This window comes from Enterococcus sp. 5B3_DIV0040 (assembly GCF_002140755.1).
Classification (GTDB): domain Bacteria; phylum Bacillota; class Bacilli; order Lactobacillales; family Enterococcaceae; genus Enterococcus_D; species Enterococcus_D casseliflavus.
This window is the reverse complement of sequence record NZ_NGLC01000001.1, coordinates 1,832,972-1,890,642: the sequence shown is the minus strand read 5'-3', so window position 1 is coordinate 1,890,642 and position 57,671 is coordinate 1,832,972. Positions and strand designations below refer to the sequence as shown.

General features: G+C 42.8%; 60 protein-coding genes and 1 other annotated feature (1 of these 61 cut by a window edge). Of the genes, 54 read left to right on the top strand and 6 right to left on the bottom strand.

The window, feature by feature from the left end:
* A protein-coding gene (gene leuD / locus A5883_RS08970; protein WP_086338355.1) for a 3-isopropylmalate dehydratase small subunit crosses the window boundary here: on the top strand, positions 1–505 show its 3' portion. Its footprint begins 83 nt before the window's first position; 505 of the gene's 588 nt are visible here — the last part of the coding sequence; its start codon lies off the left edge, out of view; the stop codon is at positions 503–505.
* Between the two features lie 17 nt (positions 506–522).
* On the opposite strand, the gene A5883_RS08965 is transcribed toward leuD, so the two are convergent.
* Positions 523–1,176, bottom strand: coding sequence for a uracil-DNA glycosylase (locus tag A5883_RS08965; protein ID WP_010747984.1), 654 nt, complete (start codon positions 1,174–1,176; stop codon positions 523–525).
* A 169-nt stretch (positions 1,177–1,345) separates the two neighbouring features.
* Positions 1,346–1,416 (top strand) — a sequence feature (ribosomal protein L21 leader region).
* A gap of 19 nt (positions 1,417–1,435) precedes the next feature.
* On the opposite strand from A5883_RS08965, the gene rplU reads away from it, so the two are divergent.
* From rplU to A5883_RS08765, 37 genes are all read left to right on the top strand, one after another.
* Positions 1,436–1,744 (top strand): 50S ribosomal protein L21, encoded by a 309-nt coding sequence (gene rplU, locus A5883_RS08960; protein WP_005225751.1) that lies wholly within the window; start codon positions 1,436–1,438, stop codon positions 1,742–1,744.
* Between the two features lie 26 nt (positions 1,745–1,770).
* The gene (locus tag A5883_RS08955; protein WP_005225752.1) at positions 1,771–2,115 is read left to right on the top strand and encodes a ribosomal-processing cysteine protease Prp; all 345 of its coding nucleotides are present in this window, start codon (positions 1,771–1,773) and stop codon (positions 2,113–2,115) included.
* 12 nt (positions 2,116–2,127) lie between these two features.
* The gene (rpmA, locus tag A5883_RS08950; RefSeq protein WP_003126181.1) at positions 2,128–2,421 is read left to right on the top strand and encodes a 50S ribosomal protein L27; all 294 of its coding nucleotides are present in this window, start codon (positions 2,128–2,130) and stop codon (positions 2,419–2,421) included.
* A gap of 110 nt (positions 2,422–2,531) precedes the next feature.
* The gene (locus tag A5883_RS08945) at positions 2,532–2,996 is read left to right on the top strand and encodes a GNAT family N-acetyltransferase (protein ID WP_016610308.1); all 465 of its coding nucleotides are present in this window, start codon (positions 2,532–2,534) and stop codon (positions 2,994–2,996) included.
* A gap of 460 nt (positions 2,997–3,456) precedes the next feature.
* Positions 3,457–4,392: a phosphate/phosphite/phosphonate ABC transporter substrate-binding protein gene (gene phnD, locus A5883_RS08940; RefSeq protein ID WP_015509497.1), complete on the top strand. Its 936-nt coding sequence runs from the start codon at positions 3,457–3,459 to the stop codon at positions 4,390–4,392.
* Positions 4,393–4,487: 95 nt separating this feature from the next.
* The gene (gene phnC, locus A5883_RS08935) at positions 4,488–5,276 is read left to right on the top strand and encodes a phosphonate ABC transporter ATP-binding protein (RefSeq protein ID WP_005225755.1); all 789 of its coding nucleotides are present in this window, start codon (positions 4,488–4,490) and stop codon (positions 5,274–5,276) included.
* Positions 5,273–6,055, top strand: coding sequence for a phosphonate ABC transporter, permease protein PhnE (gene phnE, locus A5883_RS08930; RefSeq protein ID WP_005235330.1), 783 nt, complete (start codon positions 5,273–5,275; stop codon positions 6,053–6,055). The genes phnC and phnE (A5883_RS08930) overlap by 4 nt, the downstream gene beginning before the upstream one ends.
* Positions 6,052–6,843, top strand: a complete 792-nt coding sequence (gene phnE / locus A5883_RS08925) for a phosphonate ABC transporter, permease protein PhnE (RefSeq protein ID WP_081357329.1) — start codon at positions 6,052–6,054, stop codon at positions 6,841–6,843. The genes phnE (A5883_RS08930) and phnE (A5883_RS08925) overlap by 4 nt, the downstream gene beginning before the upstream one ends.
* Positions 6,844–6,988: 145 nt before the next feature.
* Positions 6,989–7,897 carry a diacylglycerol/lipid kinase family protein gene (locus A5883_RS08920; RefSeq protein ID WP_086338354.1) on the top strand — a complete coding sequence of 303 codons (909 nt, stop codon included), beginning with the start codon at positions 6,989–6,991 and terminating at the stop codon, positions 7,895–7,897.
* A 96-nt stretch (positions 7,898–7,993) separates the two neighbouring features.
* Positions 7,994–8,527: a GNAT family N-acetyltransferase gene (locus tag A5883_RS08915; RefSeq protein WP_086338353.1), complete on the top strand. Its 534-nt coding sequence runs from the start codon at positions 7,994–7,996 to the stop codon at positions 8,525–8,527.
* A 230-nt stretch (positions 8,528–8,757) separates the two neighbouring features.
* Entirely contained in the window at positions 8,758–11,532 is a 2,775-nt protein-coding gene (locus tag A5883_RS08910; protein ID WP_060792504.1) for a sigma-54-dependent transcriptional regulator, read from the top strand.
* A gap of 229 nt (positions 11,533–11,761) precedes the next feature.
* Entirely contained in the window at positions 11,762–12,256 is a 495-nt protein-coding gene (locus A5883_RS08900; RefSeq protein ID WP_026008065.1) for a PTS system mannose/fructose/N-acetylgalactosamine-transporter subunit IIB, read from the top strand.
* A gap of 69 nt (positions 12,257–12,325) precedes the next feature.
* Entirely contained in the window at positions 12,326–13,318 is a 993-nt protein-coding gene (locus tag A5883_RS08895; protein WP_005225763.1) for a mannose/fructose/sorbose PTS transporter subunit IIA, read from the top strand.
* A gap of 30 nt (positions 13,319–13,348) precedes the next feature.
* Positions 13,349–14,152 (top strand): PTS mannose/fructose/sorbose transporter subunit IIC, encoded by an 804-nt coding sequence (locus A5883_RS08890; protein WP_005225764.1) that lies wholly within the window; start codon positions 13,349–13,351, stop codon positions 14,150–14,152.
* A gap of 20 nt (positions 14,153–14,172) precedes the next feature.
* Complete coding sequence (locus A5883_RS08885; RefSeq protein ID WP_005225765.1) at positions 14,173–15,084, top strand: PTS system mannose/fructose/sorbose family transporter subunit IID; 912 nt, start codon at positions 14,173–14,175, stop codon at positions 15,082–15,084.
* Positions 15,085–15,198: 114 nt separating this feature from the next.
* The gene (locus tag A5883_RS08880; protein WP_005225766.1) at positions 15,199–15,564 is read left to right on the top strand and encodes a DUF956 family protein; all 366 of its coding nucleotides are present in this window, start codon (positions 15,199–15,201) and stop codon (positions 15,562–15,564) included.
* Between the two features lie 74 nt (positions 15,565–15,638).
* Positions 15,639–15,878 (top strand): GlsB/YeaQ/YmgE family stress response membrane protein, encoded by a 240-nt coding sequence (locus tag A5883_RS08875; protein WP_005225767.1) that lies wholly within the window; start codon positions 15,639–15,641, stop codon positions 15,876–15,878.
* Positions 15,879–16,096: 218 nt separating this feature from the next.
* The gene (locus tag A5883_RS08865) at positions 16,097–17,161 is read left to right on the top strand and encodes a M24 family metallopeptidase (RefSeq protein WP_086338352.1); all 1,065 of its coding nucleotides are present in this window, start codon (positions 16,097–16,099) and stop codon (positions 17,159–17,161) included.
* Between the two features lie 209 nt (positions 17,162–17,370).
* Entirely contained in the window at positions 17,371–17,796 is a 426-nt protein-coding gene (locus A5883_RS08860) for an Asp23/Gls24 family envelope stress response protein (RefSeq protein WP_005225770.1), read from the top strand.
* Positions 17,789–18,253, top strand: coding sequence for a transcription antitermination factor NusB (nusB, locus tag A5883_RS08855; RefSeq protein ID WP_081116530.1), 465 nt, complete (start codon positions 17,789–17,791; stop codon positions 18,251–18,253). The genes A5883_RS08860 and nusB overlap by 8 nt, the downstream gene beginning before the upstream one ends.
* Positions 18,254–18,547: 294 nt before the next feature.
* On the top strand, positions 18,548–19,399 hold the full coding sequence (locus A5883_RS08845; RefSeq protein ID WP_086292168.1) for a bifunctional methylenetetrahydrofolate dehydrogenase/methenyltetrahydrofolate cyclohydrolase: 852 nt from the start codon (positions 18,548–18,550) through the stop codon (positions 19,397–19,399).
* The gene (gene xseA, locus A5883_RS08840; protein WP_010747995.1) at positions 19,400–20,752 is read left to right on the top strand and encodes an exodeoxyribonuclease VII large subunit; all 1,353 of its coding nucleotides are present in this window, start codon (positions 19,400–19,402) and stop codon (positions 20,750–20,752) included.
* Positions 20,733–20,954, top strand: a complete 222-nt coding sequence (locus tag A5883_RS08835; RefSeq protein WP_086338350.1) for an exodeoxyribonuclease VII small subunit — start codon at positions 20,733–20,735, stop codon at positions 20,952–20,954. Before xseA ends, A5883_RS08835 begins: the two co-directional genes overlap by 20 nt.
* Complete coding sequence (locus A5883_RS08830; protein ID WP_074535690.1) at positions 20,951–21,847, top strand: polyprenyl synthetase family protein; 897 nt, start codon at positions 20,951–20,953, stop codon at positions 21,845–21,847. The genes A5883_RS08835 and A5883_RS08830 overlap by 4 nt, the downstream gene beginning before the upstream one ends.
* Positions 21,844–22,665 carry a TlyA family RNA methyltransferase gene (locus A5883_RS08825; RefSeq protein WP_005225776.1) on the top strand — a complete coding sequence of 274 codons (822 nt, stop codon included), beginning with the start codon at positions 21,844–21,846 and terminating at the stop codon, positions 22,663–22,665. The genes A5883_RS08830 and A5883_RS08825 overlap by 4 nt, the downstream gene beginning before the upstream one ends.
* A 97-nt stretch (positions 22,666–22,762) precedes the next feature.
* Positions 22,763–23,212 carry an arginine repressor gene (gene argR / locus A5883_RS08820; protein ID WP_005225777.1) on the top strand — a complete coding sequence of 150 codons (450 nt, stop codon included), beginning with the start codon at positions 22,763–22,765 and terminating at the stop codon, positions 23,210–23,212.
* A gap of 15 nt (positions 23,213–23,227) precedes the next feature.
* Complete coding sequence (gene recN / locus A5883_RS08815; protein ID WP_016610293.1) at positions 23,228–24,901, top strand: DNA repair protein RecN; 1,674 nt, start codon at positions 23,228–23,230, stop codon at positions 24,899–24,901.
* A 95-nt stretch (positions 24,902–24,996) separates the two neighbouring features.
* Entirely contained in the window at positions 24,997–25,728 is a 732-nt protein-coding gene (locus tag A5883_RS08810) for an alpha/beta hydrolase (RefSeq protein WP_176323966.1), read from the top strand.
* 401 nt (positions 25,729–26,129) lie between these two features.
* A complete protein-coding gene (locus tag A5883_RS08805) occupies positions 26,130–26,984 on the top strand; it encodes a phosphate ABC transporter substrate-binding protein PstS (protein WP_010748000.1) in 855 nt (284 codons plus the stop codon).
* Between the two features lie 97 nt (positions 26,985–27,081).
* The gene (gene pstC, locus A5883_RS08800) at positions 27,082–28,002 is read left to right on the top strand and encodes a phosphate ABC transporter permease subunit PstC (RefSeq protein WP_005225781.1); all 921 of its coding nucleotides are present in this window, start codon (positions 27,082–27,084) and stop codon (positions 28,000–28,002) included.
* On the top strand, positions 28,002–28,886 hold the full coding sequence (gene pstA, locus A5883_RS08795; RefSeq protein ID WP_005225782.1) for a phosphate ABC transporter permease PstA: 885 nt from the start codon (positions 28,002–28,004) through the stop codon (positions 28,884–28,886). Before pstC ends, pstA begins: the two co-directional genes overlap by 1 nt.
* Positions 28,887–28,899: 13 nt before the next feature.
* Positions 28,900–29,706, top strand: a complete 807-nt coding sequence (gene pstB / locus A5883_RS08790) for a phosphate ABC transporter ATP-binding protein PstB (protein WP_005225783.1) — start codon at positions 28,900–28,902, stop codon at positions 29,704–29,706.
* A gap of 31 nt (positions 29,707–29,737) precedes the next feature.
* On the top strand, positions 29,738–30,496 hold the full coding sequence (gene pstB, locus A5883_RS08785) for a phosphate ABC transporter ATP-binding protein PstB (protein ID WP_005235379.1): 759 nt from the start codon (positions 29,738–29,740) through the stop codon (positions 30,494–30,496).
* Between the two features lie 11 nt (positions 30,497–30,507).
* Positions 30,508–31,185 carry a phosphate signaling complex protein PhoU gene (phoU, locus tag A5883_RS08780; protein WP_005225785.1) on the top strand — a complete coding sequence of 226 codons (678 nt, stop codon included), beginning with the start codon at positions 30,508–30,510 and terminating at the stop codon, positions 31,183–31,185.
* Positions 31,186–31,712: 527 nt separating this feature from the next.
* Complete coding sequence (gene liaX, locus A5883_RS08775) at positions 31,713–33,275, top strand: daptomycin-sensing surface protein LiaX (RefSeq protein ID WP_074931614.1); 1,563 nt, start codon at positions 31,713–31,715, stop codon at positions 33,273–33,275.
* 49 nt (positions 33,276–33,324) lie between these two features.
* Positions 33,325–33,633 carry a PspC domain-containing protein gene (locus A5883_RS08770; protein WP_010748006.1) on the top strand — a complete coding sequence of 103 codons (309 nt, stop codon included), beginning with the start codon at positions 33,325–33,327 and terminating at the stop codon, positions 33,631–33,633.
* Entirely contained in the window at positions 33,633–33,992 is a 360-nt protein-coding gene (locus tag A5883_RS08765) for a phage holin family protein (RefSeq protein ID WP_086338348.1), read from the top strand. Before A5883_RS08770 ends, A5883_RS08765 begins: the two co-directional genes overlap by 1 nt.
* A gap of 63 nt (positions 33,993–34,055) precedes the next feature.
* On the opposite strand, the gene A5883_RS08760 is transcribed toward A5883_RS08765, so the two are convergent.
* Positions 34,056–35,756: a M3 family oligoendopeptidase gene (locus A5883_RS08760; protein WP_086338347.1), complete on the bottom strand. Its 1,701-nt coding sequence runs from the start codon at positions 35,754–35,756 to the stop codon at positions 34,056–34,058.
* A gap of 157 nt (positions 35,757–35,913) precedes the next feature.
* Here A5883_RS08760 and hprK point away from each other — a divergent pair, with 157 nt between their 5' ends.
* The 6 genes from hprK (at position 35,914) to A5883_RS08730 (ending at position 41,014) form a co-directional block, all read left to right on the top strand.
* A complete protein-coding gene (gene hprK / locus A5883_RS08755; protein WP_005225790.1) occupies positions 35,914–36,849 on the top strand; it encodes an HPr(Ser) kinase/phosphatase in 936 nt (311 codons plus the stop codon).
* 14 nt (positions 36,850–36,863) lie between these two features.
* Positions 36,864–37,694: a prolipoprotein diacylglyceryl transferase gene (gene lgt / locus A5883_RS08750; protein WP_074931610.1), complete on the top strand. Its 831-nt coding sequence runs from the start codon at positions 36,864–36,866 to the stop codon at positions 37,692–37,694.
* A gap of 75 nt (positions 37,695–37,769) precedes the next feature.
* Entirely contained in the window at positions 37,770–38,798 is a 1,029-nt protein-coding gene (locus A5883_RS08745) for an NAD(P)H-dependent glycerol-3-phosphate dehydrogenase (RefSeq protein ID WP_074931607.1), read from the top strand.
* A gap of 17 nt (positions 38,799–38,815) precedes the next feature.
* The gene (galU, locus tag A5883_RS08740) at positions 38,816–39,733 is read left to right on the top strand and encodes a UTP--glucose-1-phosphate uridylyltransferase GalU (protein WP_074931604.1); all 918 of its coding nucleotides are present in this window, start codon (positions 38,816–38,818) and stop codon (positions 39,731–39,733) included.
* A 160-nt stretch (positions 39,734–39,893) separates the two neighbouring features.
* The gene (locus tag A5883_RS08735; RefSeq protein ID WP_005235398.1) at positions 39,894–40,319 is read left to right on the top strand and encodes a DUF948 domain-containing protein; all 426 of its coding nucleotides are present in this window, start codon (positions 39,894–39,896) and stop codon (positions 40,317–40,319) included.
* Between the two features lie 14 nt (positions 40,320–40,333).
* Entirely contained in the window at positions 40,334–41,014 is a 681-nt protein-coding gene (locus tag A5883_RS08730; RefSeq protein ID WP_016610287.1) for a YtxH domain-containing protein, read from the top strand.
* An 83-nt stretch (positions 41,015–41,097) separates the two neighbouring features.
* On the opposite strand, the gene A5883_RS08725 is transcribed toward A5883_RS08730, so the two are convergent.
* Positions 41,098–41,994: an NAD-dependent epimerase/dehydratase family protein gene (locus tag A5883_RS08725; protein ID WP_176323965.1), complete on the bottom strand. Its 897-nt coding sequence runs from the start codon at positions 41,992–41,994 to the stop codon at positions 41,098–41,100.
* 36 nt (positions 41,995–42,030) lie between these two features.
* On the bottom strand, positions 42,031–43,131 hold the full coding sequence (locus tag A5883_RS08720) for a M24 family metallopeptidase (protein ID WP_086338346.1): 1,101 nt from the start codon (positions 43,129–43,131) through the stop codon (positions 42,031–42,033).
* A gap of 194 nt (positions 43,132–43,325) precedes the next feature.
* Here A5883_RS08720 and ccpA point away from each other — a divergent pair, with 194 nt between their 5' ends.
* A complete protein-coding gene (gene ccpA / locus A5883_RS08715) occupies positions 43,326–44,324 on the top strand; it encodes a catabolite control protein A (RefSeq protein ID WP_005225798.1) in 999 nt (332 codons plus the stop codon).
* A 142-nt stretch (positions 44,325–44,466) separates the two neighbouring features.
* Here the strand turns inward: ccpA and A5883_RS08710 are convergent, their stop codons facing one another.
* A complete protein-coding gene (locus tag A5883_RS08710; RefSeq protein ID WP_086338345.1) occupies positions 44,467–46,911 on the bottom strand; it encodes a transglycosylase domain-containing protein in 2,445 nt (814 codons plus the stop codon).
* A 262-nt stretch (positions 46,912–47,173) separates the two neighbouring features.
* Here A5883_RS08710 and tyrS point away from each other — a divergent pair, with 262 nt between their 5' ends.
* The 4 genes from tyrS (at position 47,174) to A5883_RS08690 (ending at position 50,831) form a co-directional block, all read left to right on the top strand.
* Complete coding sequence (gene tyrS, locus A5883_RS08705) at positions 47,174–48,436, top strand: tyrosine--tRNA ligase (protein ID WP_086338344.1); 1,263 nt, start codon at positions 47,174–47,176, stop codon at positions 48,434–48,436.
* A gap of 69 nt (positions 48,437–48,505) precedes the next feature.
* A complete protein-coding gene (locus tag A5883_RS08700) occupies positions 48,506–49,417 on the top strand; it encodes an AEC family transporter (RefSeq protein ID WP_005225801.1) in 912 nt (303 codons plus the stop codon).
* An 88-nt stretch (positions 49,418–49,505) separates the two neighbouring features.
* Positions 49,506–50,399: a deoxyribonuclease IV gene (locus A5883_RS08695; protein WP_005225802.1), complete on the top strand. Its 894-nt coding sequence runs from the start codon at positions 49,506–49,508 to the stop codon at positions 50,397–50,399.
* Between the two features lie 45 nt (positions 50,400–50,444).
* Complete coding sequence (locus tag A5883_RS08690; protein WP_034858030.1) at positions 50,445–50,831, top strand: cytidine deaminase family protein; 387 nt, start codon at positions 50,445–50,447, stop codon at positions 50,829–50,831.
* Positions 50,832–50,966: 135 nt separating this feature from the next.
* Here A5883_RS08690 and A5883_RS08685 read toward each other — a convergent pair whose 3' ends face one another.
* Complete coding sequence (locus tag A5883_RS08685; RefSeq protein WP_005225804.1) at positions 50,967–51,584, bottom strand: FMN-dependent NADH-azoreductase; 618 nt, start codon at positions 51,582–51,584, stop codon at positions 50,967–50,969.
* A 162-nt stretch (positions 51,585–51,746) separates the two neighbouring features.
* Between A5883_RS08685 and A5883_RS08680 the strand changes: the two genes are divergently transcribed.
* The 5 genes from A5883_RS08680 to A5883_RS08660 form a co-directional block, all read left to right on the top strand.
* Positions 51,747–52,442 (top strand): response regulator transcription factor, encoded by a 696-nt coding sequence (locus A5883_RS08680; RefSeq protein WP_005225805.1) that lies wholly within the window; start codon positions 51,747–51,749, stop codon positions 52,440–52,442.
* On the top strand, positions 52,439–53,386 hold the full coding sequence (locus A5883_RS08675; RefSeq protein ID WP_086338343.1) for a sensor histidine kinase: 948 nt from the start codon (positions 52,439–52,441) through the stop codon (positions 53,384–53,386). Before A5883_RS08680 ends, A5883_RS08675 begins: the two co-directional genes overlap by 4 nt.
* 89 nt (positions 53,387–53,475) lie before the next feature.
* Complete coding sequence (locus A5883_RS08670; protein ID WP_016610278.1) at positions 53,476–54,252, top strand: ABC transporter ATP-binding protein; 777 nt, start codon at positions 53,476–53,478, stop codon at positions 54,250–54,252.
* Positions 54,224–56,314 carry an ABC transporter permease gene (locus A5883_RS08665; RefSeq protein WP_086338342.1) on the top strand — a complete coding sequence of 697 codons (2,091 nt, stop codon included), beginning with the start codon at positions 54,224–54,226 and terminating at the stop codon, positions 56,312–56,314. Before A5883_RS08670 ends, A5883_RS08665 begins: the two co-directional genes overlap by 29 nt.
* Positions 56,315–56,619: 305 nt before the next feature.
* Positions 56,620–57,671, top strand: a 1,052-nt coding sequence (locus A5883_RS08660) for an Ig-like domain-containing protein (protein ID WP_086338341.1), incomplete at its 3' end; no start/stop codon positions are given.

Here is a 57,671-nt window from a genome sequence, read left to right as displayed (position 1 = left end):
TTATTTGAAGCGCGTTGAAAAAACGGGTTTTGGCGAATTTTTATTTGACGATTGGCGCTATTTGCCGCAACGCAAGCCTAATCCAGCATTTATCTTGAATGATCCAGCATATCAGACCGCTCAAGTCCTCGTCACTGGTGATAATTTTGGTTCTGGCTCTTCTCGAGAGCACGCGGCATGGGCGCTGTTGGATTACGGCTTTAAAGCCGTGATTGCTGGCAGCTTCGGTGATATTTTCTATATGAATGCCACCAAAAACGGGCTGCTGCCCATCGAGCTGCCATTGGATGTTCGCCAAAGGATCGCCTCGCTGCCTGCTTCTGAAAACATCAGCATCGACTTGCCGAGGCAATGTGTGATCGTTGCTGGGGAGGAGCATTTCTTTGCAATCGATGCTACCTGGAAACATAAATTGATCCACGGTCTCGATGAGATCAGTATCACGTTGCAGGAAGAGGCGAAAATCACCGCCTATGAGCAGACGATTCCAGCGTATTGGCAGTAGGGCTAGGGGACTGGTCGTTATTCGTCGGCTGGTATTTGTGAGAGAATGTTTCTTAACCCTCGCCAATCAGCTTCGATTTGCGGAGTCAACGTTCGATTGTAAAAGATCGCAGCGGGATGATACATCGGCACGATCAAATATTCTTTTTCCGACCATTGATAGCCATCTTTTGTTGGATTGCTTTCTTGTATTTTGGAACGGATCACTTCGCCATGGTGATCTTTGATATAATAGGCGTTGCCTAATAATCGCTGCAGTCCGATATTGCCAACAGTTGCAATGACGGGCGGATCTACAACGGACAACTCGTAGTCAAGCAGCGGTGCGTGTAGCAAGACTTCTTTTTTGGTAGGTGTCCGATTGGGATGGACGATCTCATGGGCACCGCTGCGTTTGTTGATTCGTTCTTTGACGGAGTATGGGCGGCTGCGGACAGCGCTGGTGATGTAGACATCCTCACGGGTCAAACCGGCTAAAGCCAACGATTTCATCAATTCTTTTCCTGCTTGTCCGCTAAAAGGAATAAAATTCTCGATTTCGGTTCGACCAGGGGCTTCCCCAACGATCATCAATTTGGGCTGCAGCGGTCCTTGACCGGGAACAAATCCTTCCAACGGATAACTGCGGGACGCCTGTTGAACGGCAGTGGCTAATTCTTTGGGGTATTGCATGAAAACTCCTCCAATTCTGTTTCACTTGTTCTCTTTCTTCTATAGTAATAGAAAACAAAAAATGCACAAAAGGAAATGACTAGTAGCAAAAGAATTCTGTCTTTTCCTTAATTAGTGATTGACTTTAGGAAAACATTTTGATAAAGTTAATCTGTTGTAATTGTGGACTCCACAGCTACAACCGCACAGAACAAGTAGTAAGTACGAAAGTCACTTGGGATGGCGAGTCTAAGTATATTATAAGGAGGTGCTGTAGAGCATGTACGCAATTATCAAAACTGGTGGGAAACAAGTAAAAGTTGAAGTGGGTCAAGCAATCTACGTTGAAAAATTAGACGTTGAAGCTGGACAAAAGGTTACTTTTGATGAAGTTATCTTAGTAGGTGGCGAATCAACAAAAGTGGGTGCCCCAATCGTTGCAGGAGCAACTGTTGAAGGGACTGTTGAAAAACACGGCAAACAAAAGAAAGTCGTAACTTTCAAATACAAACCTAAAAAACATTCACACCGTAAACAAGGTCACCGTCAACCTTACACAAAAGTTGTTATTGACGCGATCAACGCTTAATTCTTACGAAAAGCAGGGTAACGAATATGATCAAAGGGACATTCAAACGAAATGACTCTGGTCGGATTGTTTCTTTTGAACTAGCTGGACACGCACAAGCAGGAGAATACGGCAAAGACATCGTCTGTGCTGCAGCATCCGCTTTAGCGATCAGTGCAGTCAATGGGATCGATGCTTTGGCTGGCGTTGCGCCAAAAGTTGAAGCAGATAACGAAAATGGTGGGTACTTATTAGTCACACTGCCTTCTCGTTTGACCCAAGAGCAGTCGAATATCGCACAAATTCTTTTAGAAAATTTGTTGATCGGCTTGCAATCAGTTCAAGAAGAGTACAACGATTATATCCAAATCAAAACTACTAAAGAAAACTAGGAGGTGCATCTCATGTTGATGAAAATGAATTTGCAATTCTTCGCTCACAAAAAAGGTGGGGGTTCTACTTCTAACGGACGTGACTCTCAATCAAAACGTTTAGGTGCGAAACGTGCTGACGGTCAAACCGTTTCAGGCGGATCAATCCTTTATCGCCAACGCGGTACTAAAATTTACCCAGGGGTAAACGTAGGTATCGGTGGAGATGATACATTGTTTGCAAAAGTTGATGGCGTTGTTCGTTTCGAACGTAAAGGCCGCGACAAAAAACAAGTATCTGTTTATCCAGTAGCGCAAGAAGCATAAGAAAATGACATCCAGATTACGTAAAAGTAACCTGGGTGTTTTTTTTTTACACCGATGAAACCGTTTTAACGAAATAGTTATTTATAATGGCTTAGATAAGGAGATAAGCAATGATTCAATTAAAAGAAATCACGAAGGAAAACTATCGTGCGTGCATGAATTTGAAGACAACGAAGGAGCAAGAAGACTTTGTTGCGCCCAATTGGTACTCAATGTTAGAGGCGATCTATGAGGAACCTCGTCAGGCATTTGCCCTATACAATGGTGAGGAAATGGTCGGCTTTATCCTATTTAGTTTTTACGAGGCGGATGAGGATTATCCAAAAGCTTCGTGGTGGATCGAGCGGTTTATGATCGCAGAAAATTTCCAAAATCAAGGGTTAGGCACTCAGGCGTTTCTTGCTGGGTTAGATTGGTTCAAAACCCATATCCAAGCGCAAGAATTAAGGATCTCCGCTGTGGATGGCAACGAGATCGCAACGAAGCTTTACGAACGCAATGGCTTTGTTTTGACGGGTGAAATGATTGAAAACGAGCATGTACTCTTGTTGCAGCTGCCAACGGATCAAGGGTAAATGACTCTTTTTACAGTAAGAGAATGAGGTCAAATGCAGAGGTTCTTAAGGGAATCCTCTGCTTTTTTTGTATTGTTTCGTAAAAAAAAGTGTGCGGTCATCTTCTGGTTAGACGTTTCAAGAAAATTTGTGCACTCGGGGTAAGAATGACGAGTATGTCCATGCTTTGTTGTTCACAAAGTTCCTTTTGCTGTTAACAGAATCTTTACACGTTGACAACACAAACCTTATATTCATTTGATACTCTGAGGAAGTAGAACAAATGGAAAGAAACTTTCGAAAAACGTTGATTATTGAGAATGTGCTCACGAATGATTTCGGTCAAAACACGAACATTTTCAAAAAAGAAAACGTTCGTAATTCGAAAAAGATTGTTTTTAATTCGGTGGTTTTTTATAATCAAAAAGGAAAGTTCGGAATTCCATGAGTTCGATTTTTTTAATGAAAAGGAGAAAAAGTGATGAAAGTTTGGAAGAAAACGGCAATGTTTGGTTTAGGTTTGGTGGCAGCAGTTACGCTGGCGGCATGTGGCTCAGGTGGAGCAAGTACTGACTCGGCGGCTGAGGACGCAGGATATGTACCAGAAAAGTTGACCGTTCAATTTGTTCCATCACAAGCAGCAGAAACATTAGAAGCAAAAGCAAAACCACTTGAGCAATTGTTAAGTGATGAATTGGGGATTCCAGTCACAGTAAGTGTTTCCACTGACTACAATACAATCGTCGAAGCAATGGCTTCGAAACAAGTAGATGTCGGCTTTTTACCGCCGAATGCCTATGTTTTAGCAAATGAACAAAGCAATGTTAAAGTACTGTTGCAAGCACAGCGTTATGGCATCAAGCAGCCTGGTGGCGAATCAACGGATGAATTGGTTGATAGCTATCGTTCAATGATCGTCGTAAAAAGCGGCAGCGACATCAAAGAGTTGGAAGATTTAAAAGGCAAAACGATTGCCACGCAAGATGTTACTTCTTCTGCCGGTTATGTTTGGCCAGTAGCAGAAATGAAAAAAGCAGGCATCGATATCAATACGGATGTGACGACTGTTCAAGTCAAAGGCCATGACCAAGCGGTCTTATCTGTCTTGAATGGCGACGTTGATGCGGCGTTCGTTTTTGAAGATGCCCGTAACACGGTCAAAAATGATTACCCAGAAATCATGGATGAGGTAGAACCAATGTACTTTACCGAACCGATTCCGAACGATACGATCAGTGTTCGCAGCGATATGAGTGAAGAGTGGGACAAAAAAATCCAAGATGCCTTTATCGCGATCGGAAAAGATGAAGAAGGAAAACAAATCATCTCTGATATTTACTCTCATGAAGGATACGTTGTTTCACAAGACAGCAATTTCGACATCGTAAGAGAGTATGCGGAACAAGTCGGACAATAATTAATAGATGAATAGATCGGGAGGGTACCGGTAGTTGAGGTACCCTTTTCGAATGGACAGCAATTTTTACCTAATGGAAAGAAAGTAGGAGAATCATGGCTCTAGAGAACGAAACGATTATTTCATTTCAGAATGTGACCAAGCAATACCCAAATGGGGTGTTGGGGTTGAAGGACTTGAACATCGATATCAAAAAAGGGGAATTTGTCATCGTAGTGGGCTTATCCGGTGCAGGTAAATCGACGATGCTGCGCTCCATCAATCGACTGCACGAGATCACGAGTGGGGAGATTTTAATCGATAACAAGTCGATCACAAAAGCAAAAGGAAGAGAGCTGCGCTTGATTCGTCGAGACATTGGCATGATTTTCCAAAGCTTCAATTTGGTGAAACGTTCGAGTGTCTTGCGAAACGTCTTAACGGGGCGGGTGGCTTATCATCCCACGCTCAAAATGCTGCTGGGTCTGTTTCCGCAAGCGGACAAAGAGTTGGCGTATCAATCACTGCAGCGCGTCAATTTAGCAGAAAAAGTCTATACCCGAGCCGATGAATTGTCTGGCGGTCAGCAGCAGCGGGTTTCGATTGCCCGTGCGTTGACGCAAGAGCCGAAGATTATTTTAGCGGATGAACCAGTTGCTTCATTGGATCCGTTAACCACTGAAAAAGTCATGAATGACTTAAAACGGATCAATCAAGATCTGGGGATCACCATCGTAGTCAATTTACATTCTGTCCAATTGGCAAGAGAATATGGCACGCGGATCATCGGGTTGCGAGACGGAGGCTTGGTTTTTGATGGCCCTGTCAGTGAAGCGACCGATCAACGATTAAAACAGATTTATGGCAGCGAGATCATGGAAGAGCAGGAAGGGGCGGGACAATGACGACAAATACGTTGCCGAAACGCAGCGGACTATGGAAAAATGTTCTTTGGCTCGTCATTTTTTTAGTGGTATTGTTCGTTAGCGGCTCTATTTCAGGTGTTGATTTGGCACGGTTCTTTAGCAATAGCAGTCAAATGAATGTCATCTTACAAAAGATGGCTCATCCTGATTGGGCATATGCCAAAATCATTGTTGAGCCGATTTTGCAAACGATCCAAATGGCGATCATCGGCACAACCTTTGGTGCACTGGCGGCCTTTCCGTTTTCACTTTTAGCAGCACGAAATATCATGACCAATCATTGGATCAGTGGTTGTTTCCGTTTTGTTTTGAATATCATTCGGACGGTACCTGATTTGATGCTGGCGGCTTTATTTGTTGCCATTGTCGGAATTGGTCCGGTTGCAGGGGTGATCTCCATCTCTGTGTTTTCTTTTGGGATGATCACCAAATTGTTTTATGAATCGATTGAAACGATTGATGAAGGTCCGATCGAAGCGATCACGGCTTCTGGAGGATCGAAGTTTGATATCATCCGCTATGCAGTCGTACCGCAAGTCATGAGTCATTTTCTTAGTTACTTGCTTTATGCCTTTGAGATCAATGTGCGGGCATCGACGATTCTTGGGTATATCGGCGCAGGCGGAATCGGTGTTTTCTTACAACGATCTTTAAGCCAATTTCGCTATGACCAGACGTCGATTATCGTCTTAGTGATTTTTGCAGTTGTTTTGGTGATTGATACCATTAGTAATAGATTAAGGGAGCGATTATTATGATGTTGCCAGCAGAACCGAAAAAGAAAAAAATACGGAATTGGCTGATCGCTGTAGTCGTTATCCTCCTTTATATCTGGGCTTTTGCTGGCGTGCCTTTTGCTGGCGTTAAAGAAAATGTCGGTCAAATTGTCGGCTCGATCTTTTATGGCCTGATCCATCCTGATTGGAGCTATGTTTATACCGGTGATGGCGAAGATTTGATCAGTCTGATGATCGAAACCGTCGCGATTGCCTTTGTTGGGACCTTTTTGTCATCGATTTTAAGTATTCCTTTTGCCTTTTGGGCGGCGCGCAGCAAAAACAGCCCTCGCTGGTTATCGGGATTTGGGAAAATCGTGCTGACGGCGATTCGAACGTTTCCAGAAATCGTCTTAGCCATCATGTTTATCAAAACGGTAGGTCCGGGCTCCTTTGCTGGTGTCTTGGCGGTCAGTGTCCATTCCATTGGGATGCTGGCAAAGCTTTACAGCGAAGCGATCGAAAACATGGACCATGGTCCCTCGGAATCCGTCATTAGTGCGGGAGGAAGCCGCTGGGATGTATTAGGCTTTGCGACATTGCCGCAACTGATCCCAGAATTTCTTTCTTTTACCTTGTATCGATTTGAACTGGCTGTCCGTTCAGCTTCGATCTTAGGGATCGTAGGGGCAGGTGGGATCGGTACACCAATGATCTTTGCCATCAATGCGCGTTCATGGAGCCGTGTAGGGATCATTTTATTAGGGATCGTGGTGACGGTCACGATCATTGATTTTATTTCTGGGCGTTTGCGTAAACGATTGGTTTAATAAAATGAAGTGAGTACTCGAAAAAACACAGTCTGATTAGGCTGTGTTTTTTTGTAGCGGATAGGCGGAGGTCGTTTAAGACAGGTTTCGTGAAACTTGTTATACTGGATTCATAGAAAATGAACCCAAACAAGGAGGCTGTTTTATGAAAGTATTATTGATCGTCAATCCAAGCTCTGGTGGGGAACAGGCCCAAGAATATGAGCAGCTGGCAGAAGAAAAGCTGCGGGAAGCTTTTTCAGAAGTCGTGGTCAAACATACCGAAAAAGAAGGAGATGCCACACGTTTTGCCTCTGAAGCGGTAGCAGAATTTGACAGTGTCTTTGCAATGGGCGGTGATGGTACCGTCAATGAAGCGGTCAATGGCTTAGCCCCTCATGACAAACGACCAAATTTTGGTTTCTTCCCGCTGGGAACAGTAAATGATTTAGCCAGAGCATTAGCGATTCCACTAGATCCTAAGGAAGCCATCGAATCATTTGCAGTGGATCACACCCGCAAAATCGATATTGGTCAGGTCAATCAAGACTATTTTACCAATGTGGTGGCGATCGGTATGATTCCAGCAGCGATCAACAACGTAGAGGTCGAAGAAAAAACCAAGCTGGGAAAAATGGCCTATTTTGTTTCTGGTCTACGGGAAGTGAGGAAAAATGAAAGTCATCCGTTTGAAGTGACCGCCGAAAATAATGGCGAAAAAACGACGATCGCTGTGGAAAGCAGTACGATGATCGTTGGGTCATCCAATACGATCGGCGGTTTCGAATCTCTTTTGCCTAAAGCGAGTACCGATGACGGCAAATTGCATCTGATCTACTTGAAGGATACGAATCTTTGGGAGACCGTCAAAAGTGTCCCAGAGCTTCTCAAAGGGGTGACAGAATCAAATGATGTTCTTGGCTATCAAACCTTTGATAAAGCTGCGATTCGTTTGGCGGATGGGGCAACGATCGAAACAAATGTCGATGGTGATCCAGGACCTGAATTGCCAATCACAGTAGCGGTACTGCCACAACATCTTACCGTGTATTGCGGAGCTGAAAAAGCCCGCTAAATCATTTATAACTAGGAAACGATCCGTCAACAGCGGATTGTTTTTTTTGTTCAGAAAGAGTATACTGGGAAAAAATTTACTGAAAGAAGGGATTCTATGACGATACGTTCTGCCACGATTGCAGATGCCCAAGCCTTGACAGCAATCTATGCTTATTATGTAGAAAATACACCGATTACCTTTGAAACGGAGGTGCCATCGGTTCAAGAATTCGCGGAACGCATCGCCAAGACCTTGAAACGCTACCCATATCTCGTTGCAGAAGAGGCTGGTGAAATCGTCGGTTATGCCTATGCGTCAGCCTATAAAGAACGGGCTGCGTACGATTGGACCGTTGAAGTAACCGTTTATTTAGCACCGGATGCCAAAGTAAAAGGGCTCGGCACCGCTCTTTATCAAGCGCTTGAAGAAAAATTAAAAGCGCAAAACGTGGTCAATCTGACTGCATGCATTACAGGAGGCAATCAACAAAGCGAGGCTTTTCATGAGAAGCTTGGGTATCGGAAAGTTGCTGATTTTGCGCATGTCGGCTATAAGTTCAAACAATGGCACGATGTGATTTGGATGCAAAAAAAACTGCAATGGTTTCCTGAGAAGGTACCAGCGTTCATTCCCAATGAAAAAGCCTAACGCATCCTGACTTTTGAATATCTTTTTTTGGCAAAATGCTTTATGCTGAGAGTAGCATGTGATAGGACGTTCTATTGCTCTTTCGAACAAAGTATTTTGCTTTTTCTGTGCGGAAAAAAAGTTGCTTTTTTATAGAAAAATGAGTAAAGTATTCAAGTGGAAAAAACAAGGAGGCGAAGCTGTTGGGCAAGCGAATCGAACGGATTTATCAATATATCGTCGAAAATACGATGAGCGGCTTAGGGGAAAAGAAAGGGTTGTCTACTTCAGAAGTTGCCGATCATTTAGCCATTCAGCGCAGTAATGCCAGTAAGGATTTAAATAAGCTTGTCAAAGAAGGGCGCGTCGAAAAAAGCGACTCGCGGCCTGTTCGCTACTGGGCGGCAGGGGTCGATCCCAGCAGTAGGGAAAAGTATGTGCCAAGCTACAAAGAAAGTCGCCCGCAAAGAGAAAAAGCCTTCCCTCAACGGGTACAAGGAAAACCCTCTGACCGAGATATTTTTGCGACGATCATCGGTGCCAACGGAAGTATGAAAAATGCCGTTGAGCAGGCGAAAGCAGCGATCTTGTATCCGCCAAAAGGGCTAAACTGCTTGATCACAGGGCCTACTGGTTCTGGGAAAACCTACTTTGCCCATGCAATGTTTCAGTTTGCCAAAAGCAATCAAGTAATTGCCGATGACAAAGAATTGATCGTCTTTAACTGTGCCGACTATGCAAATAACCCAGAGCTTTTGATGAGCCATTTGTTTGGTTATGTACGGGGGGCCTTTACGGGTGCCGATCAAGAGAAGATCGGTATTATTGATCAAGCGGATGAGAGTATGTTGTTTCTCGATGAGATCCATCGATTACCGCCAGAAGGGCAAGAAATGATTTTTTACTTTATGGACCATGGAACGTTTAGTCGTTTAGGGGAAACGGGCAAAAATCATCAAGCGAATGTCCGAATCGTTGGAGCGACTACCGAAGACCCCAACTCAACGCTATTAGATACCTTTACCCGACGCATTCCTATCAATATTCAACTGCCCTTCTTTGAGAAACGACCCGCATCAGAAAAAGTCGATCTCGTTCGGGTGTTAGTCGGGCAAGAGGCGTCCCGTATTCAGCGGACGATCACCTTGACAGAAGATGTAGTCAAAGCGTTGATCGGCAGTGTCAGTTTTGGGAATATCGGTCAATTGAAATCCAATGTCCAACTCGTCTGTGCACGGGGCTTTTTGAATCATATGCAACAAGATGAGATTGAGATCGATTTGATCGATTTGCCAGAAGGGATTCGTTCAGGATTGATCGTTTTGGGGAATCGCCGCAATGAGCTGGCGGAGCTTTCTAAAATCCTTGAACCGAAGATCAGCATTCAACCGAATCAAAACTTAAACAATATTCAATCAGATTCCTATGAATTGCCTTACAATCTCTACGATATCATCGGGGATAAAGCAGCCTTATTAAAAGCAGATGGTTTGGATCAAGAAGCAATCAATCATTTTATCTCAACCGATATCAATGTTCATTTGAAATCTTTTTATAAAGATCACGGCTTCTCTTTTAATTCTGTCAATAAACTAAGTGAATTTGTCGATCAGAAAGTGATCAGTGTAACAAATCAAATTTATGAGATGGTTCGGAAACGCTTAAATTACGATTTCCAGCAAAACTTTATTTACGCGATGAGTCTGCACATCAGTTCTTTTTTGAAAAAGATCCATCTGGGAGAAGAACGGCAAACCAACGACAACATTCGTCAAATGGTGGCGGATTACCCCCAAGAATTCGAAGTTGCCAAAGAAGTCCGCGACTTCATCGGCGACAGCTTTCACGTGGCGATTCCTGAAAGTGAATCCTATTACTTGGCAGTTCTATTGGTTTCACTGCGTACGACACATTCCTCTGGGAAAATTGGTGTCGTTGTGGCAGCTCACGGCAACAGTACGGCTAGTAGTATGGTACAAGTCGTCAAGCAGCTGTTGGAAGTCGATCAAGTGACAGCGGTGGACATGCCATTAGATATGCCACCGGCTGTGGCGTTGAAAAAAATCGTGGATAGTGTACGAGCAGTCAATGACGGCAGTGGGGTGATCCTCTTAGTCGATATGGGGTCCTTAGCGACCTTTAATAATGAAATCCAGCGAGAAACGGGTGTGGCTGTTCGAACAGTCGATATGGTGACTACCTCCATCGTCCTTGAGACGGTCCGTAAAGCATCAGTGATCGGCACGGACCTCGATCAGCTCTATGATTCATTACGGAAGTTCCGCGGATACGGAGCGGTCACTGTGGAAGAACCAGTGACACAAAACCACCACCCTAAAGCGATTCTAGCGGTCTGCGCTTCGGGAAAAGGGACAGCGCAGCGCATCAAAGAATTGATCCAAAGCTCATTGTCGAAACGCCAAAATCAAAATGTTGACGTAGTGACCTTATCGGTGGCGGATCTGAGAACGGACTTGGATCAGATTCAACAGCGCTACCGGCTGATTGCCGCAACGGGGATCATTGATCCGCATATCGATGCACCGTTTATTTCATTAGAACGTTTTATCGACCAAGATGTTGATCTTTTGTTGGATGATATCCTATTGGAAAACGATTTGAGTTTTGAAGATGAAGTGCAGCTAGATGATCGGCAGGCAAAGGAAATCTGTGTTCGGTATTTAGAGGAAAACTTTACCTATATCAATGCGAAAAAAGTGGTAGAGCCGTTGTGGAAATTTGGCGAAGAGATCATTCACGATTTGGATTTGGTAGGGGCGCAGCAAGGCTTTCAGATCAATTTTGTGATGCATGGCGCAGGTATGCTGGAGCGGATCTTATTGCGTCAACCATTGACTGTTTCTGAAATTGATTTAGCAGCGATGGAGGAGAATCCTCTTTACGGCCAATTGCATGTGCATGTCCAATCATTTTCGCGCTTGATGAATATCGAAGTGCCGAAGACAGAAGAGTATTACCTGCTGGAGTTGATCAAAAACCATCACGAAAAAGAAATGTATTTTTAAATCCTGCAAATAATACAGATACACTAAAAAAGATACAGTATTTTTTAGTGTATCTTTTTTAGTGTATTGTCCGAATGCTGATTCTTAAGGTTTTTTCAAGAATAGTGTATCGAAAAAACTTGGCACGCTTCTTGCTTCTATATAAGTGGATACAGGAGGTGATTGAAAAAAGAACAGATCCTCAATATGAAAAGCGGATCGATGGATGTAGGAGGCTTGCACAATGGGAATGGATATACGTCTTGCCCGAATCGACGATCGGTTGATTCATGGTCAGGTCGCCACAGCTTGGTCGAAAATGACTGGTATCAATCGAATCATCGTGGTCAGTGATGAGGTCGCAAATGACCAATTACGGAAGTTTCTCTTGAAAGAAGCTGCTCCACCAGGAATCAAATCCAATGTGGTGACAGTAGCAAAAATGCTTGAGGTGGCGCATAACACATTATTTAATACGCAAAAAGTCATGTTATTATTTACCAACCCTCAAGATGTCGTGACTCTGGTCAAAGGAGGCATTGACATTCGTTCCGTCAATATCGGCGGCATGAGCTTTTCAATGGGAAAACGGATGATCACTAATTTCGTGTCAGTCAATGATCAAGATCTTGCTTCGCTGCTTTATTTGCAAAATCAAGGCATAGAAGTAGAGATACGCAAAGTTCCAGCTGATCGTAAAATCTTTTTGAAGGATATTTTGGAAAAAGAAGGTAGTCACCCTTAATTTTTTCGATGTTGTTTTTTCTTTCGTATTCGTGTCACATTTTTCAATTTTGATATAGGAGGTAAAAAGATGGTAGGAATTATCCTAGCAAGTCATGGAGAATTTGCTAACGGCATTTTGCAATCTGGTTCAATGATCTTCGGCGAACAAGAAAATGTTAAAGCTGTTACATTGATGCCAAGTGAAGGTCCAGATGACATCAAGGCAAAAATGCAAGAAGCAATTGCTACATTTGACGATCAAGAAGAAGTATTATTCTTAGTTGATCTTTGGGGTGGTACTCCTTTCAACCAAGCAAACAGCTTGTTTGAAGATCACAAAGACAAATGGGCAATCGTTGCTGGTATGAATTTACCAATGGTGATCGAAGCCTATGCTTCACGTTTTTCAATGAACACTGCGCATGAAATCGCTGCGCACATCGTTGAAACAGCTAAAGAAGGGGTTAAGGTCAAACCAGAAGAGCTTGAACCAGAAGAAGCGACAGCACCAAAAGCTGTGCAAGACGATCAACCTAAAGGATCACTTCCTCCGGGAACTGTTCTAGGCGATGGCAAGATCAAAATCGTGCTTGCGCGTGTGGATTCTCGTTTGCTACATGGTCAAGTCGCTACAGCTTGGACAAAATCAGTTAATCCATCTCGGATCATCGTTGTTTCTGATGCAGTGGCAAAAGATGATTTGCGTAAAAAACTGATCGAACAAGCAGCTCCTCCAGGAGTAAAAGCGAACGTCATTCCAGTGGATAAAATGATCGAAGTTTCTAAAGACCCTCGTTTCGGGAATACGAAAGCTTTACTATTATTTGAAAACCCACAAGATGTGTTGCGTGCAGTTGAAGGCGGCGTTGACATCACTGAAGTGAACGTTGGTTCAATGGCTCACTCTGTTGGGAAAGTTGTTGTAAGTAAAGTATTGTCGATGGGTACGGACGATGTGAAGACATTTGAAGATCTAAAAGGACGCGGCATCAAATTTGATGTACGTAAAGTGCCAAATGACTCTCGAGACAACATGGACGAAATCTTACGCAAAGCCAAAAATGAATTGGCGAATAAATAGAAACGTATTCAACTAAATAGGAGGTCTATCATGACTATTATATCTATGGTATTAGTAGTACTCGTTGCCTTTTTAGCTGGTATGGAAGGAATCTTGGATGAATTCCAATTCCATCAACCGCTAGTCGCGTGTACTTTGATCGGTTTAGTGACCGGTAATTTGGAAGCATGTATCATTTTGGGCGGATCATTACAAATGATCGCACTTGGATGGGCAAATATCGGTGCCGCTGTTGCACCTGATGCTGCATTGGCGTCTGTTGCATCTGCAATTATTTTAGTTTTAGGTGGACAAGGAACTGCTGGTGTTGATACAGCGATTGCCGTTGCGATCCCTCTAGCTGTTGCTGGTTTGTTCTTGACAATGATCGTTCGTACATTGGCTGTGCCAATCGTTCACTTTATGGATGCTGCTGCTGAAGAAGGCAACATTCGTAAAATCGAAATGTGGCATGTGATCGCTGTATGTATGCAAGGGGTTCGTATTGCGATTCCTGCAGCTGCATTGTTGGCAATTCCTGCTGCAACTGTTCAAAACTTCTTAGAATCAATGCCTGCATGGTTAACTGATGGTATGGCTATCGGTGGTGGTATGGTTGTTGCCGTTGGTTATGCAATGGTTATCAACATGATGGCAACTCGTGAAGTATGGCCATTCTTCATTATCGGTTTCGTTATCGCAGCTATTTCTCAATTGACATTGATCGCTATCGGTGCTTTGGCAGTAGCAATCGCATTGATCTACTTGAACCTAACTAAAATGGGCGGATCATCAAATGGAGGCGGCGGCAGCAACACTGGCGACCCTCTAGGCGATATCTTGAATGACTATTAGAATCGAAGGAGGAGAAAAAAATGGCAGAAAAAATTCAATTAAATAAAAAAGATCGTTTAGCCGTAGCATGGCGCTCTACCTTCATTCAAGGTTCATGGAACTATGAACGTATGCAAAATGGTGGTTGGGCATTCTCAATGATTCCAGCAATCAAAAAATTATACAAAACAAAAGAAGACCGTGCCGCTGCATTGAAGCGTCACTTAGAATTCTTTAACACTCACCCATATATCGCATCGCCAATCTTAGGGGTAACATTAGCCTTAGAAGAAGAACGTGCCAATGGCGCGCCTGTCGATGACGTAGCGATCCAAGGGGTAAAAGTTGGGATGATGGGTCCTTTAGCCGGTGTCGGTGACCCTGTGTTCTGGTTTACTGTACGTCCGATGTTAGGTGCTCTAGGTGCTTCTCTTGCTTTAGCTGGAAACATCTTAGGTCCAATCATCTTCTTCGTTGCATGGAACATCATCCGTTGGGCATTTATGTGGTACACACAAGAATTCGGCTATCGTGCTGGTTCAAAAATCACTGATGACCTTTCAGGCGGATTGTTGCAAGATGTAACAAAAGGTGCTTCAATTTTAGGGATGTTCGTATTAGGTTCACTCGTTCAGCGTTGGGTATCGATCTCATTTGCGCCAGTTGTCTCAAGCGTACCGCTTGATGAAGGTGCTTATGTCGATTGGGCGAACTTGCCTTCTGGCTCTGCTGGTTTGCAACAAGCCTTCCAACAAGTTGCTGAAGGCCGTGCGTTGACTGATACAAAAGTAACAACATTGCAAAACAACTTGGATCAATTGATTCCTGGTCTAGCTGCACTATTGCTTACTTTATTATGTATGTGGTTATTGAAGAAAAAAGTTTCTCCAATCATCATTATTATCGGTCTATTCTTAGTCGGTATCGGTGGACACTTGATCGGATTGTTATAATCTTTTCAATGAAAGGTGCTTGGGGCAACCCAAGTACCTTTTTATTTATTCGCCAAACCTGCTGCAAACACGTATAATAAGATAATAAGACGATATAGAATGGAGTAAGCGCAAATGGTACAATCTCTTAATACAAAAGTGGATTTGACGATCGATGCTACGTCTTTTTTAGGGATCAATGAGTACGGCAAAATCATGATCGGCGATAAAGCCTTTGAGTTTTACAATGACCGTGACAAACGCAAGTTTATTCAGATCCCATGGGAAGATGTCGACTATGTGATCGCTTCGGTCATGTTCAAAGGCCGTTGGATACCACGCTATGCGATCCGCACCAAAAAGAATGGCACGTATACCTTCTCCTCAAAAGAACCAAAAAAAGTCTTGCGAGCGATTCGTGAATACGTCGATCCAGACCATATGGTGCATTCATTAGGCTTTTTTGATGTATTGAAACGAGCCTTCACTCGCAGAAAATAACAAAAGAGCATATATTTTTCCAATTGATTCTCAATATGGTACCCTTTTTATAAGAAAGTTTAGGAGGGGTTAGTATGCACTTTTTATGGACATTGATCGTAGGAGCGGTCATCGGTTCAATCGGTGGTGCCATTGCAGGCGAAAAACGCGGTTGTATTTTTGATATCGTTGCGGGACTTGTAGGCGCATCGATTGGTCAAGGCCTTTTTGGCACTTGGGGACCGCAAGTAGCAGGAATGGCCATCGTGCCAGCGATTATCGGTGCGGTCATTTTCGTGGCAGTCGTATCGTTCTTTTTGGGACGTAAAAGATAATTATCAAAAAAGCAATTCATTTATTGAATTGCTTTTTTTTGTGCACGGAAGCCATCATTTAGAAGAGAACAACGAAAGATCACACGGCAGTTTTTTTAAAGTGCTCTATCGTTTATTCATATTGTTTGATTTTTTAGAAAACTTTTCGCTTGCTTTCCGCTTTTTCTGGAAGTTTGTTATAATACTATCGTATAGAACAAGAAAGTAGGGAACGATACATGTTAAGAGTTGAAAAATTACGTGAAGCAATGAGAAAAGATTCGATTGATGGGTTCTTGATCACCAGCCCATACAATTTGCGTTACTTGACAAACTTTACTGGGACAACTGGTTTAGCAGTCATTACGTTGGACAAAGCTTTTTTTGTAACAGATTTCCGATATACAGAGCAAGCAGCTGCCCAAGCTCAAGGTTTTGAGATCGTAAAAAATAGCGGACCGATTTTTGAAGAAGTTGCAACCATCTGCCAAAAGGAAGAAATCAATGTCTTAGCATTTGAAGAAAGTTTCGTCAGCTTTGCTGAATACTCCGTCTTAGAAGACTTGATCGAGGAATCATCCCTTGCCCCTGTATCGGGGATGATCGAGGCTTTGCGGGAAGTCAAAGATGAGGAAGAGATCGCATTGATCCAACAAGCTTGCCATATCGCCGATCAAGGATTCGAACATATTTTGAAAATGGTCCGCCCAGGAATGACAGAAATCGAAGTGGCGAATCAGTTAGATTTCTTTATGCGTTCATTAGGTGCCACAAGCGTATCTTTTGAAACGATCGTTGCTAGTGGGTTGCGTTCAGCAATGCCCCATGGGGTTGCCAGTGAAAAAGTGATCGAACAAGGCGATCTGATCACGTTAGACTTTGGCTGTTACTATCAAGGCTATGTGTCTGATATGACTAGAACCTTTGCAGTAGGAGATCCTGGCGATAAATTGAAGGAAATCTATCAAATCGTACTTGAAGCGCAAGAAAAAGTCTTGGCCGCAGCAAAACCTGGAATGACCGGAATTGAACTAGATGCGATCGCTCGGGATCACATTGCTTCCTTTGGCTACGGAGATGCCTTTGGTCATTCAACAGGTCATGGGATTGGTTTGGAGATCCACGAAGGACCAAATGTATCCTTCCGCGCTGATAAAGCATTTGTTGTCGGAAACGTCATTACAGATGAACCAGGGATCTATTTTCCAGGAATTGGCGGCGTTCGTATCGAAGATGATCTTTTGATCACCGAAACTGGTAATAAAGTGTTGACACATTCACCGAAAGAATTGATCATTCTCTGATTCATCGACCTTGTTTTTCAGAAAATTCATTGAGAATAGTGGGTTATTATAGATTCTCAGTGCAGAAAATGATAAACTTAGAGCGAGAAGAAACACTGTGCCATGGATGTTATTGATTGAATCAAGCGTTGGTTTGCTTCAAACGGAAAAAACGAGCGGTTTTTTTACAAACAATACGGTACAGCTGTTTAGAATGGAGGCAAAAACGTATGAATGAAGATAAAAACCTTGTATTAAATGCAAGTCCTGAATTAGGCGAGATCGTCATCGCACCAGAAGTGATCGAGATCATTATTGGGATCGCTGCTTCTAAAGTGGAAGGTGTCTATGGGATGCGAGGAACACTGGCAAACAGTGTCACTGAATTATTAGGTCGCGCAGCTCATGGCAAAGGGGTCTACTTAACGATCGATGAAACAGGGATCAAAGTGGACATCTACTGCTATATCACTTATGGGATGTCAGTGCCTAAAGTGGCAATGGAGATCCAAGAACGGGTCAAACAGCAAGTCTTATTTATGACAGATGTACAACTGGCTGAAGTAAATGTTCATGTTGTGGCAGTCGTGCCAGAAAAAGTAGATTTACCAGACATCGAAGAATTATTTGGAAACGACGAGGAAGAAAATGAGTAAAGAATTATCACGGCATGAAATACGGAAAATGGCGTTACAAGCTTTATTTCCACTAGACTTTAATAAAGATTTAACGAAACAAGATGCCATCATGCATGCCATCGAGTTGGAACACCATGAATTGATCGATGAAGAACAAGAGCATTTTGTGCCTGTTTATTTAGATCAATTAGTGGCAGGTGTCTGTCATTACAAAGAAGCCTTGGATGAGGTCATTCAAAGTCATTTAAAAGCTGGTTGGAAAATCCAGCGTTTATCAAAAATGGACGTGACGATTTTACGAATTGCTTTGTATGAAATGATCTATGTGGATAATGTGCCGAATCGTGTGGCTTTGAATGAAGCGATCGAATTAGCGAAAACCTTTAGTGACGATCAGTCCAGAAAGTTTGTCAACGGTATTTTATCGACAGTCAATCAAGAGCTAGAAACAAAAACCAACCAAGTAAGTGAGTAATTTTCAGCCCTAACACGATCGATCAAAAGAGATCAGCTTTTTTTCGATCGAGTCAGAAACCGAACGATTTATGAGCAACCGCCTTGTTTTGACGGTCCTGCTTGATCGTTCGGTTTTTTTTGCACGCACTTTGTCGGTTTACCCTCGTTTTTTCCGAAAAAAGGGAGCCTTAGACGGTGTTTTTCTTTTCAGAAAATGCTATGATAGAAAACATGAAGAAGCATATCGACAAACGATTGGTGCGTTTCTTTTTACAAAATAAGTCAGTATAATCAGGTTGGAGGAGTTGTCAGAATGGGTACATTAATCAATGGAAAAGAATTGGCTGAAAAAATGCAAGCAGCGTTTCTTTCAGAGACAGCAACACTAAAAGATCAGGGTGTGACACCGGGATTAGTTGTTTTGCTTGTTGGAGAAGACAAAGCGAGTCAGACTTATGTGAAAAATAAAGAACTAGCTGCGGCGAAAATCGGCATCAATTCCCGTGTTGCCCGCTACCCTGAATCCATTACTGAGGCAGAATTATTAGCAGAAATCGAGCAGTTCAATAACGATGATGCCTTTCATGGAATTTTGGTTCAACTTCCTTTGCCAAAACATATCAATGAAGAAAAAGTACTGTTAGCCATCAAACCAGAAAAAGATGTCGACGGCTTTCATCCAATCAATTTAGGAAAATTATTCGCAGGTGTACCTGACCGAATTCCTTGTACCCCTTATGGCATTATGAAAATGTTTGCTGCGTATGGGATCGAATTGGAAGGGAAAAATGCCTTAGTGATCGGTCGCAGCAACATTGTCGGAAAACCAATGGCGCACTTGCTCTTGGGGGCAAATGCCACCGTGACTATTGCTCATTCAAAAACCAAAAATCTGCCCGAGTTGGCAAAACAAGCGGACATTTTAGTCGTGGCTATCGGCCGCGGTCATTTTGTCACAAAAGACTTCGTAAAAGAAGGGGCTGTGGTGATTGATGTTGGGATGAATCGTGATGCCAACGGCAAGTTGATCGGCGATGTGAAATTTGATGAAGTCGAACCGATCGCTAGCTATATCACACCGGTACCTAGAGGTGTAGGTCCAATGACGATCACGATGTTGATGGCCCAAACGATCGAGGCAGCAAAGGAGACAATGAAAAACTAAATGGCGCAAGAATATTTAACGGTAACCGCATTAACAAAATATATCAAGCGTAAGTTTGACGTCGATCCGTATCTAGAGCGGGTTTATTTGACGGGGGAGATCTCCAATTTTCGTCGTCGCCCCAATCACCAATACTTTAGTTTGAAGGATGATGGTGCAAAGATTTCGACCGTCATGTTCAAAGGCGCTTTTGACAAGCTGCGCTTTCAACCAGAAGAGGGCATGAAAGTCATGGCGGTTGGGCGTATCACTCTGTATGAGGCAAGCGGAAATTACCAGATGGTGATCGATCATATGGAACCAGACGGTGTCGGCGCTCTTTATCAAGCCTATGAACAATTAAAGCAGAAATTGGCAGCAGAAGGTTTATTTTCTGCACCGAAGCAGTCCTTGCCGAAATACCCGAAACGCATCGCGGTTTTGACCAGTCCTAGTGGAGCGGTGATCAGAGATATCATCACGACGACACAGCGGCGTTATCCCATTGCTCAGATCGTTTTGTATCCAACCGTGGTACAAGGCAATAAAGCTGCGGATGATGTGGTGAAAAATATCCAACGAGTCGAAGCCGATGGGACCTTTGATACTATGATCATCGGACGTGGGGGTGGATCGATCGAGGACCTCTGGCCTTTCAATGAAGAACGAGTGGCAAGAGCCATTTTTGATGCAAAAACCCCCATTATTTCTTCAGTGGGGCATGAAACCGATACGACGATTGCCGATTTAGTGGCGGATGTGCGGGCGGCAACTCCGACCGCCGCTGCCGAATTAGCGGTGCCAGTGCTGTCGGAGGAGATTTTGCGGATCGAAGAAAGACAAGCCCGATTAGAGCAAGCATTTATGCACCAGATCCAGTACAAACAAGAACGCTATCAGCGAGTGATTGGATCGTATGTTTTTCGACAACCAGAGCGCTTGTATGAGGCACAGTCGATCAAACTCGATCAGTTGCAGCAGCGGATGCAGCAAGGCTTGCAAACCTTGCTTTATGACAAGGATCGCCAGGCACAGCAATTGATTTCACGGTTGGCCCAGCAACAACCAAAAGCGCGATTACAAGCCAGCAATCAAGAGGTCAGCTATCTTTCTCAACGCTTAACGAAAGCCATGAAAGATATTTATGCGGCAAAAGAAAATCAATTTGCAAATGCAGTCCAATCCCTTGATTTGTTAAGCCCACTAAAAATCATGGGACGCGGCTACAGCTATACCACGAAAAATGAGCAGGTGATCAAATCGATTGATGCGATCGAGCCAGAAGATCAGCTGACGATCCATTACCAAGATGGCCAAGCGCTGGTCGAAGTTATTAGTACAGAAGGAGTTAATCATGGCAAATCCAACATTTGAAGAATCATTACAAGAATTAGAAAAAATCGTAACCCGTTTGGAACAAGGTGATGTTCCATTGGAAGAAGCGTTAGATGCTTTTCAAAAAGGCATGGTTTTGAGCAAGCAATGCAAGGACACCTTGAGTAAAGCGGAAAAATCCTTAACAAAAATGATGACTGAATCCAATGAAGAAGTCCCCTTTGAAGAGGAAAGCCAATGAGTGCTTTGAAGGAATTTACGAAAGAACACGCCCCATTGATCGAAGAAGTTATGGAACGTTTTGTCAAAGAACACACTTCTGATCAACGACTATTTGAAAGCATGCAGTATTCGATCCAAGCTGGCGGCAAACGCATTCGCCCGCTTTTATTGGCAGCAACAGTCGCCGCTTTTCACAAACCCATCAATACCGCGGTGTACCAGTGTGCAGCAGCCCTAGAAATGGTGCATACGTATTCGCTGATCCATGATGATCTGCCAGCAATGGACAACGATGATCTGCGTCGAGGCAAACCCACCAACCATAAGGTTTTTGGTGAAGCTTTAGCGATTTTAGCTGGAGATGGTCTTTTGACGGCTGCGTTTCAATTGGTCGCTATGGCGGAAATCGAAGCCAATCAAAAAGTCTTGCTGCTGCAGCAGTTGAGTAAAGCAGCGGGCACGCAAGGGATGGTCGCCGGCCAAGCAGCTGATATTCAAGGGGAGAACCAAGCCCTTCGTCTTGAGGAGCTCATGTCAATCCATGAACGAAAGACTGGAGAATTGATCCGCTTTGCGGTGATTGCTGGTGGTGTCTTAGCCGACCAGACGGAAGAGGTTCTGCATGAATTGGATCGCTTTGCCCAGCATATTGGGTTAGCCTTTCAAATTCGCGACGATCTGTTAGATGCCACTAGTACGACCGAAGAGCTAGGCAAAGTTGTCCGCCGAGATGACGAGTTGGCGAAAAGTACCTATCCTGCTTTACTTGGCTTAGCAGGCGCGCAGCAAGCCTTGACTGAAGAATTGAGCAAAGCCAAAGAAATTCTGGCACAGTTAAGCCGATACGGTCAATTTACGCCGGATGTTTTATTGGCATTTGTGGAACGATTTGAGATTCGAGGGAACGCATGAAGAAAGAACGAGTAGATGTTTTAGCTGTCCAGCAAGGCCTCTTTGAGACCCGCGAGCAAGCCAAACGAGGAGTGATGGCTGGATTGGTGTACAAAGAAAAAAACAATGAGCGACTAGATAAGCCTGGAGAAAAAATTGCCGCAGATACACTGCTGCAGATCAAAGGGAAGAAGCTGCCTTATGTTTCTCGTGGTGGTCTCAAGTTAGAAAAAGCACTCAAAGTTTTTGATTTTGACGTAACCGATAAAATCATGTTAGATATCGGCGCTTCCACCGGTGGCTTTACTGATGCGGCGCTGCAAAATGGCGCCAAAAAAAGCTATGCACTGGATGTCGGTTACAATCAGTTGGCATGGAAGCTGCGGCAAGATGAGCGAGTGATTGTAATGGAACGGGTCAACTTCCGTTATGCAAAACCAACAGACTTCCTGGATGGTCTTCCTGAAGCTGCTACGATCGATGTTTCTTTTATTTCACTTAAACTGATCTTACCTCCCCTTTATGATATTTTGGTAGCGGATGGCGAAGTGATGGCGCTGATCAAACCACAATTTGAAGCGGGCAAAGAAGCGGTCGGAAAAAATGGGATCGTTCGTGACCCCAAAACCCATGAACGAGTGTTGGAGGAAGTACTGGCATTCGCTAAGAAAACAAAATTCGATGTATTAAACCTAAGTTTTTCACCAATCACTGGTGGCGAAGGGAATATCGAGTTTATCGTACATTTAAAGAAAAGCCTGCAAGAAGGCACCGCAGCAGGGATCGACATCCCGAAAGTTGTTGCATCAGCACATGAGACCTTTCATCAACCAAAATAAAGAATGGAAGAGAGTGGACATTTTACTTGTCGGCTCTCTTTCTTTCTTGCGCAAAATAGGATAAAATTAGTAGGAATTCATTCAGGAGGAACAAGAGATGAGAAAAAAAGAACGGCATCGCTTGATTACACGATTGTTAAGTGAACAAGATATTCAGAAACAAGAAGATTTTGTCGAGTTGTTAAAAGATCGCGGCGTCTCAGTCACACAAGCAACCATATCAAGGGATATCAAGGAATTGAAGTTAGTGAAAGTTCCTTCCCAAAAAGGCGGCTATCGCTATAGTATTCCACAAGAGACAACGGAAGACGTGAGTGGTAAACTAGATAAAATCCTAAAAACGGCGTTTGTTTCTGTCGATCGAATGGACAAATTTGTGATCCTGCGCACACTGCCTGGCAATGCTTCGGCTTTGGCGAATTTGATCGATAAGCGTTATGCCAAAGAGTTATTTGGCACGCTAAACGATGATGACAACGTCTTGATGATCACTAGAACAGAAGCAGATACCGAGAACCTATTCAAGGATTTCCAACGTTACGTATAAAAGAGGAGGCAAGGGATGCTTTTAGAATTGTCGATCCAAAATTTTGCGATTATCTCCAACTTGCACCTGTCTTTTCATGAGGGGATGACGGCTCTAACAGGTGAAACAGGTGCTGGGAAATCAATCATTATCGATGCGATGGGCTTACTAGCAGGTGGCAGAGGATCCAGTGACTATTTGCGTCAAGGCGCAGAAAAATGCCGTTTGGAAGGGATTTTTGAATGGCCGAATCAGCAGGAGTTCAAAGAGCTGACCGCAGATCTGGGTATTGATGAAGAGGAAGTTCTGATCGTACAACGGGATATCTCTCAATCGGGTAAAACTATTTGTCGTGTAAATGGTCGAACTGTTACCTTGTCGGTTTTGCGCCAAATCGGCTTGTTTTTAGTTGATATCCAAGGACAAAATGAGCATCAAGAGCTGCTGCAGCCAGAAAAACATTTGGCGTTGATGGATGGTTTTGGAGATGATGCCTTTAAAGCGGAACTTGCAAGTTACCGTCAAGCCTATCAAGCCTATCGCTCCTTAGAAAAACATGTGCGGACCATTCAAGAAAATGAACAGCTCTATGTGCAGCGAATGGACATGCTGCGTTTTCAACAAGAAGAGATCGCCCAAGCGGAATTGATGGAAAATGAAGAAGAGCAGCTGATCGATGAACGAGAAAAACTGACCAATTATCAAAAAATCGTGGATGCTCTAGGGCAAAGCTATGGCGCTCTATCCGCCGAAGAAGTTAATAGCCTAGATGGAGTCAGTGTGGCATTATCAGAGATCCAGTCGATCGCCCATCTTGATCCTGCGTATGAAAAAATCAGTGAAGCGATCCAAAGTGCGTATTACTTGTTGCAAGATGCAGCCACTGATATTTCGCGGCAAGTCGACAACCTTGAATTAGATGAAGGCCGACTGGAAGAAGTCATTTCACGGCTGGAAACGATTCGTCAATTGAAGCGCAAATACGGGGAGTCAATTCCTGTGATTCTTGCTTATTATGACGAGATCAGCAAAGAAATCAGCGAATCAGCCTATACGGAAGGTCAGTTGGAGCAATTAGAAGAAGAGCTTGCCCAAAAAGCTGAAGCAGTTTGGCAGCTGGCGGAAGCCTTGCACGTCAAACGACGTGAATTGGCTCATCGTTTAGAAAAAGAAATCGTTCAAGAGTTAAAAGAGCTGTATATGGAGCACGCGCAATTTGAAGTACGGTTTGCATCTGGCTCAAAACAATTAAGCAGCAGCGGCTTTGATACCGTGGAGTTTTATTTGACCACCAACCCCGGTGAAGGCATGAAACCGTTAGTGCGAGTTGCTTCTGGAGGAGAGCTTTCCCGAATCTTATTAGCGCTTAAATCGATTTTCTCCCGCAAGCAAGGAATCACTAGTATTGTCTTTGATGAGGTGGATACTGGGGTCAGTGGCCGAGTAGCCCAGGCGATCGCCGAAAAAATCGCCAAGATCGCTGCGAATTCGCAAGTCTTGTGTATCACCCACTTGCCGCAAGTAGCGGCTGTGGCGGACAATCAATATTTTATCGAAAAAGCAATTCAAGAAGGTCGGACAGAAACCCATGTCCGTAAATTATCAGAAGAAGAACGAGTGGCTGAGATCGCCCGTATGCTCTCAGGTGCAGAAATCACCGATTTAACAATCGAACATGCACGAGAACTATTGGCGCTGGCTCACCGATAAAAATTGGAAACACTTATAGAAAGATTCAGGAGATGATGGACCCGCAAGTTTCGTCTGCCATCCTTTCCTGATCTTCTTTTTTGCAGGAGGACATGATGAGAAAAAGAACAAAAGTCTTGATCGGTGTATTGATCACCGTTGTTATTTTAATTATTGCCGGTTGGGTCGGTTGGCAACAACTGCATTACCCAGCAGTGGATGCTGCAGTTACAGCTGCGAAAGAGGCAGATGAGGAGGGAAATGTCCTCTATTTTGCTGGAGATGAAGAAAAGCCTTTGGTTATTTTCTATCCTGGTGCGCTTGTCGATGCCGAAAGCTATAGTGTATGGGCAGCAGGTTTAGCGGAAAAAGGCTATCCTGTCGCGATCGTTAAAATGCCCTTTAACATGGCTGTTTTAGCAGGCAATCGTGCAGAAGAGGTCTTGAAAGAAATTCCCCATAGCTCCTATGTCATTGGTGGTCATTCATTAGGTGGCGTCATGGCAAGCCGTTTTGCAGCGAATCAGTTGGCTGAAAACGACAACGAGTTAAAAGGCGTCTTTTTCTTTGCTAGTTACCCAGATGAAAAAGGATCCTTAGCTGATCAATCGATTGCTGTGTTGTCACTCTCAGGCAGTCATGACCAAGTAGTGAATCAGGAAAATTGGCAAGCTGCCCGCAGCCTCCTTCCAGAAACTACGACGTTCCAAACGATCGAAGGCGGCATTCATGCTGGCTTTGGTACCTATGGGGTACAAAAAGGAGAAGCAGCAGCGGATCTACCAAATGAAGCACAGCAAGAAGCCATCATTGAGCAGATGGCGGCATGGTTAAGTGAATTAGAATAAAAAAAAGACGGCAGAAGATGCATAGGAATGCTTCTTTCTGCCGTTTCGATTCAACAGACATTTTGGGGAAATGTTGATGAAATCGTGAAAACGCTGAACATAACAACATATTGTACTTGATTGGGGAAGCAAGATTAATAATTATGTTCTTTTTAAAATACGTTTCCTCTCACAGTATAGCACAGCATACCTTCTGGATGCACGTAATTTAATTAAGAAATCTTGTCATTTTATTTACAAAATAGTTATTTTGTAAAAGAAAAAAAGCGTTTTAAATAAAGGATCAGACTCAGCTTAAGAAAAAAAAGCAAATAATAATTTTCATTGATTTCAACTAATGGTAAAATGAAAATAATTGATTTTTACAATCAATGACTTTCGAAAGTACAAGGAGCGTTATGATGAAAAAATTAAAACTTCTAAGTCCTATCATCGGATTGGTTATTTTACTCTCAGGATGTGCAAGCTGGGCAGATCGAGGAGAATCGATCACAGCAGTCGGGTCTTCTGCCTTGCAGCCACTCGTAGAAACCGTTGCGGAAGAATTTCAAAACTCAAATCCTGGGCGATTTATCAATGTCCAAGGAGGCGGGAGCGGCACTGGGTTAAGTCAAGTCCAAGCAGGCGCAGTCGATATTGGGAATTCTGATTTGTTTGCAGAAGAAAAGCCAGGGATCGATGCGGATGCACTCGTTGACCACCGAGTGGCAACGGTGGGTATCACACCGATCGTCAACAAAGGCGTCGGGATCACGGATATTTCAACAGAGGACTTAAAAAATATCTTCTTAGGAAATATTACAAATTGGCGTGAAGTTGGTGGAAATGATCTGCCCATCGTTTTGTTGAATCGGGCGACTGGAAGCGGCACGAGAAGTACGTTTGAAAAATGGATCATGGATGGTGAAACAGCGATTCCTTCCCAAGAGCAAGATTCTAGTGGGATGGTCCGTTCGATCGTTTCAGATACACCAGGCGCCATCAGTTATGTTGCATTTTCTTATGTGACAGATGAAGTCAACGTCCTTTCGATCGATGGGGTTCAACCAACGATTGAAAATGTAACGACCAATGATTGGAAAGTTTGGGCTTACGAGCATATGTATACAAAAGGAGAACCAACGGGATTGACCGCTGAATTTCTCGAATATATGCTTTCTGATGAAGTACAAGAGCATATCGTCGGGGATCTGGGTTATATTCCAATTTCCATCATGCAGGTGGAAAGAGATTGGGAAGGCAACATCGTCGAGTAATCTTTACACAAAATTTACACAAGCTTTAACAGAAATTGATGTTGAACCGATAAACTAATGGTTATGAGTTTAGTTTGATTTTTGAGGAGGAACCCTCGTGGAAAATGTAAAAGAAGTGTTAACAAAAAAATCCAAGCGCGCAAGAATGGAACAAAGAGGAAAGCTGGTTAGCTTTCTATGTATTGCGTTGATTGTATTGGTTGTGATCTCCATTTTTTATTTCGTTGCTAGCCGTGGATTAGCGACATTCTTTGTAGACAAAGTCAATGTTTTCGACTTTTTGTTTGGTACGCAATGGAATCCAAGTGCTGTTGGTCCTGATGGACAACCATTAGTAGGTGCTTTACCGATGATCCTTGGTTCGTTCTTCGTAACCTTCCTATCAGCGATCGTCGCAACACCATTTGCGATCGGTGCAGCAGTCTTTATGGTGGAGATCTCCCCTCGTAACGGAGAGAAGATTTTGCAGCCCGTCATCGAACTATTAGTCGGTATTCCTTCTGTAGTTTATGGTTTTATCGGTTTGTCTGTCATTGTACCAGCAGTCCGTTCTGTTTTTGGCGGTACAGGGTTTGGGATCTTGGCGGGGACCTTTGTCCTATTTATCATGATTTTGCCGACAGTGACTACGATGACTGTCGATGCGTTACGGGCAGTCCCTCGGCACTACCGTGAGGCATCCTTAGCTTTAGGGGCAACACGCTGGCAAACGATCTATAAAGTTGTTTTACGAGCAGCTGTCCCTGGGATTTTAACGGCGGTTGTTTTCGGAATGGCTCGCGCATTTGGGGAAGCATTGGCGATCCAAATGGTTATCGGTAATGCGGCATTGATGCCGACGAGCTTAGTGACACCTGCATCAACATTGACATCGATCTTAACCATGGGTATTGGGAATACGATCATGGGAACAGTCCAAAACAACGTTCTATGGTCATTAGCCTTGATTCTCTTATTGATGTCCTTACTATTTAACATTGTCATTCGCTTTATTGGGAAGAAAGGAGCATTGAAATAATGAATGCAAAACGTTCAGATAAAATTGCTACCGGCGTCTTGTATGCTGTTGCTGGAGTCATTGTTTTGATTTTGGCTTCCTTACTATTGTACATTTTGGTACGTGGTATTCCCCATATCAATTGGGAGTTTCTGACTTCTTCTTCAAAAGCGTATCAAGAAGGTGGCGGGATCGGCATCCAATTGTTCAATTCCCTATACTTGCTTTTAGTGACAATGATCATTAGTTTTCCGATTTCTTTAGGAGCGGGGATCTACTTATCAGAATATGCGAAGAAAAACTGGTTGACGGATATCATTCGGACATCGATCGAAATCTTGAGTTCACTGCCTTCTGTGGTTGTCGGTCTTTTTGGTTTCTTGGTCTTTGTTATCCAGTTTGGTTATGGCTTTTCGATCATTTCAGGTGCCTTGGCATTGACTTTCTTCAATTTGCCACTATTGACTAGAAATGTGGAAGAATCTCTACAAGCGATTCATTATACGCAGCGTGAAGCGGGCTTGTCTTTAGGCTTATCCCGTTGGGAAACTGTCACACGCATCATTGTCCCAGAAGCAACACCAGGGATTTTGACTGGGGTCATTCTAAGTTCTGGTCGGATTTTTGGTGAAGCGGCAGCGCTGATCTACACTGCAGGACAAAGTGCACCGGCCCTTGATTTTACAAACTGGAATCCATTGAGTGTTTCCAGCCCGATCGGTCTTTTCCGACAAGCGGAGACGCTGGCAGTCCATATTTGGAAAATCAATACAGAAGGTACGATGCCTGATGGCGCTCAAGTTTCAGCCGGGGCTTCGGCGGTATTGATCATTGCCGTCTTGCTATTTAACTTTGGCGCCCGTGCAGCTGGCAAACGGTTGTACAAGAAAATGACGTCAGCATAAGGAGAATGACAGTATGAACGATTACAATTGGGACGATCGAAATATCATTACCTTCGATAAACCAGAAGATGTGGCGCTTTATACCACTGACTTGCATGTATGGTATGGATCAAATGAAGCCATCAAAGGCATTGATCTACAATTTGAAAAAAATAAAATCACCGCATTGATCGGACCTTCCGGTTGCGGTAAATCAACGTATCTGCGTTCTTTGAATCGAATGAATGATGGGATCGCAAATACGAGAGTCACAGGAAACATCATGTATAAAGGAGTCGACGTCAATACAAAAGAAGTCGATGTTTTCGAAATGCGCAAGCGTATCGGCATGGTTTTCCAACGACCAAACCCTTTCAGTAAATCGATCTATGACAACATCGCCTTTGCTTTGCGACGTCATGGAGAAAGAAACAAAAAGAAATTGGATGAAGCAGTCGAAACCAGCTTGAAACAAGCCGCACTTTGGGATCAAGTAAAGGACAGCTTAGACAAAAGTGCTTTGGCATTGTCCGGTGGACAGCAGCAACGTCTGTGTATTGCTCGAGCAATTGCGATGAAACCAGATATTTTGCTTCTAGATGAACCAGCTAGTGCCCTTGATCCAATCTCGACCGGGACAGTGGAAGAAACTCTTATCAACTTGAAAAACGACTATTCTATCATCATCGTGACCCATAATATGCAGCAAGCTGCTCGGATCAGCGATTATACTGCCTTTTTCTACTTAGGAAATGCGATCGAGTACGATGAGACCCGTAAGATATTTACTCGTCCAAAAATTAAAGCAACAGAAGATTACGTATCCGGTCATTTTGGCTGAGCCGATTCGATCAGTAAACGGAGGCAAAACAATGGCAGAAGAAATTATTACATCGAAAGATCTGCATTTATACTACGGAAAAAAAGAAGCATTAAAAGGAATCGACCTTTCCATCAAAAAAGGCGAGATCACAGCAATGATCGGACCTTCAGGTTGTGGGAAATCGACCTACTTGCGTTCTCTTAATCGAATGAATGATTTGATCCCTGGTGTGACAATTACAGGAAGTGTTGTCTATAAAGGGAAAGACATTTATAGTCCAAAGCAAGACATCGTTGATTTGCGCAAAGAAATCGGGATGGTTTTTCAACAACCGAATCCTTTTCCCTTTTCAATTTACGAAAATGTGATTTATGGGTTAAAATTAAAAGGAGTCACGGACAAGGCGATTCTTGATAAGACGGTAGAAGAAAGCCTGAAAGCAGCTTCTGTCTGGGAAGATGTCAAAGACAAACTTCACCAAAGTGCGCTTTCTTTATCAGGTGGACAACAGCAGCGGGTTTGTATCGCTCGGGTATTGGCTGTCGATCCAGAAATCATTTTGCTGGATGAACCAACCAGTGCGTTAGACCCCATTTCATCAGGGAAAATCGAGAATACCCTTCTAGCACTGAAAGAACGCTACACCATGATCATCGTGACTCACAACATGTCACAAGCTTCAAGAATCTCAGATAAAACCGCGTTCTTTTTGGACGGTAACTTGATCGAGTTCAATGACACGAAAAAAGTGTTCCTAAGTCCAAGCAAAAAAGAAACAGAAGATTATATCTCAGGAAGATTTGGTTAGGAGGAAAAGGGATGTTGCGTACACAATTTGAAGAAGAATTATTAAATTTACACAATCAATTTTATGAAATGGGGATGCTAGTCAGCAGTGCCATTCATAAATCTGTGCGAGCATATGTCAGACATGACAAAGAAATTGCGCAGGAAGTAATTGAAAATGATTTGGCGATCAACAATATGGAAGTTCGTTTAGAAAAAAAGAGCTTTGAGATGATTGCTTTGCAACAACCAGTAACGACCGATCTACGAATGATCATTACTGTAATGAAAGCAAGCTCTGACTTGGAGCGGATGGGGGACCATGCGGTATCCATCGCGAAGTCAACGATTCGGGTCAAAGGCGAAACGCGGATTGCCGAAATCGAAAAAGAAATCTCAGATATGTCGGATTACGTCAAAAAAATGGTTGATAATGTCTTAGTGGCGTATGTAAAAACTGATCAAGATGATGCCCGCATGATCGCTCAAATGGACGATCGGGTCAATGAATATTACAAAGACATTTATTACAAAACGATCGAGAGTATGAAAGAAAATCCAGAAACAGTTGTCAGCGGGACCGATTATTTATCCGTTGCTCAATACTTGGAACGAATCGGTGACTACGTAACGAATATTTGTGAATGGATCGTGTATCTTGCTACTGGGAAAATCAGTGAATTGAATACAAACCGTACGGAAATGATTTAAGAAACAGCTTGGGTTCTTGATCACATATCTCTTTTAAAAGAGATGGGACGGACCGTCGAAAGAAGTTGTCCTTTAAGGAGTAACTTCTCTCGGCGGTCTTTTTGATTTGAAAGAATCGCTTCAATCGATGACGTAAATAGGATAGGCAAATTAGAAAATGGCTCCTCCGTAAAGATGGCCAATGGAAATCGATTCTATCGTCCCTGAAATTTACTAGTTGAGCCGTCTATTCTTTTCGTCGCCGACCTGCAGTGAAAGGAGCAATCACTCATTTACTCTAGCAGGCCTATTCCTTAAGCCTTCTACTAGCTGAAACTTTTGTTTCTATTGGTTTTTCGTGGTACTGTTAATAATAGGAAGGTCGTTTTGAGCCTAGTGTAATGAAGAAAAAGTGTCGGTTTTGCTTGCCAATCTGCAGATTGAGAAAAACTTGGTACTTAAGACCTATGACACTTTTGCAAAAACAAGGCATAATAGGTTCGTAAGCTAAACTTGCAATCACACATTTGCTGAAGGAGGCAATTTCCATGAACGAAAGAGAACGTATATTGGATCTAGTAAAAAAAGGTGTGCTTTCTACAGAAGAAGCCTTGGATTTACTAGAAGGTATGGCAAAAGCCAAAGACGAAAAACAAATTAACAAAGCTGCTGCTGAGGTAACCGCGGATAAGAATGCGACAAGCCCATTTGATGATACTGAAAACGACGATGAGATGTTCACGTTTGACGGCGAAGAAAAACTTCGTCAAAACGAAGCGCAAGACAAAGAAAATCTTGAAAAGATTCTCGATGGTTTAGCAACGGAAGCCAACCAAGCATCTGCTGAGTTGGACGAAATCAATGCTGAAATTCTTGGCGTCAAAGAAGAATTAAAAGAAGCACAAGAAACACTGATGCAATTGAACACCAAAGAAGAGTTGGATCAATTGTCAGAAGATGAATTGGCTACGCGTCACGAAACAGAAGCGACCATTACTGCCTTGGAAGAAACCTTAGATGGTTTATCTGAAGAAAAAGCAGAATTGGAAGCAAAATTAAAAAATATTCGCAAAGACCAATGGTCTCAAACAAAAGAAAAAATTTCTCAAAAATTAGATATTCCAGAGGATTGGAAAGAGCAAGCGACTGACACCTTTAACCAAGTAAGTGAAAAAATGGTCGATGCCAGCACACACTTCGGACACTTCTTGAAGAAAACGGTTCGGGCAGTGACAGAGTCAGTCAATGACAACATGGAATGGAAAGACATCAACTTGAAAGTTCCTGGTGTTGCAGCGACAAAATTTGAGCACACATTCAGCTATGATGAAACGGCAGCGACATTGATCGATGTGAAATTGGCAAACGGCAATGTTTCCTTCCAATTATGGGATGAACCAGGTGTCAAAGTAGATGCCAAAATCAAACTATATGGTAAAATGGATGCGGCGGAGCCTTTCGATGCTTTTGAAGCAAGAAGCCAAATCAATGTCGATGATGAACGCATCTCTTTCCAAATTCCCAACAAACGCATTCGTGCCGATCTCGTTTTCTACTTGCCAAAACGTACCTATGATCATGTGGCAGTGAAATTGTTGAACGGCAATGTTACATTCAATGAATTGGATGCGAAAGATGTCTATACAAAATCAACAAACGGCAATATCGATTTCCGCAAAGTAAACGCATCGATGTTAGAGATTGAAGGCGTGAATGGAACGATCACTGTTCAAGAGGGTGAGATTTTAGATGCCATTATCGAAACGGTGAACGGCGACGTTACGTTGACAGCAACGCCACAAAATACCGGTATTTCTTTAGTTAACGGCAATATCCGTGTGACCTACAAAGAAGAAACGGTCCAAAAATTAAACGCCAGCTCTGTAAACGGGAATGTCAAAGTAGCATTACCGACAGGAATCGGTTTTGAAGGGATCGCAAAAACAAGTTTAGGTAGCATCAACAATCGTTTAAGCGAGATGGAAGTTGTGCGTGAGAAAAAAGAACGCCTAAACCAACTATTGCAATTCCGTCGGGTTGCCGATAAAGTCGCTCAAATTGATCTATCCACAACAACAGGAAATGTCTTTATCAAAGATACAGACAAATAAGAATCGCTGGGTTTACACTCATTAAAGAAAAGAAGGAAGGTGTAGATAAATGAACAAAAAATTAACAAAATCAGCCAATAACGTTGTCATTACAGGTACTCTAGGGGGGCTGGCAGAATACTTGCGAATTGATCCAACCATCGTTCGCGTGATCTATGTCTTTCTATCTTTAGTGACTGCTGCGTTTCCTGGAATCACTTTATATATCATCATGGCGGTCTTGATTCCTTCTGGTCGCAAGAGTACCTCAGGATATGGCCACGACAATCACTACTACAAGCAAAACAAATACAATGAAGCAAATCGTCCCCGTAAAGAAGCGGAAAAGGTGGAGGATGAGGACTGGAGTGACTTCTAGTGTCTTATTTTCAACGGCTTATCATGAATACATTGACGTTTGTCACATTGGCGGTTCTATTACCAAATATGATCCATGTTCAAAGCATTATGACTGCAGTGATCGCCAGTTTCGTACTGTCGATCCTGAATGCTTTGATTAAACCAATTCTGATCGTCATTTCATTTCCATTGACTTTACTGACGCTTGGTTTCTTCACTTTTGTGATCAATGCGCTCATGCTGAATTTGACTTCATATTTTGTTGGGTCAGCCAACTTCGGCTTATCCTCGTTTGGGGCAGCGCTATTAGTGGCACTGATCATGTCAGTGATCAATATGATCGTGACTGAACACCATATCGAAAAATATTCACGTTAAAAAGACGTTTCACGTGTTCTCCCACTAGCTATGAAGCTAGTGGAGAAACGGAAACGTCTTTTTTTAGTTTAACTGTTCTTCTTTGATAGCAGCAAGGTACGTATCTACTGCCTGTAACGTCTCATCAAGCGCCCCTTTTTCAAAAGGTGAACGCAAATGAGCAAGAGACAGGATCTCAAGGAATGTTTTCGTGCCGCCGACTTCGCAGATGGCCAAATAATCTTGCCAAGCGGTTTCGTCTTTTGCCACGATGAATCGATACCAAAATTGGAACGCACACACTTGCGCCAATGTATAATCGATATAATAGAAAGGTGATTCAAAAATATGCCCTTGTCTAAACCAATACAAGCCACGATCAAGGTCTGGATATTCTGAATAATCCCGTTCTGGGCAATATTGGCGCTCTAATTCCCGCCAACGGGCTTTGCGCTGTGCTGGTGACCACTCAGGATGCTCATAAACCTCTTGTTGGAAGTGATCCACTAAAACGCCATAAGGCAGAAATTGCAGGCTGCTAGCAAGATGCGCAAATTTGTATTTTTCTGTTTCTTCTTCAAAAAAAGCATCCATCCATGGCCAGGCGATAAACTCCATCGACATTGAATGGATCTCGCAAGACTCATAATTGGGAAAGAGAATTTCCGGTTCTTTGATCCAACGAGAGCGAAAGGCTTGAAACGCGTGGCCAGCTTCGTGGGTCAAAACATCGACATCGCCAGAAGTGCCGTTAAAGTTGGCAAAGATAAATGGCGATTGATAGTCTTGGATAAACGTACAATAGCCGCCAGATTGTTTGCCTTTTTTGCTTAGTAGATCAAGTAGGTCATGCTCGACCATAAAATCAAAAAATTCGCCAGTTTCAGGGGATAGTTCCTGATACATCACACGGGCTTTTTCCACTAGTTCTTCAGGAGTTCCTTTAGGCTCTGCGTTACCACTAGGATAAACAAGCGGTAGGTCGGTAAAGGTTGCCTGAGTCAATTGATTACGCTGCGCCTGTCTTTGGTATAGTTTTTGGGTAATTGGGACGACTTTTTCTAAAATTTCCCGACGATAGGTCTCGATCATTGAACGATCATAGTCCCAACGATTCATTTGGGTATCCGCAAAGGCAACATAATTTTCAAAGCCGAGCTTGTGGGCAATCTCGGTACGAACCTTGACCATCTCGTCATAAATTTGATCAAAACGGTCTTCATTTTCCGTGAAGAAAGCCGATTGTTTTTCAAACGCTTCTTTTCGAACACCGCGATCTTTGTTTTCGGTAAATGGTCGCAGTTGTGCGAGGGTATAGGTTTCTCCTTGGAAGTCGATTTGGGCAGAAGCGACCAATTTGCTGTAATCAGAAGCCAATTGGTTTTCTTTTTGAAATAATTCGATCAAGGCCTCATCAAAAAGCTTCACACGGCTTTCGGCAAATAAAAAAAGTGTTTCTGGATATTCGGCTTTTAATTCATCTAAGACAGGTGAAGCCAGGAGTGCTTGATAGAATTGGAAATCCAGAGCTTCAAAATGAGGCTGGTATTCATTCCAAAAGGTGTCTTCTGCTTCATAAAAGGCATCGTTGGTATCGATCGAATAGCGGATCGAAGCCAAGTTCATTGCGGTATCGATCGTTCCTCTTAGTTCGTTCAAAGCATCAAGAGCTTGCTTCGCCTCCGAGAAGGTATCGGCTGACTGAAGGTTTGCTAATGCTTTTTTGAATGTTTCTTGATAAACTGGAAAATCAGGGCGTTGATACTTGTATGCTGAAAATTTCATTAAAAATCCCTCCTTAGTAAAATAATAACACAAACGAAAAAGAATGAGGACTTCTATTGGCGAAGGTAGTAACTTTACTGATAGAATGATAAAATAGAACCAGAGTGTCGTTTACAAGAAACAGCGGCAAGAATCATTGAGAAAAGAGGGAAAACCTATGGCAGAAACCGTCAAAGTTAGCGAGCTGGCGGAGGCTTTAAATTTAGAGATAGTTGAAGGAACTGAAAACAGTTTAGAAAGAGAAATCATTACCGGCGATATTTCCCGACCTGGTTTGGAATTGACGGGTTATTTTAATTACTATTCCCATGATCGTCTGCAATTATTCGGCAGCAAAGAGATCACCTTTGCGGAACGGATGATGCCAGAAGAACGCTTGATGGTGATGCGCAAAATGTGTGCCGAGGATACCCCAGGGTTTATCGTTTCTCGCGGCTTGGAAGTACCAGCAGAAATGATTCAAGCCTGCAAAGAACATGAGATCACAATTTTGCGTTCGCCCATCTCAACCTCACGTCTGCAAGGAGAGCTTTCTAGTTTCCTCGATGGACGCTTAGCCACAAGAACCAGTGTCCATGGGGTATTAGTGGATGTCTATGGGCTAGGTGTTTTGATTCAAGGCGATAGCGGAATTGGGAAAAGCGAAACAGCCTTAGAGTTAATCAAACGTGGGCATCGATTGATCGCTGACGATCGGGTGGATGTGTATAAGCAAGATGAATTGACTTTGGTAGGGGAACCGCCGAAAATCTTGCAGCACTTGATCGAGATCCGCGGAATCGGAATCATCGATGTCATGAATCTTTTTGGTGCCAGTGCCGTACGAGGGTATATGCAGGTTCAAGTAGCGGTGTATTTAGAAGCTTGGGCGAAAGACAAAAAGTATGATCGACTAGGAACCGATGATACGACGGTTGAAATTGGTGGCGTCGATGTACCACAAATCAAGATCCCCGTAAAAACTGGTCGAAATGTTGCGATCATTATCGAAGTCGCTGCCATGAATTTCCGAGCGAAAACGATGGGCTACGATGCAACGAAGACCTTTGAAAATCGATTGACGCAATTGATCGAAGAAAATTCTGGAAACTAGAGAGGATAAGATAGATGTTAGGTTTAGTAAATCGAGTCGCATTTGAACTATTTGGTTTGCCGATTTATTGGTATGCGATCATTATCGTATCAGGCGTGATCATTGCTATGTGGTTAAGCACGAGAGAGGCAGTTCGTGTCGGGCTCAAGCCAGATGATGTGACTGATTTTATGTTGATTGGATTGCCAGTAGCGATCATTGGTGCGCGGCTTTATTATATTCTGTTTGACTTGCAATACTACATTGATGACCCAAGTCAAATTTTCAATATTCGCTCTGGTGGGATCGCGATCTACGGCGCACTGATCGCCGGGGGGATCTGGCTATACTTTTTCTGCCAACGAAATTTTATTTCTCCCTGGACCTTCTTAGACATCGCCGCACCAAGTGTCTTATTGGCACAAGGCATCGGGCGTTGGGGCAACTTTATGAACCATGAAGCATTTGGCGCTGAAGTCAGCCGCTCCTTCTTAGAAAGTTTGTATATACCGAAATTCATTATCGATAATATGTATATCGATGAAGCGTATCGGCAGCCGACCTTTCTTTATGAATCGGTTTGGAACGTGATTGGTTTTATCGTTTTGATCTTCTTGCGTAAGAAAACTGGGTTATTAAAAGAAGGCGAAGTCTTCTTGAGCTACTTGATTTGGTATGGATTCGGGCGCTTCTTTATTGAAGGAATGCGTACTGATAGTTTATACTTATTTGGTGGCATCCGTGTGTCACAGGCACTTTCCGCTTTATTATTCTTCGGAGCGATCGCTTTAATGATCTGGCGCAGGAAAAAACAAGCGTTAAAGGATTACAACCGCAGCTTTGGTAAGAACCAAACGATTATCTAAACAGTTATTTTATCGAAATTATGGTAAAATGATGAAGTGCATGAATTTGCGAAAAGGATAGAGGAGGTTTCCATAGTGAAACAGAAAATCGCCGTCTTAGGTCCCGGATCATGGGGGACTGCTTTGGCACAAGTCTTGTCTGAAAATGGACATGAAGTGACTATTTGGGGGAACAATCCCGCCCAAATCGATGAAATCAATACGTATCATACGAATCGGCATTATTTGCCAGATTTAAAATTACCTGAAAATATCTTAGGCTGTAAAGATTTAGAAGAGGCGATCCAAGATGCCGATGCCGTTTTGTTTGTCGTACCAACTAAAGCGATTCGTGCCGTGGCACAAGAGTTCGCTGAAAAGACAACCGGCAAGCCAGTCATTATCCATGCCTCAAAAGGGTTAGAACAAGGCAGTCATAAACGAATCTCAGAAGTACTTGCCGAAGAGATCCCAGCTGATAAACGGCAAGAAATCGTTGTCTTGTCAGGACCATCTCATGCGGAAGAAGTCGCTGTCCATGATATCACCACGATCACGGCAGCTTCAGAAAATGAAGCGGCTGCTAAGTATGTACAAGAGCTATTTATGAATGATTACTTTAGAATCTACACGAATAACGATGTGATCGGTGTCGAAACTGGCGCCGCTTTGAAAAACATCATCGCCATTGGTGCCGGTGCTATCGCAGGACTTGGCTTTGGGGATGATGCGAAGGCAGCGATCATGACCCGTGGGTTAGCAGAAATCAGTCGTCTTGGTGTGGCAATGGGTGCCAATCCTTTAACCTTTATCGGATTGAGTGGGGTTGGCGATTTGATCGTTACTTGTACCAGTGTCCATTCACGGAATTGGCGTGCAGGAAACCTATTAGGAAAAGGCCATAGCTTAGATGAAGTATTAGACAATATGGGAATGATCGTTGAAGGAGTTTCAACCACCAAAGCTGCCCGCGAATTAGCAGAAGCTTTGTCGGTGGAAATGCCAATCACAGAAACGATTTATTCGGTCTTGTATGAAGGCAAAGACATCAAGCAAGCAGCGAAAGATATTATGCTGCGAGACGGCAAAGAAGAAAACGAATTTTCGGTAGATCAATCATTATGATTAAAGGAGCGAGTCACATGAATGTCAAAAAAGCAGTTATCCCAGCAGCCGGTCTGGGTACCCGATTTTTACCAGCTACAAAAGCAATGGCAAAGGAAATGTTGCCGATCGTTGACAAACCAACGATTCAGTTTATCGTGGAAGAAGCTTTACAATCGGGGATCGAAGATATTTTGATCGTAACAGGGAAAGCAAAGCGTCCGATCGAAGACCATTTCGATGCCAATTTAGAATTAGAGATGAATCTAAAAGAAAAAGGCAAGACGGAGCTTTTGAAATTAGTGGAAGAAACAACTGACGTAAATCTTCACTTCATTCGCCAATCTCATCCGAAAGGATTAGGCCATGCCGTATTACAGGCTCGGGCATTTGTCGGAAACGAACCGTTTGTAGTTATGCTAGGTGATGACTTGATGGAAGATCAAGTACCATTGACGAAACAGTTGATCGATAATTATGAAAAAACGCATGCATCAACGATCGCTGTCATGGATGTTCCTCATGAAGATACATCAAAATACGGGATCATTGATCCTGGTATGGAAGTTGAAAAAGGCTTGTTCAATGTCAAAAACTTTGTTGAAAAACCAGCGCCAGAAAACGCGCCAAGTGATTTAGCAATTATTGGCCGCTACTTGCTGACCCCTGAAATTTTTGATATTTTAGCCAATCAAGAACCAGGTGCTGGTGGCGAGATCCAATTGACGGATGCCATCGACACATTAAACAAAACCCAACGCGTCTTTGCCCATCAATTTACCGGCAAGCGTTACGATGTTGGAGACAAATTCGGTTTCTTAAAAACAAGTATCGAGTATGGTCTAGTGCACCCTGAAGTCAAAGACAACTTGAAAGAGTATTTGATCGAGTTAGGAAAAGAACTAGCTCCGGCTCAAAAAGAAGTCAAAGAAGCACCGAAAGCGTCAAAAAAATAACAAAAACTCCTAAACAAGGCGATTTCTGATGAAATTGCTTTGTTTTTTTATTATTTCCTGTTGAAAGCGGATAATTTTCTTAAAAATGCAGTCTTTTATTTGTAGAAAGTGCAGTGAAATGCTATTCTTAATATAAGTAAATGGGGAAAGGAGCCATTCTATGTCAGGAGGAGAACTAGCTGCATTGATTGCTGCGATTGCATTTGTCGTATTGGTCATTTTCGTCGTTCGTTTGTTGATGCAAGTCAGCAAGACAATGACCAAAGTAGACAAAACGGTCGAAGAGGCAAACACAACCATCCGTGTCATTACCAAAGACGTTGATATTCTTTCAAAAGAGGTTGAAGGTCTTTTGGTAAAAACGAATGAGCTTTTACAAGATGTGAACGGAAAAGTCGCAACCATCGATCCTTTGTTCACAGCAGTTGCAGATCTAAGTACCAGTGTTTCAGAACTAAATGTTTCTGGAAAAAATTTAATTACGCGCGTGGGTAGTCTTGGCCGGACCACTGCCAAAGCAACGGTAGCTGGAAAAGTCGGTCAAACAGCCATGAAATTTTTCAAAGACAAAAATAACCAAAAATAAAAGGAGGACTTTCAATGAGTAAAAAAGGCGGATTTTTATTAGGAGCAATCATCGGAGGAACAGCGGCAGCAGCAGCAGCACTTTTGTTGGCGCCAGAATCTGGTAAAACATTAAGAAATAAATTAGCAAAACAAGCAGACGATTTATTAGATAAAGCATCTGATTATGGTGATTTAGCCAAAGAAAGAAGTACGGATCTTGTCGATATCGCTAAAGACAAAGCGGCAAAACTAAGCGAGCAAGCATCTGACTTCACCGGTTCTTTAACAGCGAAAGTCGATGACTTAAAAGAAACAGCAGCTGGTTCATCAGAAGAAACCGTTGAAGAGTTAAAGAAACAAGCAGGTGATCTATCAGAACGCTTCAAAAAATCAGCGAACGAGGTCAAAGAATCAGCGAAAGATGCCAAAGTAGACGCTGATGACACGGTGCAAGATATCATCATTGATGCAAAATCTTCTGCAGCGGATATGAAACAAACCGTCAAAGAAGGGGCACAAGAAGCAAAACCTGTCGTTGAAGAAGCCAAAAAAGACGGTCAAGCAGCCGCAGCTGATTTGAAAAAAGAAGCTGGAAAAGCAGCAGATGATGCCAAAAAAACAGCGAAAGCAGAAACAAAAGATGCCAAAGCTGACTTGGAAGATGCGAAAGAAGAATTAAAAGATACATTAGAAAAAAACAATCCTGAAGCATAAGCAAGGATACAAAAATTTGATTACTTCAAAAGATAAAACGTTCGCCAGTAAAATCGGCGAACGTTTTTTTGTGATTTTGGTAGTTATTCGCTTGATGCTTGGGTGATTTCCCAATCGCAAAGTTGATAGAGCCAATCCTGCAGGTGACTGAATGGAAAGCCAATTTCCTCAGCGAGACCAACATTGATCGAATAAGCAGGTGTACCATTATAAGGGCCTTGATCACCTGTTTCTGAAAAGAGCGGGGAAAGACCAGTTTTTTTCGTTACGTATTGCAGCACTTCTTCTAAGGAAACTGTACCTTTTGACGCACCATTGATGGGTCCTGTGAACGAGCTAGTACCTAGAAACGCTAAAAATTTACCAGCCTCTTGGGCATCCACAAAGCCCATTTGATGCGTTAGATTATCGACAGCCATTGGCTTTTGCTTTATCAGATGGTCAATGTAAAAGGTAAAACGTTTTGTGTAATCATCTGCACCGATCACATAAGGAAAGCGGACAAAAACGGACGGGATCTGACTGTATTTTTGGGTCAGGATCTCTTCCACGGTTCGCTTGCCTTGTGCATAATCGACCTCCTCAGAGCCAACCAGTCTGAAGGGTTCTTTAGCAGGGTCAAAATCCGCTTCAATCAAATCGAAGTGTAATTCATGGTACGCAGACATTGAGCTAGTAACGATGTAGCGCTTCGGTGTGACATGACGCAGTAGAATCTCAATGTCGTTGGAAGTATAAGCAATATTGTCGTAAATGACCTCATAGGTTTCTTTTGTTAATGCCGTTTTGATACTTTCTTCGTCGGTGCGATCGAAGATGATTCTGTTGACTTGATCGCCAAAGGAATCTTTCGTGTTCCCTCGGGTAGCGATCGTCACGTCCAATCCTTGATCAATTAGTGATTGGACCAAATATTTACCGAAAAAACGCGTGCCGCCTAAAACCAACACTTTTTTACTCAAAAGAACACTCCTTTTCATGTAATGCCAACATGTTGCGCCGTTTCATTAGGAAAATCAAGATAAGATCAATAATTCTTTTGCTGTCTTGGTAAAAGGTACACAGCCATCTGCTGTGACATACACACAGTCTTCAATGCGGACACCGACCTGATCTGGTAAATAAATGCCCGGTTCGATAGAGAAGCACATGCCTTCTTCGATCACTAAATCATTGCCAGTGATCAAAGAGGGGAACTCATGAACCGTGGTACCGATGCCGTGACCTAGACGATGGTTGAAGTAGTCGCCGTAGCCATAGCCAGTAATCACATCACGAGCAATCTTGTCTAGTTCTCCAGCGGTAATCCCAGGTTTGACCGCTGCTTGCGCTGCTAGTTCTGCTTCAAGAACGATGTCATAAATTTTTCTTTGTAATGCAGTCGGTTCTTTATAGGCAACCGTTCTGGTTGCATCACTGCAATATCCTTTCCAAACGACCCCTAGGTCAAACAAGACGAGTTCATTGGCAGTCACTTTGCGGTCACCAGGTACGCCATGAGGACTTGCTGCATTGGCACCAGCTAACACCGTTGTATCGAAGGACATATGGGAAACCCCACGTTTTTTCAACTCGTACTCAATTTCTGCCACGATTGCCATTTCGCTGACGCCTTCTTTGATGGCAGCAAACCCAATCTCAAAAGCAACGTCTGCCCAGTTGCCAGCTTCTAGCAAGGTGTCAATTTCAGCAGCCGTTTTGGTTAACTGCATTTTTTGAATGACCGGAGTCACATCTAAAGAAAAATCGGTCTGTGGCAAAAACCGTTTCAATGCTTCATAGCGCTCGACGGAAAGGTCATTTTTTTCTAGTGCCAAGGAAGAAACTTGGTAACGAGAGGTCAATTCCTGACAGATTTTCGCCCAAGGGTCTTCGCTATCGAGATAACCGATAATATCAAAGGACCAGCCACTATTTTTTGCTTCTTCTACTTCCAGAGCTGGTGTGAAAAGAAAGGGATCTTTTCCAGGTGCGACAAACAAAGCAAGGACCCGTTCATGAGGTTCACTTTTAAAACCTGAAAAATAAGCGATTGTTGCTGGATTAGAAATATAGGCAACATCTGCGCCATTGGTTTTCAACCAGCCATTTAACTCATTGATTTTTTTATCATTCATTTGAAAAAACCTTCTTTCAAGTATTCTTTTTCTATTTTATCATGCTTTAGAAGAGAATAGGGGCGGGGAAAGTAGGAAATTGCTAAGTTTTCATGAAAACAAAATTAAAACGGTTGCAAATACGGAAAAAATTTGCTATCCTAACAAAGAAATGTAAATAAGATTTTCTGAAAATAGAATAAGGGAGATATATCATGGAAAAACAAACAATTACGATTTATGATGTTGCACGGGAAGCGAATGTATCGATGGCAACTGTTTCACGGGTAGTCAACGGAAATCCAAATGTAAAACCAGCAACTCGTAAGAAAGTGCTGGAAGTGATCGACCGCTTGGATTATCGTCCAAACGCAGTTGCTCGAGGGTTAGCAAGTAAAAAGACCACGACTGTTGGTGTCATCATTCCTGATGTCAGCAATATGTTCTTCTCATCACTTGCTCGTGGGATCGATGATGTAGCGACCATGTATAAATACAATATCATCTTAGCCAACTCTGATGGCGATACAATGAAAGAAGTCAACGTTTTGAACAACTTGTTAGCAAAACAAGTGGACGGCGTTATCTTCATGGGTCATCGCATCACGGATGAAATTCGCGGGGAATTCTCTCGCTCAAAAACACCAGTCGTTTTAGCTGGTTCGATCGATCCTGATGAACAAGTAGGAAGTGTCAATATCGATTACACAGCAGCTGCCAAAGATGCTGTTTCATTATTGGCGAAAAACAATCAAAAAATCGCTTTTGTCAGCGGTGCTTTGATCGATCCAATCAATGGCCAAAACCGCTTGAAAGGCTATAAAGAAGCCTTGAAAGAAAACAACCTTGAATATTCTGAAGGGTTGATCTTTGAATCACCATACAGCTTTAAAGAAGGCTTAGCCTTAGTTGATCGCATCATCAACAGTGGTGCAACAGCAGCTTATGTCACAGACGATGAGTTAGCCATCGGCGTCTTAGATGGTTTGTTAGACAAAGGTGTTAAAGTTCCTGAAGATTTCGAGATCATCACCAGCAACAATTCATTATTGGCTGAAGCAGCTCGTCCACGCTTATCAAGCGTGACGCAACCATTGTATGATATGGGTGCCGTTGCGATGCGTCTATTGACAAAAATGATGAACAAAGAAGATGTAGAACAAAAAACGATCGTCTTGCCTTACGGTATTTCAGAAAAAAGCTCTACGAAATAAGCAGCGATTTGATCAAACGATCAGTGGAACAACGCCTTGTTGTTCCACTTTTTGCTTCAACGATCGTTCGTGTGGGGAGAAAATCTATGGATTTTCTCCTCACACTTTTTTTGCATAAAAAAACTGATCAGCACAAGGCTGATCAGTCATCATTATTGTTGGTATTTTGTTGATTATTGTCTTGCTGTTCCTCATCGTCATCCTCATCATTTGCCGTAGGTGTAACATTGTTGGATGTGTTATTCGATGATGTATTCGACGAACGATTTGTTGAACGGCTAGAAGATGCTTTTCTCCAATAGTCAGCGTAGTTTGCATCTGAACCACCGAGTCCAAATTTGAAATCGACCGTATCTGGTCCGCCAGTGGCCCAATACGAAGTAACGGTACTGCTTGGATTGGTATAGGTTCGATTATCGACTCGCACGGTTCCTCCTGGTTGGGTACCAGTAAACTTGGAAACTTGAGCTTTTTTGACATCACTAGAAAGTTCAAACTTCTGATTCACACCAAAGACTTCTTGGTTTGTTTGATAAATACGATTGATCAAGTAAGCCATATAGTTGGCTGTCCGAGTTCCTGCAGCGCTATCGGTCCCTTTATTGTCATCTCGACCTGACCAGCTGCTGATGGTGATCGATGGGGTGGAGACGACTAGCCAAGAGTCCGACCAGTTGTTGGTGGAACCAGTTTTTCCGACCCAATCGGCATTTCCGAGGTTCCAATCCAATCCGCTGATAACCGATTTAAAGGAACTGGTTTTTTGCTCATCGATGACACTGCGCATCATGTCGGTCATGATGGAAGCCGTCGCTTCTGAAAAGACTTGGACAGGTTTGGCTTCATGCTGGTAAAGCACTTCGCCTTCATTATCTTTGATTGATTCGATGATATAGCCTTGCTGATAAACACCATTATTGGCAAATGTTTGGAAGCCATTCGTTTGATTCAAGACTGTGACATCTGTAACCCCTAATGGCGCTGATTCATACGCCCAGCTATTATCTTCGGGATAGCCCATTTTGCTTAAATAATTTGTGTAGGCATAAAAATGATCGCCTTCTTTTTCCCAAAGATCTTGGAAAATATTTGTCGCTGCGATATTACTGGAAACCTCCAATGATTCACGAATCGACATGAAGGTATTGGTTCCACGGTTTGTGGCATTGACGATCGGCTCACCGGCGTTTTCTCCTGTCCGCCATTTTGCGGCATAGTCAGAAACCATCGATTCAGAGCCCATTAAGCCACTTTCGATCGCCGGTCCGTAAACCAGCATGGGTTTGATACTTGAACCTGCTTGGCGTTTGGCATCAAAGGCATGGTTGAATTGATTGTCAGCATAGTTACGTCCGCCAATAAAGCCTAGTACTTTCCCAGTGGCGTTGTCCATCATGACATTGCCGACTTCGATGGTGGAGTCACCCCAGTTGTCTAGCATATAGCCGTATTTGTCGACGGCATCTTGCATCGCATTATAAATATCTTTATCGATCGTTGATGTGACGGTATAGCCGCCATTAACAAGTTTTTGCTGCGCCAATTCGAAGTATTTTTGATAGGTTTCCTCTTTGGCGTATTCTTCGTCACTGACATCATCTTCATCTGCCAGCTGTTTGGCAATAATGTCTTTTGCTTCATTTAACACAGTGTAATAAAGGAAGCTTTGATCCGTTTGTTCAATGGCTTCTTGTTTTTTGAAGTCTTGCTTCAAGTCATAATTAAGCGCCTCTTCGTATTCTTCTTTCGTGATATCGTGGTTACGATACATACTGAAGAGCACGAAGTCTTTCCGTTCTAAGCCAGCGGTCAAGTTTTCCTTGATCTCACCCGTATTTGTATAAGGGCTGTAGACGATCGGGCTTTGTGGCAGACCCGCAATAAAGGCTGCTTGCGGTAAAGACAGGTCAGCTGCGTTGACGCCAAAAATTCCTTGCGCCGCTTCTTGCACACCTGCGATATTTTGCCCTTTATTGTTTCGACCAAAAGGGGAGATGTTTAAATACATGGTGACGATCTCATCTTTATCGAAAAATTTCTCCACTTCCATGGCTAATAAAATCTCATTGGCTTTGCGTTTAAAGGTCGTTTCACTGGAAAGGATTTGTTGTTTTACCAGCTGCTGGGTCAAAGTGGAACCCCCGCTGCCGCCAAAGCCTGTCGCTTCTGATAATAATGCTCGCACGACTGCTTTTGGTACGACCCCATTATGAATATTAAAATATTCGTCCTCTGTTGCGATGATCGCTTTTTTCAAATAATCTGAAATTTGATCGGAATTAACCGACGTTCGCATTAGGTCCGAGCGAATCGTTGCGATTTTGCTGCCATCAGCGTATGCGAGTTGAGAAGTCTCTGTGATGTCGGTCAATTCTTTTTGTAACTCATCTTTAGAAGGAGCTGCGGTATCTTCCACAAGAAAAGCAAAGTAGCCGGCACCGATCCCTAAGGCTAAAGAACCGCCTAGAACCAGCAAAGAAATAGCAACTAAGAACAAGGCATGTAAAACCCTAAGACTGATGTTGAAATAGAACCAGCCTCTATTTTTGTTTTCTGTATTCTTTTGATTTTTCGTTTTCTGGGACAAAAAGAGTCACCTCAATAAATTAGAATAGATTCCGTGTAATTATAGCAAAAAACAAGGCGCTTGGGTAGCACCCTATCTGTTATCGAAAGAAGTGTGGGAGAAAATGCCAGTTGGTGTTTGTATTGAACCAGCGATAATAAAGGAAAATGAACGGATTTGCCTAAAAGTTTCTTTTTTGGTAAAGGACTTTGAGAGAAAGACTTTTCATTGACCTCTTTTTCAGTTAAGATGAACAATGAAGCAATTATTAGGAGGAGAAAGAATGAGTACAGACTTTTTTGAAGAGCTAAAGCAACGCGGATTAGTTCATCAGACCACAGACGAAGCAGCCTTGACCCAACAATTAAATGAAGAGTCTGTGAAACTATATATCGGCTTTGATCCTACCGCAGATAGCCTGCATATTGGTCATTTATTGCCTATTTTGATGTTGCGCCGTTTCCAACAAAACGGACATGTGCCGATCGCATTAGTAGGCGGCGGTACAGGAATGATCGGTGACCCATCCTTTAAAGATCAAGAACGTCAATTAAACACACTAGATACCGTTTTAGAATGGTCACAAAGTATCAAGAGCCAATTATCTCGCTTCATTGATTTTGATGACCAAGAAAATCCTGCCATCATTGCCAATAACTATGAGTGGCTAGGGGAATTGAAACTGATTGATTTCTTGCGTGACACTGGGAAAAACTTTACGATCAATTACATGATGAGCAAAGAAAGTGTCAAACGTCGGATCGAAACTGGGATCTCCTACACGGAATTTGCATACCAGCTATTACAAGCCTATGACTTTTTGAATCTTTACGACAACCACGGTTGCTTGTTGCAATTAGGCGGTAGCGATCAATGGGGGAATATCACCTCTGGGATCGAATTATTACGTCGTGAGCGTGAAGTCCAAGGGTTCGGTTTGACTATGCCATTGATCACAAAAGCAGATGGAACGAAATTTGGGAAAACAGAAGGCAATGCGGTTTGGCTAGATGCCAAGAAAACGACGCCTTACGAGTTCTACCAATTCTGGATCAATACGGATGATCGTGATGCAGTCAAATTCTTGAAATATTTCACCTTCTTATCATTAGAAGAAATCGCTGCGATCGAAGCAGAGTTTAACGCTGCACCAGAATCTCGAGCAGCACAAAAAGCTTTGGCAAAAGAAGTCACTACTTTGGTTCATGGGGCAGAGGCTTATGAACAAGCCGTACGTATCTCAGCAAGTTTATTCAGTGGCAATATCAAAGAATTGAACGCTGAAGAGATCGAACAAGGCTTCAAAGGGGTGCCAAGCCATCAGGTAACAGCAGATGATTCTTTGAACATCGTTGAAGTGTTGACGACTGCTAAAATCGAACCATCAAAACGTCAAGCAAGAGAAGACGTTCAAAATGGTGCCATCTACATTAATGGGGAACGCGTCCAAGACCTAACGTACGAGCTCCAAGCAAGTGATCGGATCGGTGGAAAATACGTCGTGATTCGTCGTGGCAAGAAAAAATATTTCTTATTAACATTTTAATCGCAAAAAGCGAACCGCCTTGTTGGTTCGCTTTTTTCAAATTTTTGTAGAGGAAGGGTTTTTGTTGGAATGGGAAATATAGTGTTGAATGCCGCCGGTTTATTTGCCATGATCTTCTTAGGGTATTTTCTTAAGCGGCTAAATGTCCTTTCAAAAGCGGATGGCTCGATCTTATCCAAAATTATTTTGAATGTGACGTTACCGGCAGCAATCATTTTGAATTTAGCTTCAATGCAAGTACAAGTCAGTGCGCTTAGTTTGATTGTGATCGCGTTGATCATTACGATCGTCCAGATCCTCTTCGCATTTTTCTTGACCAAAAAAGAATCGAACACGCTGCAGCAGTTTGCGATGTACTGCGGTTCAGGCTTTAATATCGGCAATTTTGCGATTCCTTTTGCCCAAAGCTTTTATCCTTTAGGGATTCCGCTGATTTCGCTGTTTGATATGGGGAACAGTATCATGTTGGCAGGGGGAACGACGATTTTCATCGAATTCTTGATTGGAAAGCGGACGACGTTTGAACCAGGGAAAATCTTTTTGAATCTCCTGCGTTCGCCAACGTTTACTATTTATCTAGTGATGCTGATTATCCGCAGTGCGGATTGGAGGATTCCCGAAGCGGCATTGGCGCTTGTCCAACCAATCGGGATCGCAAATACGTTTTTGTCCATGTTTATGATTGGCTTATTTTTGGATTTCCGCTTACCGAAGCACACCACCCAAACCGTGATCAAAATTTTAAGCTTGCGGTACGGACTGGCATTCGTGCTGTTCGCAGCTTTCTATGTTTTACCAATCCCAGTTTTATTAAAGCCAGTTCTTTGTTTGTTAGTGTTTGCTCCAATTCCTTTATTCGGTGTCATTAATTCCGTGATTGCTGGAATGGAGGAAGAAGCGGTGGGGTTCGTTTCTTCCATTAGCTTTTTGATAAGTATGCCGCTAATGACGGGTGTCCTGATGTTATTTGGACTCGCTTGATAAAAAAATACGGCAATGAGCAAAATAATCGCTTTACAAGGCGCTTTTATCGATAATAGAGAAGACTAGATTTAGGAGGAAAAGAAAAATGTTGATTGGTTCACACGTTTCAATGAGCGGCAAAAAAATGCTTTTAGGAGCAGCAGAAGAGGCAGCTAGCTATCAAGCTACTACGTTTATGATCTATACCGGAGCTCCGCAAAACACGCGGCGCAAACCGATCGAAGAGATGCAGATCGCAGCTGGACAAGATTTTATGACGGAAAAAGGAATTTCGAATATCGTCGTCCATGCCCCGTACATCATTAATTTAGGCAATACCATCAAACCAGAAAACTTTGGCTTTGCTGTTTCGTTCTTACAAGAAGAAATCCAACGAGCCCAAGCTTTAGGTGCAACTCAAATCACATTGCACCCCGGTGCCCATGTCGGTGCAGGACCAGAAGCTGGGATCAAGCAGATCATTAAAGGCTTGAACGAGGTCCTTGAAAAAAATCAAACTGCCCAGATCGCATTAGAAACAATGGCAGGTAAAGGCACCGAGATTGGTCGCAGCTTTGAAGAATTGGCAGCAATTATCGATGGTGTCACCTTAAATGAAAAATTATCCGTTACACTAGATACTTGTCACACGAATGATGCTGGCTACAATGTCAAAGAAGACTTTGACGGCGTGTTAAACGAGTTTGACAAAATCATCGGGTTGGATCGCTTGAAGGTCATCCATGTCAATGATTCAAAAAATCCACAGGGCAGCCACAAAGACCGACATGCGAATATTGGTTTTGGCACGATCGGCTTTGAAGCCTTGAATAAGATCGTTCATCATGAGCAATTATCAGCGTTACCGAAAATTTTGGAAACACCCTATGTTGGCGAAGACAAAAAGAATAAAAAAGCCCCTTATGGCTATGAAATCGCGATGCTGCGGGAAAAGACCTTTGATCCTGAGCTATTGACGAAAATCATGGCGGGTGCTTAAACGGTTCATTTAACCATGAGCCAGCTTATTATTGGAGGAAGAAAAATGGACTTTCAGTTGCTGATCGATGCCGCGAAGCAAAAACTGGGATTCAGACAGCTCTCTCAATTTGCAGAAGCAGGGAGTGTCGCGGCAGCTCTGGCTACTGCAGATGGACAGATTTATACAGGGATCTGTATCGATACCAGCTGTTCTATGGGTTTTTGCGCCGAACAGGCTGCGGCTGCGCAAATGATCACCGATGGTCAGCAGCGGGTGTTACAGATGGTTGCAATCAATTCGGCAGGTGAGCCGATCCCACCTTGTGGTCGTTGCCGTGAATTCATCAGCCAGCTGGATCCTGCCAACCATAACACGCAGGTCATGATCGCAGCAGGAAAAATTATGACGCTAGAAGAGCTGTTGCCTGTTGATTGGAAAGCATCAAAATAAAAAGAGTCCCCTTAGACCGCTGTGTTCTAAGGGGCTTCTTTATTTTATCGATCCCATGGACGAGCTACGCTTTTGGATAAAAAAACTCCTCAACAAGCAATAGCGCTTTGTTGAGGAGTTGATCGATAGCAATGATTAGAATTTTTTCGCAGCAGCTGCTACGCGTTCTAAACCTTCAGCAATGATTTCTGCTGTTTTAGAAGGATCTGCATTGTGGCCTTCAATGATTACTTCTTCTGTGATGTTCATGCCGAACATACCACCGAAAACTTTTTCCATAAAGGTTACAGCGTTTTCCATTGCGCTCATTTCGCCTGAGTAAACACCACCACGGGCATTCAATAGAACGATTTCTTTGTCTTTCAATAATTGGTTCATTGAACCATCTTCGTTATAAGAAAAAGTAAAGCCAGCTTGGAAGATATAGTCGATGAATGTGTGCAAGGCAGCAGGAATCGTTAAGTTCCACATTGGGAAAGCGAAAACGATGGTATCCGCTGCTGCGAATTTGTTCATCACGTCTTGACGGACAGTCATCAATTCTTGTTCTTCTTGGTTTAATTCTTGTTCTTGTGAAAGTTTGCCAAATGCTTCAAATAACGTTTGACCGATATAAGGCATTGGTTGTGCGTACACATCAAAGGTTACAACGTCCACATTGTTGGTATCAAGATTTTCAACGAACGTATCAAACATTTTTGCAGATACTCCATCAGGACGGTTATTGGCTTTAACAACTAAAATATTTTTCATTTTTTTCCACCTTTACTTTAAGTAAGTTTTAATCACAAAACGTAGTATACTATAAAATAATTTTGCTTACAATAAATAAGTACACTTTTTTTAAAAAAGCTGGAATTTTACAGTTTTTTTCACACAGATTTGGTAAACTTTAGAGAAAACAGGAGGATTTCTATGAAAATATTCGTGGTCGAAGATGACAAATCGTTAGTCAAAATGATGGAAAACCAATTATCCCGCTATGCGTATCAAACCTTTGTTCCTGAAAATTTCGCTGCGGTTTTAGATGAATTCTTGATGATCCAACCTGATTTGGTTTTGTTGGATGTCAATCTACCTTATTATGATGGGTTTTATTGGTGCCAAAAAATCAGGGAACGTTCGTTGGTTCCAATTCTCTTCATCTCCGCCCGTGACGGCAATATGGACCAAGTGATGGCTCTAGAATATGGTGCTGATGATTATCTAGTCAAACCTTTTTCTTATGACTTGCTGCTGGCAAAAGTAAAAAGCCACATTCGCAGAGTCTACGGGGATTATGCACAGTCTGATCGGGCGAGAAGTTTGAAAGCCGGCGAATTGATCTACTATCCCGAAGCATTGAAGATGGTCTATCGTGAAGCCAGTGAATGGCTGACTGTTCGAGAAGGAGAATTATTGACCCTGTTAATGTCGGCACACCCAGAGATGGTCAAACGGGAACGGATCTTAAATCTATTATGGGATGATGAACGCTTCGTTGATGACAATACGCTTTCTGTCAATGTCGGCCGTTTGCGAAAAAAACTGGCGGCAATGGGCATCAATGATCCGATCCAAACGATTCGCGGAAAGGGCTACGCTTTATCAGTGATAGGTACGGAAGAATGAAAGCATATGCAAGTGTTCATTTACCTAAACTACTCGTTACCTTCTTAGCCATTTCATTGTTCGTTTTAGTGATTTGGTTGGATGGCTATCGAAATTACCTCGTAATTGGTTATGGTCTGCTTCTATTTGGGCTGTTCATTGTTCTTGTTTATTTGGTAGATTACCTTTCCAATACTGCGTTTTATCAGTATATCAAGCATGGAAGAGCGACACACCGAAGCAATGGCTACCTTTCCAAGCAATGGCGCAAGCAGTTCGATGCCCATGAACAGAAAGAGCAAGAGCGGCTGACAGAATTAGATCAGCACCATCAAAATCATATTCGTTTCATGAATATCTGGGTTCATCAAATGAAAACACCTGTCTCAGTTTTGGCGCTAATGGCTGAAAGTGAAGAAGTCGATAGCTATGATCTTTTGGCTGAAACAGATCGCTTAAAAAGTGGCTTGGCGACTGCGCTGAATTTTGTGCGCTTGGAAGATTTCACGGAGGACTTCGTTATCGAATCAGCCTCATTGTTGGAATTGTTAAAACACAGTATCGGTGACCAGAAGCGAAATTTTATTCGCAGTGAAGTCTATCCGAAGCTGATGAGTGAAGCAGATATCACGGTGACAACAGACAAAAAATGGCTAGGTATTTTGCTCTTTCAACTCATCAGCAACGCCATCAAGTACTCAAAGCCAGACAGTAAAGTCTATTTTGAGATCGATCCTTTTTCTAGAAGCTTAACGATCGCAGATGAAGGCTGCGGGATTGCAACAGCGGATCTCCCGCGAGTTTTCCGCCCCTTTTATACAGGTCAGAATGGGCGGCAAACAGGAGAGGCAACTGGGATCGGTCTTTATTTAGTTGAAACGATCAGTACGCAATTAGATATCGATGTGGCGCTTGCCTCTAAGGAGAATCAAGGCACGACAGTTACCTTAACATTTCGGAGGTGAAGGCTTTCTTACAATTTTGTAAGCTTTCTATCATGAAATCGATAACTGATTGCGGTGCCGCCTGCTAAACTGGTAGCAAAGGAGTGAAGATGATGGCTTTACTAGAATTGAAAAATGTATCGAAAACCTATACAGGGGAAGTGTCTGTTGAGGTTTTACAACAAATCGATCTCAAAGTGCCAGAAGGAGAATTTATCAGCATTATGGGTCCATCTGGCAGTGGCAAGACCACCATGCTGAATTTGGTGGCAACATTGGATAAACCGACTTCAGGTTCGGTGATCCTCAAGGGAGAGCAGCCACTAGAATTATCTAAGCAAAAACTCGCGGAGTTTCGTCGTCGGCAACTAGGCTTTGTTTTTCAAAACTACAATTTACTTTCGCCATTGAGCGTGCTTGAGAATGTGATTTTACCACTGACATTGGATCGGGTGGCAGTTCCTGAGATGAAAGAACGTTCGGAGCAGCTATTACGTGAACTTGGGATCTATGAGAAAAAAGACAAACGCATCTATCAGCTTTCCGGTGGAGAGCAGCAGCGAGTTGCGATTGCTAGAGCTTTGATCCATCAACCAGAATTGCTTTTAGCAGACGAACCGACGGGTAATCTTGATTCCAAGGCAGCACGAGATGTCATGGAAATACTAAGTCAGATGAACAAACAGCGAAAAGTCACCACTATGATGGTCACCCATGATCCGTATTCCGCCAGCTTTTCTGATCGGGTCGTTTTCATCAAAGACGGAAAGCTGTATAACGAAGTCTATCGTGGTGCTGATCAACAGCAATTTTATCAAAAAATTCTTGAAGTCCTAGCACATTTAGGAGGTCGCCGTCATGAATTTCAGACAGTTGATCATTCGTAATCTGCGGGGGAATTTTCGAACCTATGCAGCATACTTCGTCAGCAGCGCCTTTGCGGCGATGGTGTTTTATATCTTTAGTCTTTTGCTCTTTCATCCGCAATTGGAAGAAAACTTATCTAATAGCGATACAATTTCAAGCTTAGCTAAGGTTGGTCTATCCGTCGCACTCGTGGTGATCGCCTTACTGTCGCTGTTGTTTTTATGGTATACATTTGTGGTCTTTTTGAAACGACGCAAACGTGATCTGGCGATCTACTTGATTTTGGGGATCGAAGAAAAAGATCTGCGAAAGATTTTGTTTGTCGAAAATGCCCTTTTAGGAACATGTGCCACAGTATCTGGTATTGGGTTAGGGATTTTAGTGACGAAATTGTTGCTGCTGATTGCGCAAAATGTCATGTATCTAACAGAAGGACTGAAATTTATGGTTCCTCTGGAAGGTTTAGGATTGACCTTTGGGATCTATGTCTTTATTTTCCTCTTGATCTCCTTTTTCAGTACTCGGGCCTTGCAAGGAGAACAGATCATCTCATTGATCAAGGAAAATGAAAAACCACGTCCTGAGCCAAAAAGTCATTGGGCATTGGCATTTTCAGGAATTATATTATTGGTGGCGGGCTATGGATCGGTCTTTTATTTTAGCTACCAAACATACTCAATGCTGCCACTTATGCTAGGAGTCTTGTTGACTGTTGCAGGCACGATCTTGTCATTCCATCAGTTCAGCGTATTTCTATTGAAACGATTAAAAAAACGCCCGACCTTCTTACGTGGGACTCGGATGCTGACTATCAGCGAATGGATCTTTCGCATGCGAGACAATGCGGCGATGTACAGTCTGATCGCTATTAGTACCTCCGTGGCATTCGTTGGGATCTCCGTGATGCTGGCGATCGGCAGTTCTTCTTTTTCTTCAATCCAAGGAATCAGTGTAGCCTATGTGTTTCCGTGGTCTGGGCCAGAAGACCTCGATCATTCTGAGGGGAAAATGAATGAAATTAAAACTGCCATAGAAGAAAAAGGGTACTCACCTGTAACGGATAGTGTTTCCTTACTATGGGCCTATGCAAATCTTGATGAATCTGCAGTTATGAATGATTCATTTTATACGACGAATGGCTTTTCAATTATGCGAGAAAGTGACTATCAGAAAATGATGAAACAAATCGGTGAGGAAGCTGATTCCGTTGCAGATAATCAAATAATGACACTTAGTGCTAATTATTCACGTCGAAAACAGCTTCTAGAAGTCCCTGAGAACGAACGCACAAGTATCTATCCACTTGAATTAGGTTCAGAAACCGGTATAAAAAAGGATATTACGATTGTCCACAGCCCCTCAATGCTTTCTCTGAATCACTTTGGTTTGTCAGTTGTGACAGATAAGACCTTTGAGAAATGGCAAGCTCTCTTACAAGAATCTAACGATGATATGGAATCTGGTTTTATTTGGTTAGACTATCCAGAATGGGCTGAAACACCTGAATTGGTATCTGATTTCAATGGAAAGTTAGATAAAGAAAATGCCTTGATCGATCAGCAATACGAAGAACTCAGTCGGGAGTTTGAAGCCAAAGGTGACTATACAGATGAAGAGTGGTCAGAAGCGGCAAAAGACATTCCGATGCGTACGTCTTATACCTCGAAATACCAAGTTTTCCAAGAAAATCGTCAAGGAAATGGCATCATTTTAATGATCACGGTATTACTAGGTTCGGTTTTCTTTATTTTCTCCGCTTCGATTATCTATTTCCGTTTATTTGCAGATTTAGATAAAGATGGTGCGTATCATCGTTCCTTGCATATTTTAGGTGTGTCGCCGAAGGAGCGTCACAACGTTCTGAGACGCCAGCTGCAAGTGATGTACTTCTTGCCAACAGTTGTGGCAATGATCCATTTTGCGGTGGCAATGACCGCTTTGCGTATTTTAGTAGAATTGCCTGTTTGGCAATACTATGGTGTGATCGTTAGTCTCTTTTTGATTTTCCAAATCGTTTTTTACTTTGTTTGTCAGTATCGGTACTTCCAGCAAATTGATCGGATCGCCGATCCGACAGAGTGATTTATTTTTTAGCCAAATCCCTTTCAATCAACACAGATTGGGATTTGGTTTTTTTGTTTGCTGCATTGTTATTTTCTTTCACCAATGAAGCGTTTTAATTGTGTAAATCACCGAAAAGCCGATAAAATTAGTTAACACTGATTCTATTAGGCAGTCGCGGATACCCTGCAAGAATGTGGCAACTGGAAGTCTATTTTTCTCACCGTGAAACGAAAAGACAACTGTTAATGAAAATATTCATGTCGAGTACAGTAATTGCTGTGACCGATGGGTTTAGCTAAGCGATCACTTAAGGGAGGAAACCAATGATCAAACGTTTAGGAAAAGCATTTGCTGTCTTGCTGCTGTTGATTCCTGTTTTTGCTGGTATGCGGGTTGTTTATGGGGAAACCGATGTGGGTGCCAAGCTGATCACCAATGTATCGATCGTTAATAGCCACAACGAGGTCATCACAAGTATTGAAAAGGATGATTCCTTCAAAATAGATATGACCTGGAGTTTGGAGGACTTAGGTGATTTAAAAGCAGGTGACAAAGCGACCGTCACCTTGCCAGCTGAGATTGAAGGCGTTAATAATACGTATGCTTTATACGATGAAAATAACAACTTAGTGGTCAATGTTACCCAAGTTGGCAATCAGCTGACCTTTGTTTTCACGGAATTTGTCGAACAAAATACCAATGTACATGGGGACTTTTATTTTTGGACAAAGTTCAGTGATGACGTGATAGAAAACCAGATCAACAACATCAACTTTGAAACGGCAAATGGGACGCAATCGGTGCCTATTTTTATTCAAGCAGTGGATGATTCAGGGGAGGGTGCCTTACTCACCAAACAAGGACTGTATTTAGGTACGCAAGAACCCAAACGGATCATTGATTGGCGAGTGTATATCAACTCGTTTGACACGGACCAAGTGACGATCAAAGATGGAACGTTTATTGACTTTTTAGGTCCTCATCAGACACTAGTCAGTACGAGTGCTCGAGTGGTCTATGGACCCAGCGTTTCCAACCCAACGTATGTCGAGCAAGTACCGATCGTTTTAAATAGTGACGGCTCCTTTGAAATTCCTTTGCGGGATACAGAGGAACGGATCTACATTACCTACAAAACAGAAACGGATGGTTCATTGGAACAATATACCAATCGGGGCATCCTTGATGCTTTGGTCAATGATGTGCCAAGAACAAGCAGTATTACTGGCTATACGCCACGCTATGGTGGCGGTGGTGGCGGAACCGGTGAACCCGGAGAGTCCAGCAGCACGGAACCAAGTAGTGAAAGCAGTACGAGTAGTAGTACGGAACCAAGTAGCGAAAGCAGCACCAGTAGCAGCACGGAACCAAGTAG

Bases quoted from the DNA above. Each gene is read 5' to 3' on its own strand.
- A5883_RS08835 (WP_086338350.1), top strand. From the start codon at position 20,733: ATGGCAAATCCAACATTTGAAGAATCATTACAAGAATTAGAAAAAATC.
- A5883_RS08680 (WP_005225805.1), top strand. From the start codon at position 51,747: ATGAAAATATTCGTGGTCGAAGATGACAAATCGTTAGTCAAAATGATG.
- A5883_RS08900 (WP_026008065.1), top strand. From the start codon at position 11,762: ATGGATATACGTCTTGCCCGAATCGACGATCGGTTGATTCATGGTCAG.
- pstB (WP_005225783.1), top strand. From the start codon at position 28,900: ATGAACGATTACAATTGGGACGATCGAAATATCATTACCTTCGATAAA.
- A5883_RS08895 (WP_005225763.1), top strand. From the start codon at position 12,326: ATGGTAGGAATTATCCTAGCAAGTCATGGAGAATTTGCTAACGGCATT.
- liaX (WP_074931614.1), top strand. From the start codon at position 31,713: ATGAACGAAAGAGAACGTATATTGGATCTAGTAAAAAAAGGTGTGCTT.
- A5883_RS08865 (WP_086338352.1), top strand. From the start codon at position 16,097: ATGTTAAGAGTTGAAAAATTACGTGAAGCAATGAGAAAAGATTCGATT.
- pstA (WP_005225782.1), top strand. From the start codon at position 28,002: ATGAATGCAAAACGTTCAGATAAAATTGCTACCGGCGTCTTGTATGCT.
- A5883_RS08725 (WP_176323965.1), bottom strand. From the start codon at position 41,994: ATGAAAAGGAGTGTTCTTTTGAGTAAAAAAGTGTTGGTTTTAGGCGGC.
- galU (WP_074931604.1), top strand. From the start codon at position 38,816: ATGAATGTCAAAAAAGCAGTTATCCCAGCAGCCGGTCTGGGTACCCGA.
- A5883_RS08670 (WP_016610278.1), top strand. From the start codon at position 53,476: ATGATGGCTTTACTAGAATTGAAAAATGTATCGAAAACCTATACAGGG.
- hprK (WP_005225790.1), top strand. From the start codon at position 35,914: ATGGCAGAAACCGTCAAAGTTAGCGAGCTGGCGGAGGCTTTAAATTTA.
- phnD (WP_015509497.1), top strand. From the start codon at position 3,457: ATGAAAGTTTGGAAGAAAACGGCAATGTTTGGTTTAGGTTTGGTGGCA.
- phnC (WP_005225755.1), top strand. From the start codon at position 4,488: ATGGCTCTAGAGAACGAAACGATTATTTCATTTCAGAATGTGACCAAG.
- rpmA (WP_003126181.1), top strand. From the start codon at position 2,128: ATGTTGATGAAAATGAATTTGCAATTCTTCGCTCACAAAAAAGGTGGG.
- nusB (WP_081116530.1), top strand. From the start codon at position 17,789: ATGAGTAAAGAATTATCACGGCATGAAATACGGAAAATGGCGTTACAA.
- A5883_RS08945 (WP_016610308.1), top strand. From the start codon at position 2,532: ATGATTCAATTAAAAGAAATCACGAAGGAAAACTATCGTGCGTGCATG.
- A5883_RS08805 (WP_010748000.1), top strand. From the start codon at position 26,130: ATGAAAAAATTAAAACTTCTAAGTCCTATCATCGGATTGGTTATTTTA.
- A5883_RS08735 (WP_005235398.1), top strand. From the start codon at position 39,894: ATGTCAGGAGGAGAACTAGCTGCATTGATTGCTGCGATTGCATTTGTC.
- A5883_RS08675 (WP_086338343.1), top strand. From the start codon at position 52,439: ATGAAAGCATATGCAAGTGTTCATTTACCTAAACTACTCGTTACCTTC.
- A5883_RS08885 (WP_005225765.1), top strand. From the start codon at position 14,173: ATGGCAGAAAAAATTCAATTAAATAAAAAAGATCGTTTAGCCGTAGCA.
- A5883_RS08890 (WP_005225764.1), top strand. From the start codon at position 13,349: ATGACTATTATATCTATGGTATTAGTAGTACTCGTTGCCTTTTTAGCT.
- A5883_RS08810 (WP_176323966.1), top strand. From the start codon at position 24,997: ATGAGAAAAAGAACAAAAGTCTTGATCGGTGTATTGATCACCGTTGTT.
- A5883_RS08730 (WP_016610287.1), top strand. From the start codon at position 40,334: ATGAGTAAAAAAGGCGGATTTTTATTAGGAGCAATCATCGGAGGAACA.
- A5883_RS08875 (WP_005225767.1), top strand. From the start codon at position 15,639: ATGCACTTTTTATGGACATTGATCGTAGGAGCGGTCATCGGTTCAATC.
- ccpA (WP_005225798.1), top strand. From the start codon at position 43,326: ATGGAAAAACAAACAATTACGATTTATGATGTTGCACGGGAAGCGAAT.
- A5883_RS08830 (WP_074535690.1), top strand. From the start codon at position 20,951: ATGAGTGCTTTGAAGGAATTTACGAAAGAACACGCCCCATTGATCGAA.
- A5883_RS08920 (WP_086338354.1), top strand. From the start codon at position 6,989: ATGAAAGTATTATTGATCGTCAATCCAAGCTCTGGTGGGGAACAGGCC.
- A5883_RS08965 (WP_010747984.1), bottom strand. From the start codon at position 1,176: ATGCAATACCCCAAAGAATTAGCCACTGCCGTTCAACAGGCGTCCCGC.
- A5883_RS08955 (WP_005225752.1), top strand. From the start codon at position 1,771: ATGATCAAAGGGACATTCAAACGAAATGACTCTGGTCGGATTGTTTCT.
- A5883_RS08915 (WP_086338353.1), top strand. From the start codon at position 7,994: ATGACGATACGTTCTGCCACGATTGCAGATGCCCAAGCCTTGACAGCA.
- A5883_RS08695 (WP_005225802.1), top strand. From the start codon at position 49,506: ATGTTGATTGGTTCACACGTTTCAATGAGCGGCAAAAAAATGCTTTTA.
- tyrS (WP_086338344.1), top strand. From the start codon at position 47,174: ATGAGTACAGACTTTTTTGAAGAGCTAAAGCAACGCGGATTAGTTCAT.
- A5883_RS08770 (WP_010748006.1), top strand. From the start codon at position 33,325: ATGAACAAAAAATTAACAAAATCAGCCAATAACGTTGTCATTACAGGT.
- A5883_RS08860 (WP_005225770.1), top strand. From the start codon at position 17,371: ATGAATGAAGATAAAAACCTTGTATTAAATGCAAGTCCTGAATTAGGC.
- A5883_RS08845 (WP_086292168.1), top strand. From the start codon at position 18,548: ATGGGTACATTAATCAATGGAAAAGAATTGGCTGAAAAAATGCAAGCA.
- A5883_RS08720 (WP_086338346.1), bottom strand. From the start codon at position 43,131: ATGAATGATAAAAAAATCAATGAGTTAAATGGCTGGTTGAAAACCAAT.
- A5883_RS08665 (WP_086338342.1), top strand. From the start codon at position 54,224: ATGAATTTCAGACAGTTGATCATTCGTAATCTGCGGGGGAATTTTCGA.
- xseA (WP_010747995.1), top strand. From the start codon at position 19,400: ATGGCGCAAGAATATTTAACGGTAACCGCATTAACAAAATATATCAAG.
- lgt (WP_074931610.1), top strand. From the start codon at position 36,864: ATGTTAGGTTTAGTAAATCGAGTCGCATTTGAACTATTTGGTTTGCCG.
- A5883_RS08690 (WP_034858030.1), top strand. From the start codon at position 50,445: ATGGACTTTCAGTTGCTGATCGATGCCGCGAAGCAAAAACTGGGATTC.
- phnE (WP_081357329.1), top strand. From the start codon at position 6,052: ATGATGTTGCCAGCAGAACCGAAAAAGAAAAAAATACGGAATTGGCTG.
- A5883_RS08880 (WP_005225766.1), top strand. From the start codon at position 15,199: ATGGTACAATCTCTTAATACAAAAGTGGATTTGACGATCGATGCTACG.
- argR (WP_005225777.1), top strand. From the start codon at position 22,763: ATGAGAAAAAAAGAACGGCATCGCTTGATTACACGATTGTTAAGTGAA.
- A5883_RS08910 (WP_060792504.1), top strand. From the start codon at position 8,758: ATGAGCGGCTTAGGGGAAAAGAAAGGGTTGTCTACTTCAGAAGTTGCC.
- pstB (WP_005235379.1), top strand. From the start codon at position 29,738: ATGGCAGAAGAAATTATTACATCGAAAGATCTGCATTTATACTACGGA.
- phnE (WP_005235330.1), top strand. From the start codon at position 5,273: ATGACGACAAATACGTTGCCGAAACGCAGCGGACTATGGAAAAATGTT.
- recN (WP_016610293.1), top strand. From the start codon at position 23,228: ATGCTTTTAGAATTGTCGATCCAAAATTTTGCGATTATCTCCAACTTG.
- phoU (WP_005225785.1), top strand. From the start codon at position 30,508: ATGTTGCGTACACAATTTGAAGAAGAATTATTAAATTTACACAATCAA.
- A5883_RS08825 (WP_005225776.1), top strand. From the start codon at position 21,844: ATGAAGAAAGAACGAGTAGATGTTTTAGCTGTCCAGCAAGGCCTCTTT.
- A5883_RS08760 (WP_086338347.1), bottom strand. From the start codon at position 35,756: ATGAAATTTTCAGCATACAAGTATCAACGCCCTGATTTTCCAGTTTAT.
- rplU (WP_005225751.1), top strand. From the start codon at position 1,436: ATGTACGCAATTATCAAAACTGGTGGGAAACAAGTAAAAGTTGAAGTG.
- A5883_RS08685 (WP_005225804.1), bottom strand. From the start codon at position 51,584: ATGAAAAATATTTTAGTTGTTAAAGCCAATAACCGTCCTGATGGAGTA.
- A5883_RS08700 (WP_005225801.1), top strand. From the start codon at position 48,506: ATGGGAAATATAGTGTTGAATGCCGCCGGTTTATTTGCCATGATCTTC.